Source organism: Methanoculleus sp. UBA430 (assembly GCF_002506585.1).
Classification (GTDB): Archaea; Halobacteriota; Methanomicrobia; order Methanomicrobiales; family Methanoculleaceae; genus Methanoculleus.
This window is the reverse complement of the sequence record NZ_DAXW01000009.1, coordinates 136,346-189,896: the sequence shown is the minus strand read 5'-3', so window position 1 is coordinate 189,896 and position 53,551 is coordinate 136,346. Positions and strand designations below refer to the sequence as shown.

General features: G+C 61.2%; 63 protein-coding genes and 6 tRNA genes (1 of these 69 only partly in view). 43 read left to right on the top strand and 26 right to left on the bottom strand.

All coding sequences use genetic code 11. From position 1 onward, the window contains the following. Together BRA49_RS07190 and BRA49_RS07185 are read right to left on the bottom strand one after the other, a co-directional pair. Positions 1-411: the start of a multidrug effflux MFS transporter gene (locus tag BRA49_RS07190; protein ID WP_292384720.1), read on the bottom strand. The gene continues 798 nt to the left of window position 1, outside the view; only the first 411 of its 1,209 coding nucleotides appear in the window; it begins with the start codon at positions 409-411; its stop codon lies off the left edge, out of view. A 36-nt stretch (positions 412-447) separates the two neighbouring features. After that, a tRNA-Glu gene (locus BRA49_RS07185) sits at positions 448-522 on the bottom strand. Positions 523-707: 185 nt separating this feature from the next. On the opposite strand from BRA49_RS07185, the gene BRA49_RS07180 reads away from it, so the two are divergent. Further along, positions 708-1,823 (top strand): OBG GTPase family GTP-binding protein, encoded by a 1,116-nt coding sequence (locus tag BRA49_RS07180; protein ID WP_292384718.1) that lies wholly within the window; start codon positions 708-710, stop codon positions 1,821-1,823. Here the strand turns inward: BRA49_RS07180 and BRA49_RS07175 are convergent. Beyond that, entirely contained in the window at positions 1,810-2,925 is a 1,116-nt protein-coding gene (locus tag BRA49_RS07175; protein WP_292384716.1) for a tRNA (guanine(10)-N(2))-dimethyltransferase, read from the bottom strand. The two genes, BRA49_RS07180 and BRA49_RS07175, sit on opposite strands and share 14 nt — an antisense overlap. A gap of 70 nt (positions 2,926-2,995) precedes the next feature. Between BRA49_RS07175 and BRA49_RS07170 the strand changes: the two genes are divergently transcribed. The 3 genes from BRA49_RS07170 to BRA49_RS07160 all read left to right on the top strand — a co-directional run bounded on the left by BRA49_RS07170 (position 2,996) and on the right by BRA49_RS07160 (position 5,254). Then, a tRNA-Arg gene (locus BRA49_RS07170) sits at positions 2,996-3,070 on the top strand. 73 nt (positions 3,071-3,143) lie between these two features. Next, entirely contained in the window at positions 3,144-3,983 is an 840-nt protein-coding gene (locus tag BRA49_RS07165; RefSeq protein ID WP_292384715.1) for a geranylgeranylglycerol-phosphate geranylgeranyltransferase, read from the top strand. A gap of 860 nt (positions 3,984-4,843) precedes the next feature. Beyond that, on the top strand, positions 4,844-5,254 hold the full coding sequence (locus tag BRA49_RS07160; protein WP_292384714.1) for a polymer-forming cytoskeletal protein: 411 nt from the start codon (positions 4,844-4,846) through the stop codon (positions 5,252-5,254). Here the strand turns inward: BRA49_RS07160 and BRA49_RS07155 are convergent. The 4 genes from BRA49_RS07155 to BRA49_RS07140 are packed head-to-tail and all read right to left on the bottom strand — an operon-like array spanning position 5,219 to position 8,743. After that, positions 5,219-5,923 carry a DUF116 domain-containing protein gene (locus BRA49_RS07155; protein WP_292384713.1) on the bottom strand — a complete coding sequence of 235 codons (705 nt, stop codon included), beginning with the start codon at positions 5,921-5,923 and terminating at the stop codon, positions 5,219-5,221. The two genes, BRA49_RS07160 and BRA49_RS07155, sit on opposite strands and share 36 nt — an antisense overlap. Positions 5,924-5,925: 2 nt before the next feature. Continuing rightward, positions 5,926-6,984 carry an S-methyl-5-thioribose-1-phosphate isomerase gene (mtnA, locus tag BRA49_RS07150; protein WP_292384712.1) on the bottom strand — a complete coding sequence of 353 codons (1,059 nt, stop codon included), beginning with the start codon at positions 6,982-6,984 and terminating at the stop codon, positions 5,926-5,928. After that, the gene (locus BRA49_RS07145) at positions 6,985-8,259 is read right to left on the bottom strand and encodes a CoB--CoM heterodisulfide reductase iron-sulfur subunit A family protein (protein WP_292384710.1); all 1,275 of its coding nucleotides are present in this window, start codon (positions 8,257-8,259) and stop codon (positions 6,985-6,987) included. Beyond that, a complete protein-coding gene (locus BRA49_RS07140) occupies positions 8,252-8,743 on the bottom strand; it encodes a gamma carbonic anhydrase family protein (RefSeq protein ID WP_292384709.1) in 492 nt (163 codons plus the stop codon). The genes BRA49_RS07145 and BRA49_RS07140 overlap by 8 nt, the downstream gene beginning before the upstream one ends. A 127-nt stretch (positions 8,744-8,870) precedes the next feature. Here BRA49_RS07140 and BRA49_RS07135 point away from each other — a divergent pair, with 127 nt between their 5' ends. Beyond that, entirely contained in the window at positions 8,871-9,329 is a 459-nt protein-coding gene (locus BRA49_RS07135; protein WP_292385249.1) for a phosphopantetheine adenylyltransferase, read from the top strand. Here the strand turns inward: BRA49_RS07135 and pyrI are convergent. After that, positions 9,322-9,789, bottom strand: a complete 468-nt coding sequence (gene pyrI / locus BRA49_RS07130; protein ID WP_292384708.1) for an aspartate carbamoyltransferase regulatory subunit — start codon at positions 9,787-9,789, stop codon at positions 9,322-9,324. The two genes, BRA49_RS07135 and pyrI, sit on opposite strands and share 8 nt — an antisense overlap. Then, the gene (gene pyrB / locus BRA49_RS07125; RefSeq protein ID WP_292385247.1) at positions 9,786-10,682 is read right to left on the bottom strand and encodes an aspartate carbamoyltransferase; all 897 of its coding nucleotides are present in this window, start codon (positions 10,680-10,682) and stop codon (positions 9,786-9,788) included. The genes pyrI and pyrB overlap by 4 nt, the downstream gene beginning before the upstream one ends. Positions 10,683-10,885: 203 nt before the next feature. Between pyrB and BRA49_RS07120 the strand changes: the two genes are divergently transcribed. After that, complete coding sequence (locus BRA49_RS07120) at positions 10,886-11,071, top strand: hypothetical protein (RefSeq protein WP_292384707.1); 186 nt, start codon at positions 10,886-10,888, stop codon at positions 11,069-11,071. A gap of 6 nt (positions 11,072-11,077) precedes the next feature. Here BRA49_RS07120 and BRA49_RS07115 read toward each other — a convergent pair whose 3' ends face one another. Genes BRA49_RS07115 through BRA49_RS07100 form a run of 4 tightly spaced genes read right to left on the bottom strand, consistent with a single transcriptional unit; the run spans position 11,078 to position 13,962 of the window. Then, entirely contained in the window at positions 11,078-11,803 is a 726-nt protein-coding gene (locus tag BRA49_RS07115; RefSeq protein ID WP_292384706.1) for a methyltransferase domain-containing protein, read from the bottom strand. Then, positions 11,800-12,141, bottom strand: a complete 342-nt coding sequence (locus BRA49_RS07110) for a nascent polypeptide-associated complex protein (RefSeq protein ID WP_292384705.1) — start codon at positions 12,139-12,141, stop codon at positions 11,800-11,802. The genes BRA49_RS07115 and BRA49_RS07110 overlap by 4 nt, the downstream gene beginning before the upstream one ends. Further along, positions 12,123-12,620 carry a PUA domain-containing protein gene (locus tag BRA49_RS07105; protein ID WP_292384704.1) on the bottom strand — a complete coding sequence of 166 codons (498 nt, stop codon included), beginning with the start codon at positions 12,618-12,620 and terminating at the stop codon, positions 12,123-12,125. Before BRA49_RS07105 ends, BRA49_RS07110 begins: the two co-directional genes overlap by 19 nt. After that, positions 12,565-13,962 (bottom strand): single-stranded-DNA-specific exonuclease RecJ, encoded by a 1,398-nt coding sequence (locus tag BRA49_RS07100; protein WP_292385245.1) that lies wholly within the window; start codon positions 13,960-13,962, stop codon positions 12,565-12,567. Before BRA49_RS07100 ends, BRA49_RS07105 begins: the two co-directional genes overlap by 56 nt. A 284-nt stretch (positions 13,963-14,246) precedes the next feature. On the opposite strand from BRA49_RS07100, the gene BRA49_RS07095 reads away from it, so the two are divergent. From BRA49_RS07095 to BRA49_RS07040, 12 genes are all read left to right on the top strand, one after another. Beyond that, positions 14,247-15,650 (top strand): NAD(P)H-hydrate dehydratase, encoded by a 1,404-nt coding sequence (locus tag BRA49_RS07095; RefSeq protein WP_292384703.1) that lies wholly within the window; start codon positions 14,247-14,249, stop codon positions 15,648-15,650. A gap of 56 nt (positions 15,651-15,706) precedes the next feature. Next, positions 15,707-16,201 carry a cyclic pyranopterin monophosphate synthase MoaC gene (gene moaC, locus BRA49_RS07090; RefSeq protein WP_292385244.1) on the top strand — a complete coding sequence of 165 codons (495 nt, stop codon included), beginning with the start codon at positions 15,707-15,709 and terminating at the stop codon, positions 16,199-16,201. 117 nt (positions 16,202-16,318) lie between these two features. Further along, complete coding sequence (locus BRA49_RS07085) at positions 16,319-16,909, top strand: 50S ribosomal protein L15e (protein WP_292384702.1); 591 nt, start codon at positions 16,319-16,321, stop codon at positions 16,907-16,909. Positions 16,910-16,939: 30 nt separating this feature from the next. Beyond that, positions 16,940-17,584, top strand: a complete 645-nt coding sequence (locus tag BRA49_RS07080; protein ID WP_292384701.1) for an RNase P subunit p30 family protein — start codon at positions 16,940-16,942, stop codon at positions 17,582-17,584. Then, a complete protein-coding gene (locus BRA49_RS07075; RefSeq protein WP_292384700.1) occupies positions 17,581-18,063 on the top strand; it encodes an Rpp14/Pop5 family protein in 483 nt (160 codons plus the stop codon). Before BRA49_RS07080 ends, BRA49_RS07075 begins: the two co-directional genes overlap by 4 nt. Beyond that, positions 18,063-18,785, top strand: coding sequence for an archaeal proteasome endopeptidase complex subunit alpha (psmA, locus tag BRA49_RS07070; RefSeq protein WP_292384699.1), 723 nt, complete (start codon positions 18,063-18,065; stop codon positions 18,783-18,785). The genes BRA49_RS07075 and psmA overlap by 1 nt, the downstream gene beginning before the upstream one ends. Before the next feature lie 12 nt (positions 18,786-18,797). Then, a complete protein-coding gene (locus tag BRA49_RS07065) occupies positions 18,798-19,499 on the top strand; it encodes a ribosome assembly factor SBDS (RefSeq protein WP_292384698.1) in 702 nt (233 codons plus the stop codon). Positions 19,500-19,554: 55 nt separating this feature from the next. Beyond that, on the top strand, positions 19,555-19,845 hold the full coding sequence (locus tag BRA49_RS07060) for a 50S ribosomal protein L37ae (protein WP_292384697.1): 291 nt from the start codon (positions 19,555-19,557) through the stop codon (positions 19,843-19,845). Positions 19,846-19,851: 6 nt separating this feature from the next. Beyond that, positions 19,852-19,983, top strand: coding sequence for a DNA-directed RNA polymerase subunit P (locus tag BRA49_RS07055; RefSeq protein WP_250987419.1), 132 nt, complete (start codon positions 19,852-19,854; stop codon positions 19,981-19,983). Beyond that, the gene (locus BRA49_RS07050; RefSeq protein ID WP_292384695.1) at positions 19,980-20,384 is read left to right on the top strand and encodes a hypothetical protein; all 405 of its coding nucleotides are present in this window, start codon (positions 19,980-19,982) and stop codon (positions 20,382-20,384) included. Before BRA49_RS07055 ends, BRA49_RS07050 begins: the two co-directional genes overlap by 4 nt. Further along, on the top strand, positions 20,384-20,626 hold the full coding sequence (locus BRA49_RS07045; protein WP_292384694.1) for a KEOPS complex subunit Pcc1: 243 nt from the start codon (positions 20,384-20,386) through the stop codon (positions 20,624-20,626). Before BRA49_RS07050 ends, BRA49_RS07045 begins: the two co-directional genes overlap by 1 nt. 144 nt (positions 20,627-20,770) lie before the next feature. Beyond that, on the top strand, positions 20,771-21,136 hold the full coding sequence (locus BRA49_RS07040; protein WP_292385242.1) for a prefoldin subunit beta: 366 nt from the start codon (positions 20,771-20,773) through the stop codon (positions 21,134-21,136). An 8-nt stretch (positions 21,137-21,144) separates the two neighbouring features. On the opposite strand, the gene BRA49_RS07035 is transcribed toward BRA49_RS07040, so the two are convergent. Both BRA49_RS07035 and BRA49_RS07030 read right to left on the bottom strand, forming a co-directional pair. After that, entirely contained in the window at positions 21,145-22,332 is a 1,188-nt protein-coding gene (locus tag BRA49_RS07035; protein ID WP_292384693.1) for an RNA-guided endonuclease InsQ/TnpB family protein, read from the bottom strand. A 168-nt stretch (positions 22,333-22,500) separates the two neighbouring features. Then, on the bottom strand, positions 22,501-24,000 hold the full coding sequence (locus BRA49_RS07030) for a 2-isopropylmalate synthase (RefSeq protein ID WP_292385240.1): 1,500 nt from the start codon (positions 23,998-24,000) through the stop codon (positions 22,501-22,503). Positions 24,001-24,192: 192 nt separating this feature from the next. On the opposite strand from BRA49_RS07030, the gene BRA49_RS07025 reads away from it, so the two are divergent. The 3 genes from BRA49_RS07025 to BRA49_RS07015 all read left to right on the top strand — a co-directional run bounded on the left by BRA49_RS07025 (position 24,193) and on the right by BRA49_RS07015 (position 25,405). Continuing rightward, positions 24,193-24,299 (top strand) — tRNA-Tyr (locus BRA49_RS07025). A 16-nt stretch (positions 24,300-24,315) separates the two neighbouring features. Further along, a tRNA-Asp gene (locus BRA49_RS07020) sits at positions 24,316-24,388 on the top strand. 522 nt (positions 24,389-24,910) lie between these two features. Beyond that, positions 24,911-25,405, top strand: coding sequence for a HEAT repeat domain-containing protein (locus BRA49_RS07015; RefSeq protein ID WP_292384692.1), 495 nt, complete (start codon positions 24,911-24,913; stop codon positions 25,403-25,405). A gap of 51 nt (positions 25,406-25,456) precedes the next feature. On the opposite strand, the gene BRA49_RS07010 is transcribed toward BRA49_RS07015, so the two are convergent. Both BRA49_RS07010 and BRA49_RS07005 read right to left on the bottom strand, forming a co-directional pair. Continuing rightward, positions 25,457-26,185: a PP2C family protein-serine/threonine phosphatase gene (locus BRA49_RS07010; protein WP_292384691.1), complete on the bottom strand. Its 729-nt coding sequence runs from the start codon at positions 26,183-26,185 to the stop codon at positions 25,457-25,459. Between the two features lie 66 nt (positions 26,186-26,251). Next, positions 26,252-27,190, bottom strand: a complete 939-nt coding sequence (locus tag BRA49_RS07005; protein ID WP_292384690.1) for a radical SAM protein — start codon at positions 27,188-27,190, stop codon at positions 26,252-26,254. 302 nt (positions 27,191-27,492) lie between these two features. Here BRA49_RS07005 and BRA49_RS07000 point away from each other — a divergent pair, with 302 nt between their 5' ends. Both BRA49_RS07000 and BRA49_RS06995 read left to right on the top strand, forming a co-directional pair. Next, a complete protein-coding gene (locus BRA49_RS07000; RefSeq protein ID WP_292384689.1) occupies positions 27,493-28,122 on the top strand; it encodes a type IV pilin in 630 nt (209 codons plus the stop codon). A 56-nt stretch (positions 28,123-28,178) separates the two neighbouring features. After that, the gene (locus tag BRA49_RS06995; RefSeq protein WP_292384688.1) at positions 28,179-28,625 is read left to right on the top strand and encodes a universal stress protein; all 447 of its coding nucleotides are present in this window, start codon (positions 28,179-28,181) and stop codon (positions 28,623-28,625) included. On the opposite strand, the gene BRA49_RS06990 is transcribed toward BRA49_RS06995, so the two are convergent. Further along, positions 28,615-29,190 carry a DUF99 family protein gene (locus BRA49_RS06990; protein WP_292384687.1) on the bottom strand — a complete coding sequence of 192 codons (576 nt, stop codon included), beginning with the start codon at positions 29,188-29,190 and terminating at the stop codon, positions 28,615-28,617. The genes BRA49_RS06995 and BRA49_RS06990 overlap by 11 nt on opposite strands. A 39-nt stretch (positions 29,191-29,229) precedes the next feature. Here BRA49_RS06990 and aglJ point away from each other — a divergent pair, with 39 nt between their 5' ends. Continuing rightward, positions 29,230-30,156: an S-layer glycoprotein N-glycosyltransferase AglJ gene (gene aglJ, locus BRA49_RS06985; protein WP_292384686.1), complete on the top strand. Its 927-nt coding sequence runs from the start codon at positions 29,230-29,232 to the stop codon at positions 30,154-30,156. On the opposite strand, the gene BRA49_RS06980 is transcribed toward aglJ, so the two are convergent. The 5 genes from BRA49_RS06980 to BRA49_RS06960 form a co-directional block, all read right to left on the bottom strand. Further along, the gene (locus BRA49_RS06980) at positions 30,139-30,669 is read right to left on the bottom strand and encodes an aldolase (protein ID WP_292384684.1); all 531 of its coding nucleotides are present in this window, start codon (positions 30,667-30,669) and stop codon (positions 30,139-30,141) included. The two genes, aglJ and BRA49_RS06980, sit on opposite strands and share 18 nt — an antisense overlap. 207 nt (positions 30,670-30,876) lie before the next feature. Further along, on the bottom strand, positions 30,877-31,527 hold the full coding sequence (gene npdG, locus BRA49_RS06975; RefSeq protein ID WP_292384683.1) for an NADPH-dependent F420 reductase: 651 nt from the start codon (positions 31,525-31,527) through the stop codon (positions 30,877-30,879). A 4-nt stretch (positions 31,528-31,531) separates the two neighbouring features. Next, complete coding sequence (locus BRA49_RS06970; protein ID WP_292384681.1) at positions 31,532-31,813, bottom strand: thioredoxin family protein; 282 nt, start codon at positions 31,811-31,813, stop codon at positions 31,532-31,534. Positions 31,814-31,875: 62 nt separating this feature from the next. After that, positions 31,876-33,336, bottom strand: a complete 1,461-nt coding sequence (locus tag BRA49_RS06965; RefSeq protein ID WP_292384679.1) for a preprotein translocase subunit SecD — start codon at positions 33,334-33,336, stop codon at positions 31,876-31,878. Further along, a complete protein-coding gene (locus BRA49_RS06960; protein ID WP_292384676.1) occupies positions 33,333-34,187 on the bottom strand; it encodes a protein translocase subunit SecF in 855 nt (284 codons plus the stop codon). Before BRA49_RS06960 ends, BRA49_RS06965 begins: the two co-directional genes overlap by 4 nt. Before the next feature lie 365 nt (positions 34,188-34,552). Here BRA49_RS06960 and BRA49_RS06955 point away from each other — a divergent pair, with 365 nt between their 5' ends. The 14 genes from BRA49_RS06955 (at position 34,553) to BRA49_RS06890 (ending at position 45,121) form a co-directional block, all read left to right on the top strand. Beyond that, a complete protein-coding gene (locus tag BRA49_RS06955) occupies positions 34,553-34,867 on the top strand; it encodes a DUF2551 domain-containing protein (protein ID WP_292384675.1) in 315 nt (104 codons plus the stop codon). Between the two features lie 150 nt (positions 34,868-35,017). Continuing rightward, positions 35,018-35,206 carry a hypothetical protein gene (locus BRA49_RS06950; protein WP_292384672.1) on the top strand — a complete coding sequence of 63 codons (189 nt, stop codon included), beginning with the start codon at positions 35,018-35,020 and terminating at the stop codon, positions 35,204-35,206. Next, positions 35,196-35,603, top strand: coding sequence for an archease (locus tag BRA49_RS06945; protein ID WP_292384670.1), 408 nt, complete (start codon positions 35,196-35,198; stop codon positions 35,601-35,603). The genes BRA49_RS06950 and BRA49_RS06945 overlap by 11 nt, the downstream gene beginning before the upstream one ends. 9 nt (positions 35,604-35,612) lie before the next feature. Beyond that, positions 35,613-37,049, top strand: a complete 1,437-nt coding sequence (locus tag BRA49_RS06940) for an RtcB family protein (RefSeq protein ID WP_292384668.1) — start codon at positions 35,613-35,615, stop codon at positions 37,047-37,049. After that, positions 37,046-37,624 carry a hypothetical protein gene (locus BRA49_RS06935; RefSeq protein ID WP_292384666.1) on the top strand — a complete coding sequence of 193 codons (579 nt, stop codon included), beginning with the start codon at positions 37,046-37,048 and terminating at the stop codon, positions 37,622-37,624. The genes BRA49_RS06940 and BRA49_RS06935 overlap by 4 nt, the downstream gene beginning before the upstream one ends. Before the next feature lie 31 nt (positions 37,625-37,655). Next, the gene (locus BRA49_RS06930; protein ID WP_292384665.1) at positions 37,656-38,078 is read left to right on the top strand and encodes a DUF2111 domain-containing protein; all 423 of its coding nucleotides are present in this window, start codon (positions 37,656-37,658) and stop codon (positions 38,076-38,078) included. 5 nt (positions 38,079-38,083) lie between these two features. Further along, a complete protein-coding gene (locus tag BRA49_RS06925) occupies positions 38,084-39,064 on the top strand; it encodes a biotin--[acetyl-CoA-carboxylase] ligase (RefSeq protein WP_292384663.1) in 981 nt (326 codons plus the stop codon). Positions 39,065-39,134: 70 nt separating this feature from the next. Further along, on the top strand, positions 39,135-39,635 hold the full coding sequence (locus BRA49_RS06920) for a biotin transporter BioY (protein WP_292384661.1): 501 nt from the start codon (positions 39,135-39,137) through the stop codon (positions 39,633-39,635). After that, a complete protein-coding gene (locus BRA49_RS06915) occupies positions 39,632-40,303 on the top strand; it encodes an energy-coupling factor ABC transporter ATP-binding protein (RefSeq protein WP_292384659.1) in 672 nt (223 codons plus the stop codon). Before BRA49_RS06920 ends, BRA49_RS06915 begins: the two co-directional genes overlap by 4 nt. Next, entirely contained in the window at positions 40,300-40,998 is a 699-nt protein-coding gene (locus BRA49_RS06910; protein WP_292384657.1) for an ATP-binding cassette domain-containing protein, read from the top strand. Before BRA49_RS06915 ends, BRA49_RS06910 begins: the two co-directional genes overlap by 4 nt. Then, positions 40,980-41,642, top strand: coding sequence for an energy-coupling factor transporter transmembrane component T (locus BRA49_RS06905; RefSeq protein WP_292384655.1), 663 nt, complete (start codon positions 40,980-40,982; stop codon positions 41,640-41,642). Before BRA49_RS06910 ends, BRA49_RS06905 begins: the two co-directional genes overlap by 19 nt. Positions 41,643-41,686: 44 nt before the next feature. Next, complete coding sequence (locus BRA49_RS06900) at positions 41,687-43,441, top strand: pyruvate/oxaloacetate carboxyltransferase (protein ID WP_292384654.1); 1,755 nt, start codon at positions 41,687-41,689, stop codon at positions 43,439-43,441. Between the two features lie 21 nt (positions 43,442-43,462). After that, entirely contained in the window at positions 43,463-44,938 is a 1,476-nt protein-coding gene (locus BRA49_RS06895) for an acetyl-CoA carboxylase biotin carboxylase subunit (protein WP_292384652.1), read from the top strand. A gap of 73 nt (positions 44,939-45,011) precedes the next feature. Beyond that, a tRNA-Met gene (locus BRA49_RS06890) sits at positions 45,012-45,121 on the top strand. A gap of 588 nt (positions 45,122-45,709) precedes the next feature. Here BRA49_RS06890 and BRA49_RS06885 read toward each other — a convergent pair. Next, entirely contained in the window at positions 45,710-45,946 is a 237-nt protein-coding gene (locus BRA49_RS06885) for a hypothetical protein (protein ID WP_292384650.1), read from the bottom strand. A gap of 346 nt (positions 45,947-46,292) precedes the next feature. Between BRA49_RS06885 and BRA49_RS06880 the strand changes: the two genes are divergently transcribed. Together BRA49_RS06880 and BRA49_RS06875 are read left to right on the top strand one after the other, a co-directional pair. Further along, entirely contained in the window at positions 46,293-46,721 is a 429-nt protein-coding gene (locus BRA49_RS06880) for a response regulator (RefSeq protein WP_292384649.1), read from the top strand. Between the two features lie 67 nt (positions 46,722-46,788). Next, positions 46,789-49,731 carry a HEAT repeat domain-containing protein gene (locus BRA49_RS06875; protein ID WP_292384647.1) on the top strand — a complete coding sequence of 981 codons (2,943 nt, stop codon included), beginning with the start codon at positions 46,789-46,791 and terminating at the stop codon, positions 49,729-49,731. A gap of 81 nt (positions 49,732-49,812) precedes the next feature. Here BRA49_RS06875 and BRA49_RS06870 read toward each other — a convergent pair whose 3' ends face one another. Continuing rightward, entirely contained in the window at positions 49,813-50,985 is a 1,173-nt protein-coding gene (locus BRA49_RS06870) for a PAS domain-containing sensor histidine kinase (RefSeq protein WP_292384645.1), read from the bottom strand. A 592-nt stretch (positions 50,986-51,577) separates the two neighbouring features. Between BRA49_RS06870 and BRA49_RS06865 the strand changes: the two genes are divergently transcribed. After that, positions 51,578-51,662: transfer RNA gene (locus tag BRA49_RS06865), tRNA-Leu, on the top strand. 55 nt (positions 51,663-51,717) lie between these two features. Then, entirely contained in the window at positions 51,718-51,870 is a 153-nt protein-coding gene (locus tag BRA49_RS06860; RefSeq protein ID WP_292384643.1) for a hypothetical protein, read from the top strand. On the opposite strand, the gene mmp10 is transcribed toward BRA49_RS06860, so the two are convergent. Then, positions 51,851-53,077 carry a methyl coenzyme M reductase-arginine methyltransferase Mmp10 gene (mmp10, locus tag BRA49_RS06855; RefSeq protein WP_292385238.1) on the bottom strand — a complete coding sequence of 409 codons (1,227 nt, stop codon included), beginning with the start codon at positions 53,075-53,077 and terminating at the stop codon, positions 51,851-51,853. The genes BRA49_RS06860 and mmp10 overlap by 20 nt on opposite strands. A 189-nt stretch (positions 53,078-53,266) precedes the next feature. Here mmp10 and BRA49_RS06850 point away from each other — a divergent pair, with 189 nt between their 5' ends. Continuing rightward, the gene (locus tag BRA49_RS06850) at positions 53,267-53,518 is read left to right on the top strand and encodes a DUF504 domain-containing protein (RefSeq protein WP_292384642.1); all 252 of its coding nucleotides are present in this window, start codon (positions 53,267-53,269) and stop codon (positions 53,516-53,518) included. The last annotated feature ends 33 nt before the right edge of the window (positions 53,519-53,551 follow it).

Genomic DNA, 53,551 nt, shown 5'->3' with positions numbered 1-53,551 from the left:
GTCGTAGACGTCTTTTACCATCGCGGTCGCGACCGCGGAGGCCGCGCTCCCCCCGGCGGCCTGAAGGATGCGGAAGACGATCAGATGCCAGATCGCTCCCGACGCGGCGCACCCGAGACTTGCGGCGATGTAGAGGGCGAGCCCCGCGAGCAGGACGGGTCTGCGGCCGTATTTATCGGAGAGCGGCCCCCAGAAGAGGAGGCCGAGGCTGAAGAAGATGAAGAAGAGGATCAGGGTCAGGTTGGTGAGGGTCGCGGAGACGCCGAAGTAATCCCCCATGCCGGGAAGGGCGGGGAGGTAGAGGTCGGTCGAGAGCGGGACGAAGGCGGAGAGGAGAGCGATCAGAATGATCAGGCCCTTATCGCCAAGATATCGCTGAGTTTTAACGTCTTGGTCGGGGGATTGGTCCATGGGAATGTCTCGGAAGTGAAGTCTGGAAAAACGGAATGCTGCTATGGGGATTCGAACCCCAGTCGCAGGAGTGAGAGTCCTGCATGATTGGCCGGTCTACACTATAGCAGCGCGCACCAACGTGCTCTAAATAGTTAGATACATTTTTATTTAAGTCTTTCTCATGTCCCCCACCCTCCGGTCCTGCCGCTAACCCGGCAATCGGAGTCATTTCCTGGCTCAAATTTCCTCCCGGCACGATGATTTCCATCATAGACATCAATAAGTAGCTGCCACACATATCTGTACCGGCAGCAATGAGCAGTGTCGAAGAGCAGATACGAGAACTTGAGGACGAGCTCAAGAATACCCCGTACAACAAGGCGACCTCCAAGCACATCGGCCGCCTCAAGGCAAAAATTGCAAAAATTCGTGATGAAGCGGTAGCCCGGGCCATGGCCTCCTCCGGGGGGGGCGAAGGTTACTCCGTGAAGAAGTCGGGAGACGCCACCGTCGTCCTGGTCGGCTTCCCGTCAGTTGGAAAAAGTACGCTGCTCAACAGGCTCACCGGCTCGGATATCAGCGAGACGGCTGCCTATGCTTTCACGACCGTCTCCGTCATCCCGGGCGCAATGGAGCACCGGGGCGCAAAGATCCAGATCCTGGATATCCCCGGCCTGATCGCCGGTGCGGCTATGGGCAAGGGCCGCGGGAAAGAGGTGATCGCCGTTGTCCGGAGCGCCGACCTGATCCTGGTCCTGGTCGACGTCTTCAACGAGAAGCACGTGGATGTCCTTCTCCGCGAGCTCCACGACGCCGGCATTCGGATCAACCGGCCAAAACCCGATATCACCATAAAGAAGGCGGGATGCGGCGGTATCAGGCTGAACACCGTCGGCGCCGTCGACCTCGATCTCGAGGATATCCGCGCAATCCTCGCAGAGAACAAGATCGTCAATGCCGATGTCCTGATCCGCAACGGCGTCACCCAGGACGACTTCATCGACGCGATGATCGGCAACCGGGTCTACGTCCCTGCGTTCATCGCGGTCAACAAGGTGGACCTGGTCGACCAGAAGACGCGGACGGAGATCGAGGGAGAACTGACCGAACGGTTCGACGAAGCCCCGATCATGGTGTCGGCGCACAGCGGCTACCGCATCGAAGACCTCAAAGACGCCATATTCGATAACCTGGGGTTCATGCGGGTCTACTTAAAACCGGTCGGCGGCCCCGCGGATATGGACGAGCCGCTGATCATCCGGAGCCCGGCGACGGTTGAGGACGTCTGCAACCGCCTTCACCGGGACTTCGCGGACAAGTTCCGGTACGCAAAGGTCTGGGGGAACTCGGCCAAGCACGACGCGCAGCGCGTCGGCCTCACTCACAAACTCGAGGACCAGGACATCCTCACCGTCGTCACCCGCCGCTGATCACGCTTTCGAGGACCGGGAGCGGCGCGTCGGTCTTGAGGGCGGTCCCTGAGTAGTGCGCGCGGCTCGCCTGGTAGCCGAGCGTGTGTAACCGCTCGATGACAGTCCCGATCCCGCCGGGAGAGACCCGCAACGCTTTTGCAATAATGTGGTAGTCGTAGTGGCTTGAGGTCTCCAGCTCCTGACGGCAGGTATCGAGCAGCCGCGCGATCCGCGCCCCGGTCCCGGCCGTGACCCCCGGTAATGCCTCCTGCATCAGAGAGAGCGTCGCGTCGTCCTCTATCCTCCCTGTCCAGAGCGGGCCGACCGGGACGAGGTCTGCGCCGCAGAGGGGGCACGCCTCGGGTTCCGGGAGCATCCCGGTCCTCTCCGAACGATAGAGGCAGTGCGGACACTGCATCACGTAGCCTATCCGCGCAAGCGTCCGGTCGGCCGCCGCTGCCCCGTACCGGATACGGAGGTGCAGGCGGTGAAAGTGTTCGTGCGCGTAGCAGAAGAGGGGCTCGAAGCCACGGTCGTACTTGATCACCTCGCGTGCAACAAACCCGAGTAGCGTCCGGAGGCCGACCTCGGCGTGATACTCGGTGTTCCGGGGACGGGAGAAGTAGCGGCGCATGCCGGCTTTCAGGTGCGCCCCGCAGAGGGGCGCGGTGTCGGTGGCGGTGACGAAGAGATACTTCACAGCGCTCCGTGCCGCGGAATCGACGAACGGTGCCGGCGTCCCGAAGGGGTCGAGGTCGACCGCATCGAACCTTCTTGCGCTCATCAGCGCGTTTGCATCTTCCCTGGTGACCTCGGCGGCAAGACCCAGCGTCTCTACGTTCTGCCGGATCAGATCGACCGCCTTGACGTTACGGTCGTTGATCGTCACCGGTATACCGACTTCGTGCGCCACCCGGAGCCCCCGGACGCCGGATGCCCCCATTGCGTCGAGATAACCCTCCGGCCGGAGGACGGAGAGCAGGAGGATGGTAGCGTCACGGTTCAACTCCATGCGCGAGTTATAAAAGACCGGACCGCTTCCCGGCGGGAACTGGAGGTGAGGATCCTGTATGGGCACGAAGAACCGGGTTTTTCCTTCCGTAACCGCAACAACATCCATGCTTCCGGAAAAGGTGGATGCTCGATACCCTTATACCTTCTCATGAGTAATACTTTTACTCCGATAGTATGGGCTTGTGGCCTAGTCCGGACATGGCGTCAGCCTCCTAAGCTGAATGTCGGGGGTTCAAATCCCCCCAAGCCCGTCGTTTTTCCAAATCCCATCCTGATAGACCATCGGGTTATTTATCGTCCGCCTGAGAACCTAACCCTTCGAGAATGAGCGCTTCCGCCTTCGTCAGGATCACCCGCCCGCACAACGCCGTCGTTGCCGGCCTTACCGCGCTCGTCGGGTACCTTATCGCCACGGGCACCCTCACGCCGCCGTCGCTCCTGCTCGCCGCGGTCGTCGCGCTCATCACTGCCGGCGGGAACGTGATCAACGACATCTGCGACGTCGAGATTGACCGGATCAACCGGCCCGAGCGGCCCATACCGGCAGGAGAGATCAGCCTTGCCGGTGCAGGGGCGTATACGGCGGCGCTCTTTGCCGGCGGAATCGCGCTCGCCGCGCTGACGACGACGCTCTGCTTCGCGATCGCCCTCGCCAACTCGATCATTCTCATCGCATACGCCACCCGGCTGAAGGGGATCCCGGTCCTCGGCAACCTGGCCGTCGCCTACCTGGCTGCCAGCGTCTTCCTCTTCGGCGGAGCGTTCGCGGGCGTCGGGGGGCTCGTCCAGAACCTCTCGCTCGCGGCGATCACGTTCCTTGCCACCATAGCACGGGAGATCTTGAAGGATGCAGAGGACGTGGACGGGGATGCGGCGGGAGGCGCACACACGCTTCCCATGATCATCGGCGTCCGGCGGACGGGAATACTCGCGTTCGCCTGCGCCTGCGGCGCCGTCGCGGCGAGCGTCCTCCCCGTCGGCGACTGGTGGAGCCCCTTCTACCTCGCCGCCATTGCGGTTGTGGATGCCGTCATCCTCTTCGGGGCCTCCCGGGGCCTTTCATGCACGACACCGGGGTGTGTCCGGGAGTCCCGGGCGACGTCGATCCTGCGGACCGGGATGTTCGTCGCGCTCGCGGTCTTTGCGGTTGCCGCGGTGATATAACCACGGGAGCCTCAGTGGCTCACTACTGGAGCATTGCACCTTAATTTTCGTCAGGTTGGTACCTCTCGCGTTGCCGCGAAGATCTCGAGGTTGCTCTGTCCTGGGACAGAGAGCTGTATGGGTACCCACCTGCGGGGAGGGGGAGACCCCCTCCCCGCTCCCCTCGAAGACCTTCGGGTGGGGGCTTTCGATAGAGCCTTACGCGATAGAGACAGGGGAGGGGACAAACCCCCTCAAAGCCAAACGGCTTATCATGCTCCGTTCCTGCCGGAACATCGCACTCCCCGTCAGCCCCTCGCACCTAACGGTGCTCATGCTCCCGGCCCGGAACCCTTTGGGTTTCTCCAGCTCCGGAATCGAAGCCTGAGGATTTCTCCTGCTCCGTTCGCACCTGACGGTGCTCATGCTCCGGCCCCGAAAACGCTTCGCGTTTTCTCAAGCTCTGGTCCTTCGGACCATCGCACCCTTCGGCCCGTCGCATTCCGCTGGAACGTCGCACCCGTCGGCCCGTCGCACTCCCCCAATGGCGATAGCCTCCACGGTCCACCAGACGGGATGATACGGGAAATGGGTGGAGCCCCAACTCGCTCCCTGGGGCTCGTCTTTCCCCTGGACTGCGCACCTGACGGTGCTCGAACTCCGCCTGCCCGGGGGGCACGCGTCACCTATCGCCACGCATTGCTCCGCGAGGCCGGGTTGCCGGGCTGTGGTCGGTGCAGGAATTTTCTAGGCTTTAGCCAGCGGGTGAGTACCTGGCGAATATGGGCCGGCAAAAACAGATGCAGCTCTGCAATCTTCGGATAAACCTACTGATAATTTTATCTGGTTTCGGACCGACCTGTTATCCGGAAGAGATCTTCATGAAAGTTTACCGGCACGGGGACACATACATAGCACCGAAAGGTTCCTTTTTTGACGGAAACGTGAAGGTAGACGGGAATTTCATCACTCCTCCGGAGACGCATATCTGGGGCAATGTAGTAGTTGCCGGCTGTCTCGAACTCGGGTCGGGTTCAACGGTCGGCGGTTTCATCGAGGCGGAGAGCATCGTTGTCGGACACGATGCGAAGATAAAAGGGCCACTCCGGATCAAAGGAACCGCCACCATCTGCGATAACGCGTCTCTCCATTCCATCCAGGCCGGGGGAAACATCACTCTCCGGCCCGGGGTCAGGGTCGGCGACGTGAACAGCGCCGAGACAATCTATGTCTACGGCAAGGTCACCAGCGAGCGGTTATTCGGCAGGGCCGTGAAGGTCTACGGGAACTGACGGGTGCTCGAGGCCGAGCAGGGCGACATCCCTCACCCCGTTCCAGTCCGCTATCGTCTCCACGCACCCGTCTTTGACGTTCACGACACCGATGGCGATAATCCCCACCCGGTCGCACATATCGATCCCGTCCTTCACCTCCATGAGACAGCCGACGCCGATGAGCGCCTGCGGATGATACTTCTTGACCATTCGCTTGATGAACGTCGAGCCCGGGACGATGAAGACGCGGTAGCCGACACCCTCCAGCCACTCCGCGTTCTCTCCAACGGAGCAGCGTCCACAACGCCGGCATTTCAGGCCTTCCGGCGTCAGGTGCGCCGGACACTGTGCCGACCGCAGGCACTGGGGCAGGAAGACCGCCCGCTGCTCAACCGGTGTCTCGGCGAAGGCCTTGGTGTTCATGGTGTTCCTGAGCGTTATGAAGAACGTGACGAGGTCTTTGTCGTCCAGCCCCAGGAGTTTGCAGAACGCCTTCACGAGCCCTTCCAGGAGGACCATGCCGGGTATCAGGATCCGGGGGAGGTAGAACTTCCCTCTGGTGATCGAGGCGGTGGCGATGATTGCGAGGGCTATTGCCGCAATCAGCATGCCGAGGATGAGAAAGAACGTGACTTCCCCGACGATGGTCATCAACTGAATCCAGATCCCAGAGTCGAAGAACCCCATGGTTAGATCTCCCGGCTCTCTGCCGGCTCACTGACCAGTCGGAACGACTTATCATACGGCGGTCGCAACACCCCGATCTCGGTGATGATCGCATCGACGAGGTCGAGCGGGGTGGCGTCGAAGGCGTAGTTGAGCACCTTCACGTCGTCGGGTGCGAGCTGTCGGTCGCCGCAGCCGGCGAGTTCGGCCCTATCCCGCTCTTCGATAACGATATCCGTTTCCCTGCGGGAGAGGTCGAAGGTGGAGAGGGGGGCCGCGACATAGAACGGTATCCCATGGTGGTGGGCGGCAACGGCGTGCATGTAGGTCCCGATCTTGTTGAAGACCGCGTCCTTTGTGATCCGGTCCGCGCCGACGATGACGAGGTCGATTTCACCCTTCCGCATCAGGTATGCTGCCGAGGAGTCGGGGATAAGGGTCACGTCGATCCCATCGCGGGCGAGTTCCCAGCAGGTAAGTCTCGACCCCTGGTTCAGCGGCCGGGTCTCGCAGGAGATCACCCTGACGTCCTTTCCGGTCGCAACCGCCGACCGGATCACGCCGAGCGCCGTCCCCCAGCACCGGCAGGCGAGCGCTCCCGCGTTGCAGTGGGTGAGCGCCGTGCACGTGGTCGGAAAGAGTTCTTCGCCGAAGTTACCGAGCCTCCGGCAGGTCCGTTCGTCCTCTTCGGCGACGGCGTTTGCTTCAGCGACCGCGAGCGCCTTCGCCTCCGCGACCGACGCGGCCATCGCGACCTTTCTTGCCACGCGGTCGATCCCCCATGCAAGGTTGACCGCGGTCGGGCGAGTGCCCCTGAGCAGGCCGGCGGCCCGCCTGATCTCCGCCTGGAACCGCCCCGGATCCGTCTCGGCGCTCCGGGCGGCCGCGAGTGCAACACCCATCGCGCCGGCGATGCCAAGCGCCGGTGCCCCCCGGATCTCGAGTCTCCTGATCGCCCGGGCGAGGTCCTCGACGGTGGTGCACCGCATCACGTCGTACCTCCCCGGGAGGAGGGTCTGGTCGATATAGACGATGCAGTCGGTCTCCGCGTCCCATGCGATGGTGTAGGGCTCTTTTTGCATCTATCCCACCCTGATCGCGTCGAGGTACGCCCGCATCGCCGCCGCCCCGCCCATGGCGACCGAGTCCGGGATGTCCCTCGGCGCGGTGGCGGTCCCGGCCACGTAGATCCCGGGCTTCACCGTGAGGACGGGGCCGACCTTCTGGTCGGCGACCCCGAAGAATCCGGAGTCGTCCCGGGGTATGCCGAGCATCCGGCCGATCGCCTCCCCGCCGTCGGCAGGCTCGATCCCGACGGAGAGCACCACCAGGTCGGGGTGGAACGTCTCCACCTCACGGGTCTCTGTGTTCTCCGCGACCATCATCAGGTGGTCGTTCTCTTCGAGCACTTCGCCCGGGAACCCGCGGACGAACCGGACCCCGAGGTTCCTCGCCCGCTCGTAATACTCCTCGTAGCCTTTGCCGTACGCCCGGACGTCGTTATAGAAGATCGTGACCTCGACATCGGGGTTCTTTTCGCGTACGAGCATGGCGTTCTTCATCGCATACATGCAGCAGACCCCTGAGCAGTAGGGACGGCCGGCGGCGAGGTCGCGGGAGCCGACACACTGGACGAAGGCTATGCTCCGGGGCGGCTTGCCGTTTGAGAGGCGTCTCAGTTTACCCCCTGTCGGGCCGCTCGCGTTGATCATCCGCTCGAATTCGAGGCTCGTGATGACGTCCGGAATGATGAGATAGCGCAGTTGCCTCTTGTTCCGGGCATCGAACGTCGTATAGCCCGTTGTCACGACGATGCTTGCCGCCGGTATATCGAACACCCGCTCCTCTTCCTCGTGCAGGATCGCCTCTCTGCCGCAGACGTCATAGCAGAGGCCGCACTCGATGCAGTGCTCCTGGTCTTTGATGACGATATCGGGAACCGCCTGGGCGTGGGGTTTATAAATTGCTTTCCGGACCCCGATGCCGGCGTCGAACCGGTTGTAGACCTCCACCGGGCAGATCCGGGTGCAGTCCCCGCACCCGTTGCACTCGCTCTCGATGATGTAGCGGGGGTGCTTCCGGACCCGGACGGTGAAGTTGCCGACCTCGCCCTCGACCGACTCGACCTCGGAGCAGGTATGGATCGTGACGTTTCTGTGCCGGGCCACCTCCACCATCTTCGGAGAGAGGATGCACATCGAACAGTCGTTGGTGGGGAACGTCTTGTCGAGTTGGGCCATGTGCCCCCCGATGGTCGGTTCGCGTTCGATGAGGTGCACGTGGACCTCGTGGTCGGCAAGGTCGAGCGCCGCCTGGATGCCGGCAACCCCGGCGCCGATGACCACGACGTCAGCCATGGCGGTACCTCCCTGCGAGTTTGATATATTCACGCGCGTTTTTAATGATGCTCTCCTGCTGCTCGGGCGTCGTCTCCCTGACCACTTTCCCGGGCACGCCGAGGACCAGCGAGTGCGGCGGGATCTCCTTTCCTTCGGTAACGACGGCGCCGGCCCCGATGATGGAGCCCTCGCCCACCACTGCGCCGTTCAGGACGACGGCACCCATGCCGACGAGCACCCGGTCACGGATGGTGCAGCCGTGCAGGATGGCGCCGTGACCGACTGAGACCCCCGCCCCGATCCCGACCGGGAACCCGGGCGTCGTGTGGACGACGGCATTGTCCTGGATGTTTGAGCCCGTCCCTACGGCGATTGTATCCCGATCAGCCCGGACAACGGCACCGAACCAGACGCTCACATCATCGGCAAGCGTCACATCGCCGATGACGGTTGCGTTCTCCGCAATAAAGACGCGGTCCCCCACAATTGATCCGCTCTCCATGTACGTCTACTATTGATCGCTTCGATACAAAATGCTCTCCCCCGGCGGTGAGGGGGAAGACTGGACCGTGCTCACCGCACCACTGCCGACCACTACCCATAAACCCCCTCACGTCAAACGCCTCCAGATGAGAGTGATGGTCGGGGGGACGTTCGATCCCCTGCATGCCGGACACAGGAAACTCCTCGCCCGCTCCTTTGAGCTCGCCGGGCCTGACGGAGAGGTGATCATCGGGTTGACAACCGACGAGTTTGCCGGGGCGAAGGTCCACCCCGTCCACTCGTACCAGGAACGGCTGGCAACCGTTGCGTCCTTCATCAAGGAGCGCGGTTACACCGCGGCGTGGAAGGTCGAGCCGCTCGCTGACCGCTACGGCAGCGCCCTCGATACGGAATTCGATATCCTCGTCGTCTCCGAGGAGACCTTCCCGGTCGCCGTGGAGATCAACGAACGCCGACGAGAGCGAGGGAAGAGAAAAGTGGACCTCCATGAGATCTCATGCGTCCTCGCCGAAGACGGCCGACGGATCTCGAGCACCCGGATCTACCGGGGGGAGATCGACCGGCACGGAAACCTGATCAGATGATGTGGCCTGCAATATCATTCTTGATCAGCCAGTCGCAGTAGAGGCAGTGCAGCCCTTTCGGAAGCACCTCGAATGTGCTCTCCACCGGCTCATTCGTATTCGTGATGCAGCCGGGGTTCGGGCACCGGACCACACCTCTGAGGAGGTGCGGGATCTCGACACCTTTCTTCTCCACCACCTGGTAGTCCCGGATGATGTTGATCTTCGCCTGCGGCGCAAGCAGGGCGATCCGGTCGACCTCCTCCGTACGGAGCTCCCGGTTCTCGATCTTGACGACATCCTTCCTCCCCATCCGTTTGCTCCTGACGTTCGTTGCGATGCTCAGGCACTCCCGGGTCGATCCGGTGATGCCGAGTATCCGCAAGACGTTGAGAGCTTCTCCGGCAGTGACATGGTCGATGACGGTGCCGTTCTTGATCGGGCTGATGACCAACCCCCCTGACGGGTCTTTTCTGCTCATTTCATCACCTCGTAGAGGAGGGCCATCCTGACCGGCACCCCGTTCCTCGCCTGCTCGAAGTAGCGCGCATACGGCGTCTGGTCCACCGCAGGGTCGATCTCCCCGGCGCGCGGGAGCGGGTGGAGGATCATCAGGTGTTCCCGGACACCGCGGAGCTGATCGGGCGTGATCTGATAACTGGACGCGACGTTGTAGTAGGATGCCGAGTCCGGGAACCGCTCGCGCTGGATCCTCGTGACGTAGAGGACGTCTAACTCCCGGATCACCTCCTCCACGTCCGTATGCTCGATCACGTCCATCCCGCGCTCACGCAGTTCGAGGGCGATGTTCGCCGGCATCTCCAGTCCACCCGGTGCGATCGTGTGCAGGGTGACGCCGTAGAGGGAGAGGGCGAGCGCCAGCGAGTGCGCGGTCCGGCCGTAGCGCAGGTCGCCGAGGAGGCCGACGTCGAGCCCGTCGATCGGCATCGACTGCCTGATGGTGTAGAGGTCAAGCAGCGTCTGGCTTGGGTGCTGCCCCGCGCCGTCCCCTGCGTTGATGACCGGCACCGTGGCGAACTCGCTTGCCAGCCGTGCCGCCCCCTCCTTTGGGTGGCGGAGCACGATGGCGTCCGCGTAGCCGCTCACCACCCGGATGGTGTCGGCCAGCGTCTCTCCCTTGACGATGGAACTTGCCTCCACGGAGTCCACGCTGATCGAGTCCCCGCCGAGCCTGGCCATAGCCGTCGCAAACGACATCCTCGTGCGGGTGCTGGGCTCGAAGAAGAGGAGGGCCGCAAGTTTGCCCTCAAGCATCCGGGGTCGGTACTTCTCGGTATCGAACTCCTCAGCCCGGTCCAGCAGGTGATCGAGATCGCTCTTTTCAAAATCGCGGATAGAGATAATGTGGTACATCGTGTGGCTACCTTCCGGGGTTTTCAGCCCGGCCGGCGGGGGTGGCGCCCGGATCATCCCGCCTCCCGCCGTGACGCGGACAAAACACCTCTTCTCTCCTGAATACTGGTTCGCCCCGCATCCACTAATACCTTTTTTCCAACACTACCAAAGACAAACCTTTGTCACCTCCGCACACATCATACTACTCTGGGAGGAGAGACATGTCCGAAGAGAAGGAAGAGTATGCCCCTGAGGTCTGTTGTCACTGCGGAGGGCTTGGATGTACCTACTGCAACAAACAAGGTACGGTAATGGTGCCGCAGCCCTCGCAGAAGTGCCATCACTGTGACGGCGATTGCTGCATCTACTGCGGCTACACCGGGTGGGAACACCCGCTCAAGGAGTAAGCCCACCTATTTTCGCGCGATCGTGACGTAGCCGCTGTGGGCGACCCGTGTCGACGGCCGGGTCCCCCGGGCGGAGCGCGTCAGCTCCCGCTCCATGCACTCATAGCAGTGGACGTCGCGGAAGAGCGGCGTTGCGGTGTCGAGCGCAACAAACGTATGTTCGAGGAACGGGGTGTAGCATGAAAGGTACCCGCCGGGCGAGAGGAGCGAGAAGGCGTGCTCCACGTGTGCCGGGGTTATCGTCAGGTCCAGGTGGACGACGTCGAACTCACCGGTCGCTTCAAGCATGTCGGCCGCGACCACCTCGACGTTCTCGAGCCGCGCATTCCTGATGTTCTTCTCCGCAAGTCTGGCGAACTCCGGGCGCACCTCGTAGGTCTTCACCGCGCGGGCGATACTTCCGAAGTAGATTGCGGCGACGCCGCTCCCGGTCCCGGCGTCGAGGACCGCATCGTTGCGGTTCATGCCCGTGTAGGCGATGACGATCCCGATGTCCTTGGGGAGCATCGGGGCTCCGCTCCGTTTTGCGTGGACAAAGAAGTCGGTCGGCCGGGGGCGCAGCACGGTGAACGGGACATCGAGGTGGGTCCTGATCTCGCCTCCCGGGTTCATGCCCGCGAGCGCCGAAAGATCGATCATCCCCCGGTCGGTGGAGAACTTTCCTTCGCCCGCCTTCACGAAGTATTCGCGCTCCCCGCCGACGAGCAGGAGGTGTTCCCCATCCTCGATCATTGCTGCGAGAGTTTCAGGATCGCTTCGGCGATGTCGCCGCGGGTCTCGATGAGTGTTGTCCTCGCAACCTCTTTGGCTGCTCCGGTCTGGGACGCGACGAGGGCGACGTCTTCGTCGGGGATCTCCGGGACCGCCTCTTCAAACCGGGCCTCTCCCGTGAGCTGGTAGGTGGTGACCCCCTGCATGGTGGTCGCGACGACCTGGGCTTCGTCAAAGACGTAGTTTCCCGCGGGCGTGTAGATAACCACTTTCTCCACGCCCTCGATCTCCTCCATCTCCATGCCCATCTGCTTCATCATCTGCTTCATTTTTTTCGGGTTTATCTTACCTGGAAACATTCAGATCCCCTTCCCTGTCGTACTTTTACCGCTACACCGTAATTAAATGCCAGCATCTCCCGACCGGAGAGCAGGGCTGCTCCGGTGGCGAGGAGCACATCGTCTCCGGTCACCACCAGCACCTCGTCCCCTGCGCGGATGCCGTCGTCGGCAGCGACGACGTGCTTTGCCATCGTGTTCTTCCCGTCCGCAATAAATGTCGCCACATCTTCCTGCACTGTCACCCGGTAGGCCGGCGGAGGAAGATGGGCGCAAAGTCGCGCCGCTCCGCCGACTCCGAGGGTCAGGCGACCGTCCTGTGCGCGAACGGTTGCAAGCCGCTCCTTCCCGAGGCGCACCTGGCGGACGCGCCCCGTCGTGGAGAACTGGAAGGTGCACTCATCGGGGAAGACTGCGTCTCCTGCTCCGGTGCCGAACTGGAAGTCAGCGATTGTCCGGATCCGCCGAAGCGAACTGTCGTTTGAGTATTCGGTTGACACTATCAACAAACTCCTCTTCTGTATCGTAGGGGATGAACGCCCCGGCCGCGATCCGGTGCCCGCCGCCCGCGCCGCCGACCTCTGCCGACGCCTCGACGAGAGCCTCCTGCAGGTCGACTCCGCGGCCGAGCGCCCACTCGTTCGTCCGCATCGAGACCTTCGTGACCTCCGGTTCGTCCACCATCGCACTTAAGACCATGATCGGCTTCTTCCAGTTCAGTTTGGAGAGTGCCATCCCCGCCCCGATCCCGACGATGGTGTCGGGGAACCGGTCGCCGGTGTGGATATACTGCAGGTGCGAGAGCTCCGTCACCCCGGTATCGAGGATGTACTGGAGCAGGTCGCGGATGACCGTCCGGTGGTGGGCGAGCATGTACTCCGCATCGCGGTAGGCGTCCCCGCGATCCCCGCGGCAGATGCTCCCCCCTATCCCGGGTTTTGCCCACCGCCCGCAGGCGTTCAAGAGGGTGGCGTACTCGGAGGCGTTCCGGAGCGGTGTCCGTTCCGGCTCGTCGGGGAAGATGTAGATCTCGGCGAGCAGGCGGTCGGTCTCCCTCCCGTGAGCGATGAGCTGCTGGGCAAGGGCGCTGATGATCGTGCGTTTGTCGTCGAACGGGAGTTCTTCCCAGACAAGCCAGCCGCCCCGGGGTGATTTCAACTCGACGCCGAGTTTCTCAAGGAACCGGAGCGCCGCGTTTGGGTTGTTCGAGATCCCGTCGATGTAGGGGTCGTCGCAGTAGCCGAGGCAGACGTGGATCGGGCGTGTGGACGTCCCGTAGCAGTTCAAGTCCGGCTTCTGCACGACGATGTTGCCGTACTCCACACCATCCTGGACGATATCGCGGGCCGGACCGACCAGCCCACAGTTTTCCCGGGCCATCATGTCCCCGACGTTCCCGACCACGGCGAGTTTGGCGAGGTCGGTGCAGGTTGCGTCGATCGCCTTTGCGACCAGGTAGGCGATACCGGCGGCGCTCATCCGGGTGATGCCGAAATCAAGGCTGTTCACCTGGGGGTAGGCCGTCTCGCAGGGCTGGCTGACGTGGTGGTCGAGGATCAGGACCTCGTCCGCAGAGAGGCCGTGCTCCGCAAGAAGGCTCTGCTGGCCGGCCCCGAGGTCGGTGAAGACCTTCAGGGAGTCGTCCTTTGGGACGTGACGCATCGCCATCGGCTCGAGCTGGCGGACGAAGACGGAGGTGACGGGTATACCCTCGCGGCTGAGCGCCTGCGAGAGGATCGACTCCGTGCTGATGCCGTCGGCGTCGATGTGGGAGATGATCGTCACCGACTCCGCATCGCAGGCCAGATCCGCTGCTCTCCGTAGATCGTTTTCGAGGCCCATCTCCATAGGAGTGCGTCGTGAAAGGTCAATAAAGCATGGGAGCATGGGATCGATGACGGGTGAGGGGGTTACCGTCATACCTGAAGCGTGGAGACAGGGGAGGGGAACTGCCCCCCCATCGGCCCCGCCCCCGCGTGGCGATATCCCACGGTCCAGCATCCGGGGTTTTTCCACCGCTCTAACCCGGCGGCCCCCCGGCATTTCTCCCGGTCAAAAAAAACTAAAACTATCTAAGAAAGAAACACCATAGCACCAACCAGGCAACACTCCTGGAGGTGCAGAGCATGACAACGAACGATATGCATGAGTTTCTGGAGACCGGCGTGATCGACGCCGGCCGGATGCGGGCGGTCGAAGGGAACGCTGTGGCGCTCGGCCACTCGTCGCTTTCGATGATGGAGAGCGCCGGACGGGCCGTCGCGGACGCTGTCCTCGCCTCCGGTCCCTCCCGGGTCCTCGTCCTCTGCGGGCGGGGGAACAACGGCGGCGACGGGATGGTGGTGGCCCGGTACCTCCAGTACCTCGATGCGGTCGACGTCGTCTACCCTGACTGCGGCTCGATCACCTCCGCGGCGGCTCTCCAGGAATCGCTCCTCCACCGCTGCTCAGTCGCCCTCCACCCGGTCCGGTGCGCCGCCGACGTCGATCGGCTCGGCCATCTCTTCGATGCGGCCGATCTCATCGTCGATGCGATGCTCGGCACCGGGAGATCGGGCGCGGTGCGGGAGCCGTTTGCAACCCTCGTCGCCCGGGCGAACGCGAGCGCCGCGCCGGTCCTCGCCGTCGATATCCCCACCCCCGGCCTCCGGGCTGACCGTGTCGTATCGTTCCACCGGGCGAAGGTGGCGGGCGCGGACGTCGTGGGTATCGGCATCCCGCTCGAGGCTGAGGTCTTCTGCGGGCCCGGTGACCTCACGCTCGTCCCGGCCCGGGCGTCCGGGGCCCACAAAGGTGTCGGCGGTGAGGTGCTCGTCATCGGGGGCGGGCCCTACCAGGGGGCGCCCTACATCGCGGCGATGGGGGCGCTCCGTGCCGGCGCGGATATCGTCCGGATTGCCTCCCCGGCATACATCCCCATGCCCGACCTGATCTACGAGCCCTTAGAAGGGAAGGCGATCACGGCCGACCACCTGGAGACGATCCTCCGGCTCACCGGGCGGGCCGATGTAGTCGTCTGCGGCATGGGTCTCGGGGTCGAGAGCCACGACGTCGTCCTCGCCGTCGCCGGGGCGGCCAGGCGGGCGGTCTTCGATGCCGATGCGCTCGCCCACCCCCTGCCGGCGGCGAAGGAGACGATCTACACCCCGCATGCAGGGGAGTTTGCCAGGATCACCGGGACAGAACCCCCGGCGGACCTCGCGGCGCGCGGCCGGTGCGTGAAAGCCGCCGCAACGGCGGGGACCGTCCTGCTCAAGGGGCCGGTCGACGTAGTCTCCGACGGAACGCGGGTCAGGTTCAACCGGACCGGAACCCCTGCAATGACCACCGGGGGGACGGGTGACCTGCTCGCCGGTGTCGCCGGAGCGCTTTTCTGCCAGGTTCCGGCGTTCGAGGCGGCCTGCATCGCCGCGTACGTCTGCGGCAAGGCCGGGATGCGGGCCGCGGAGGGGCGCGGATGCGGGATGCTCGCGACCGACATGCTGGACTGCATTCCGGAGGAACTCTTCGGCCGCCCGGTGGCGGAGTGACCTCACCCCGGGCGTTTCCTTTTATCCCCAAAGAGACCGAAGATCTCCTGATTCACATGAGCGAGTCCGGCGAACACAGCAAGACCCCGGTCTTCACCCACATCGAGAACGACCGCGCGCAGATGGTTGACATCTCGGCAAAGACCGAGGTCCCCCGGGAAGCAGTTGCGGCCGGGAGGATCTACCTCCGGAGCGAGACGCTTCGGGCCATCCGGGAAGGGACGGCGGTCAAAGGCAACGTCCTCGCGACCGCGCGGGTGGCGGCCACCCTCGCGGTGAAAGAGACGGCGCGCATCATCCCCATGTGCCACCCCATACCGCTTGCGGGCATCGTCATCGACTTCGAGGAGGGGGACGGCTACATTGAGGCGACCGCCCGCGTGAAGTCCTACGGGAGGACGGGCGTCGAGATGGAAGCGCTCACCGGCGTCTCCGTTGCGCTCCTCACCGTCTGGGATATGGTCAAATCGGCCGAAAAAGACGAGAACGGGCAGTACCCGGTCACCCGGATCGATGCCATCCGTGTCGTCGAGAAGAGGAAGGGCATCTAGGTCTTCCCGCGGAGAAAGGAATTCTTTATTAGCGCTCTCGCCAACCTGTTAGGAACCACGGGACACGTCCCGGAAAAGGAATGTGGCGGAAACGCTGAACCTGAGGTGATTAAAAGCATGGCAAAGTCAATGTATGCCTACGTTCGCGAGGCATGGAAGAGGCCCGACCGTTCCGAGGTGAAAGGTCTCCTCTGGGAGCGCCTCCAGGTCTGGCGGCGCGAGGGGAGTATCGTACGCGTGGAGCATCCGACCCGGATCGACCGGGCCCGCTCGCTTGGCTACAAGGCCAAGCAGGGGATCATCGTCGTGCGGGTCAAGGTCCGCCGCGGTGGCCGGAGGAAGCCCCGGTACATTCGCGGGCGCCGGTCCGCACGTATGGGTATGCGCCGCATGACCCCGGCAAAGAGCCTGCAGCGGATGGCCGAAGAGCGTGCATCCCGCAAGTTCCCGAATATGGAGGCCTTAAACTCCTACTGGGTCGGCGAGGATGGACGGTCAAAGTGGTTTGAGGTGATCCTGGTCGATGGGCACCACCCATCGATCCGGAGCGACCGCAACCTCGCATGGCTGGCCGACCCGGTTCACCGGGGCCGGGCGGAGCGCGGTAAGACCTCCGCCGGCATGAAGGGGCGCGGGATGCGGACGCGCGGGCACGGGACCGAGAAGACTCGCCCGAGCATCCGTTCCCATGCGAACCGCGGCAAATAATTACCTTTTTTTACATACGGTTTACTCCTGATGAAGGTCACGGACGCGAGTGTATATCCCTACCCCACCGGCGACTCGACGCTTGCACGGATGGCGCTTGAGGCGACGGACCTCGGGTTTGACAGCATCGTCGCCATCGGCGAGGTCGGGCGTCAACCCCTTGGGGCGGAGGTTATCCGCGGGGTCGTGATCAGCGCCGCGTCCCACAAGGAGGTCATCAGGCGGGTGCGCGAGCCTGCCGTCCGGCGTGCCGACGTGGTCTTTGTCAATGCCGGCGACACCTCTTTCAACCGGGCCGTCGTCGGGCTGAGAGAGGTGAATGGCATCAGAAATATCCATGCCGCCCGGAGGAACGCGTTCGACCACGTTGCCGCACGGTCAGCGGCCGAGCGTGGCGTGGCGGTGGACATCTCGCTTGCCCCCATCATCCGGCTCCGGGGAACCCGACGCCAGAGGGCGCTGGAGCGGTACGCTGACATCCTCTCGCTGCAACGGCGCTACGGCTTCCCACTGACGATATCGTCCGACGCACACTCGATTCTCGAGCAGCGGTCGGTCCGCGAGGTCCGGGGCCTCTGCGCGCTCTTCGGCATGACCGGAACGGAAGTGAGCGAGGCTCTCGCGTCGGTCGGCCGGTTCATCGAACCGGAGCAGCCCGTGAGGGTGGTCGGATGAAGCCGAGGCCCCCGGCGATGCGGGCAAAAAGGCGTTACATCCTGGTTCGGGTCCTCCCGTACGGAGTGACCCCTGACCAGAAACAGGCATACCTCTCGGTCATCGAGGCCGCGACCTCGCTCTTTGGCGACGCGGCCGTCGGGTTCGCACAGCCGGCGGTGGTCTTCTGCGACACCGGGTACGTTGTGGTCCGATGCCGTCGCGGAACGGAGAAGGATATCGCCACCGCCCTTACAACGGTCACCGCGATCGCCGATGGGCCGGTTGCCCTCCGGACGGTCGCCGTCTCCGGGACCATCCATGCTCTGAAGCGCCGGATGAAACCAATCCGGCCTCTCTCTGAGGCAGGAGAAACGAGGTTCGCGGAGCACTGTTTCACGGTGTACCGCTACCCCCGTCAAAAGGTTGATTTGGTTGAACAAGGTATTAAACATCAGAAGTTATTATTTTTCACCGAAGCCGATTTGGAGGAACGATAATGCAACCACAATATCAGATGGGATATGACCGGGCGATTACTGTCTTCAGCCCGGACGGTAGGCTCTACCAGGTTGAGTACGCCAGAGAAGCGGTGAAACGGGGTACGACGGCAGTCGGGATCAAGTGCAGCGAAGGCGTCGTGCTGATCGTCGACAAACGGGTGACGTCCCGTCTCCTCGAGCCTGCCTCCATCGAGAAGATCTTCAAGATTGACTCGCATATCGGTGTGGCATCCTCCGGCCTCGTCGGCGACGCGCGGTCCCTCGTGGATCGGGCGCGGGTCGAGTCCCAGATCAACCGGGTCTCCTACAACGAACCGATCAACGTCGAAACCCTGGCCAAGAAACTCTGCGACCACATGCAGACCTACACCCAGTTCGGCGGTGCACGCCCCTACGGGACCGCTCTCCTGATTGCAGGCGTCAGCGACGGCGAGGCCCGGCTCTTTGAGACCGATCCGAGCGGCACGTTGCTCGAGTACAAGGCAACCGGGATCGGCACGGGCCGGCCCGCGGTCATGAAGGTTTTCGAGGACGAGTACAACGAGGAAGGGAACTTTGCCGACGCCATCAAGCTCGGTATCAAGGCCCTGCACGCCGCAACAGAAGGCAAACTCGACGTGAGCGCCATCGAGATCGGTCTCGTCTCCATCGCGACCCGGGAATTCCGGAAGCTGGAGAAGGACGAAGTGAAGATCTACGTCGACCAGTTCGAAGAGTGAGTGACACCCCCTATGATACCTCTGGACCAGGCAGTTGTAGCACGGCTTGAGAGTTACGGCGAACGGTTTGAGGTGCTTGTCGACCCCGACCAGGCTCAGCGTATCCGGCAGGGGGAGGACGTCGACCTGGAGGACGCGGTTGCAGCCGACTCCATCTTCTCAAACGCCGCCCATGCCGAACGGGCATCCGATGAATCTCTCCTGAAGGTCTTCAAGACGACTGAGTTTGAAGAGGCCGCCATACGGATCATCAAGAAGGGCGAGATCCACCTCACCTCCGAACAGCGCCGCCACCTTATTGCAGAGAAACGGAGCCGGGTCGTCACGTTCATATCGAGGAACGCCGTCAACCCGCAGACCGGGTTCCCTCACCCCCCGCAACGCATCGAACTCGCCATGGAGGAGGCGAGGGTGAGCATCGATCCCTTCAAATCCGTCGAGGAGCAGGTCAAAGAGGTGATCAAGGCACTCCGGCCGCTTCTCCCCATCCGCTTCGAGGAGATCCGCATCGCCGTGAAGCTCCCGCCGGATTACGCCGCGAGAGGCTACGAAATCAAGAACGCCGGGATGCTCGAACAGGATGAGTGGCAGAAAGACGGTTCCTGGATCGCCGTCGTCAGGATTCCAGCAGGCATCCAGGAAGAGTTCTATGACCTGGTGAACAAAATTTCAAAGGGAAATGCAGAGACCCGGATCATCGAACGCGTGTTGTGAGTAACTATATTAGTCGCCAACGCAAAAATTATAGGACATATCAGAGGTACGCGAAATGGCAAGCCGCAAACAGAGTGCAAAGGGCAGGGTAGTCGGAAATTCCGGGCGCTTTGGCCCGAGGTATGGCCGGTTTATCCGCAAGAGAGTGAACCAGATCGAGACGGTCTCCCGCGCGAGTCACACCTGCCCCCGCTGCGACCAGGCAGCGGTCAAGCGTGAGGGAACGGGTATCTGGACGTGCCGCAAGTGCGGGTTTAAGTTTGCGGGCGGCAGCTACGTCCCGGAGACGCCCGCGATGCGCGTCGCTACACGGAGCATCGAGCGCTCGCTGCAGAAGGAGGGCTAATAGGTCGTGGCTGCCTATAAGTGCGCTCGTTGCAAACAGAAAGTGGAGATCGACGTCAATATCCGCTGTCCCTACTGCGGGCACCGCATCCTCTTCAAGGAACGCGGAGCCGCGATAAAAGACCTGAAGGCTCGATGACGGTCGTCACGACGTCACGTAAACCGGTCCCCGAGGTGCGCTCCCTCGCCCGGGACCTGGCGTTCGCGGCCGGCGCCGAGTATCTTACCCGGGGCAAGGCGGGCATGGGCGACCTTTTCGCCCTTGACGGGACAATTGTGATCGTCTCCCGTTCAGGTCCTTTTTTTCTCATCCAGGCCTTCTCAGATGGTGAACCGGCGGCGGAGATCACGGTTAAGTCATTTACGGTCACAGAGCGTCCCGGAGTGATCGCCCGCGGGCTCTTCGTCTCGGACCGTTCCGTGTATGAGGCCCTCAAGGACTACCTCAACGTTCTGTTCGCCGGGGAAACCATCCCGGACCACCGTATCGTCTTTGACGGAACGCAACGGAAACGGTACACCCTGAAGGTTCTCCCTTGATGCATACGGCAGTCTTCCGGTTCACCGCCGACGACGCCCGCGCCCTCTACCTCTCGGTCTCGCGGGAGATGGACGACGTGGGAGATCGGTCGTCGGCCCGCGTACGGCTCGTGGGCGACGATACGCTCGTCCTCGAGGTGATAGCCACCGATATCCCGGCGCTTCGGGCGGCCCTCAACACCTGGCTGCGGCTGATCACCATAGCGATCGAGATGCGGGAGATCGCTGCCCCGTCCGGATGAATGAGATCCCCCTTCTCCGAACCCTCACATTTAATGAGTTCCACGTCCCTATCATGTAAAGAGATGGCAGAGGACGGAGCGTTCTCTGTCGGTTACCTGAAATATTGTTACCAACTTTGTCCCGTTTCAGGAGGGTTGATGCATATGGAAAATATCCCACCAAAGGTCCAGAACCAGCTGGCGATGCTCCAGCAGATGCAGCAGCAACTGCAGACTGTAGTCTCGCAGAAAGCACAGTACGAACTGACGATCCGCGAAGCCCGGCGGGCGGTCGAGGATCTGGCCGACGTCCCCGAGAACGCGGCGGTCTTCATGAACGTCGGCAGCGTCATGATGCAGAAGAGCAGAGAGCAGGTACTCGCTTCCTTAAACGAGCGCGTCGAGACGCTCGAACTCCGGGTCAAGTCGCTCGAGAAGCAGGAGAAGGCCCTGCAGGGCAGGTTCGAGCAGCTCTCTTCACAGATCCGGGGCGCGCTCGAAGGAAAACAGCAGCCTCCCGGCGCTACCTGAACAGTGAACTACCCCGCCCTGAAGGGCGGGGCTTCCTGCTTCATGGCCAACACTTGCACCACAGAGATGTGATGGAGAGGTCTCGGCTCCACCGGCTCGAAGGGCTGTTCCATCCCCACGCGGTGAATATTCACCGCAGCATTGTAATCTCGATCGGCAACAAACCCGCAGTATGGGCAATCGTGAACTCTCACCGAGAGATCCTTCGTCACGATACTTCCGCAGTTTGCACACAGTTGCGTCGTATCTCGGGGATCGATTTGAATGAAGTTCGTACCAGCACTTTCAGCCTTGTACGAGAGGTGAGAATAGAATCGTCCCCACGACGCACTGTGGATACTTCTCCGGAGCCCGCGAGATGTGCCGTGCTCTTTCAGATACTTGATATTCAGGTCTTCAACACAGATCGTTGCATAGGTGTCAACATACTGACGAGAAAGTTTGTGCAGGAAATCGTTCTTCTGGTTCGTGATATGTTCATACGCCTTCTCCAGTTTCCCTTTTGCCTTCTTCCAGTTTATCGAGAACCGTTGTTTCCGGGCAATACTCTGGTGTAACTTCTTGATCCGGTCAAGTGAGTGCTCATAGAACCGGGGGTTCTCGATCGCCGCACCGTCACTATCGACTGCAAACGAGTTCAGACCGACATCGATCCCGACAGATCTCCCTTCTCGTTTCGATTCAGAGACCTTCTGTTCCGCCTGAACGATCACATACCATCGATCCCCAGAACGGGTGATCAGAATACCCTTCACCTTTCCGGTGTAGGGTCGGTGCATGGTGAAGGGAATTGTTCCAATCTTCGAGAACGTAATCGAACTATGCTCACGGTCGATCTTGAACCCGGACTGGTTATAGTTGAGCGTCCGGTACCGGACTGCACTCTTGAACCGGAGTTTGCCGATCTTCCGTCCTCGTTTCTTTGTCTGCGAGAGTGCGGCGATGTTGCTCCAGAGGGTGGCGTTCACCATCTGAAGTACTTTGGAGTACACGTTCTTCAGAGACGGACTCTCATCCTTCAGGGTGACAATCCGCGCCTGCGTTCCTCGCATTGTCGGAGCGATCCCGGCCTCTCGTGCGGTATTGCACTCTTCGAGGAGTTTGTTGTAGAGCCACCGACAGGTATCGAGTGCGGCATTCAGCCGTGCCTCAGTGGTTGCGTCTGGATACGCTCGATACTTGTAGGAAATGAGCATAGACAAACAAGAGAGTTCATCTGAAATAAAATATACTTGATCCGTGCAGGGTGAAAGTGACGAAGGGCGGCTCCGCTTTCATCCCCACCCTGAACGGTGGGGACTTCCCGCTCCACCCCCTTTACCCCCACGAGTTAAATTTTTTTTAAAAATGTTGAAGTGAGATCTTCACTTCTCCTGCTCGCGGTCGAGCTTTCGCGTCCGGCAGACGAGGTTGATCGCGTTGATCACCGCCTCGACGGATGCGAGGATGATGTCGTCGCTTGAGGCGCTGGCATCGAAGACCCGGCCCTGCTCGTCCTCGACGGCGATGGTGACGTGCCCGATCGCATCGGTCCCTCCCGAGATTGCCTCTATGTTGAATTCCTTGAGCTGGACCGGGGCCGGGATGATGCCGAGGATCGCTCGCACGGCCGCATCCACCGGTCCGTTCCCGACGCTTGAGAAGATATGCTCAACCCCATCGACGGTTGCCATGACGCTGGCTGTCGGGATCACGTGATTGCCTGTCATAATGGCGACATCCTGGAGTTCCAGGGTCTTCTCGTCGGGTGCAAGTTGCATGACGCTTCCGGCGATCTCGTAGAGGTCAGCGTCCGTCACCCGCTTGCCCTTGCCGGCAATCGCCTTCACCCGCAGGACGATCTCGTCGAGCTGGGCATCGACGGGCTCCATATGCACCTCGGCGAGCATCTGCCTGACTGCATGCCTCCCGGCGTGTTTGCCGAGTTTCAGCCTGCGCCGGTGACCGACCATCTCCGGCGTCATGATCCCGGGCTCGAACGTATCCGACCGGGTGATGACGCCGTGGGAGTGAATCCCGCTCTCGTGAGCAAAGGCGTTCTCGCCGACGATCGGCTGTGTGGCGGGAATGCCCATCCCGGAGTAGCGCGAGACAAGCCTTGAGGTCTCGACGAGGCTCGTCGTCCGGATGCCGGTATCGATCCCGTAGATGGACGAGAGGATCATCACCGTCTGCGCGAGGTCGGCGTTGCCTGCCCGCTCGCCGATGCCGTTCACCGTCACCTGCACCTGGGAGGCGCCGGCCTCGACCGCTGCGATGGTGTTTGCCACCGCAAGCCCGAAGTCGTTGTGGCAGTGGACGTCGATCGGACACCTCACCTCCTGATCGATCCGGGAAATAAGGCGCTTCATGGTCGTCGGGGTGATCACGCCGACGGTGTCGGGCACGTTGATGACCGTGGCCCCGGCGTCCACCGCAACGCGGTATACCTCGATCAGGTAATCCCAGTCGGTCCTTGTCGCGTCCATCGCGGAGAACATGCACTGGCCGACGTGGTCGCGGGCATACGCGATGATATCGCCGGTGGCCTCGAGGACCTGCTCGCGGGTCTTCCTGATGGTGTACTCGCGCTGGACGTCGGACGTCGGGATGAAGACATGGATCATATCGACGTCGCAGTCGATGCACGCGTCCACATCGGCCCGGAGCGACCGCGCAAGACCGCAGACCTGCGTCGAGAGATCGAGGCCTCTGATAGCTTTGACGATCTCGCGCTCGGCGTCGGAGGATGCGGGAAAGCCCGCTTCGATGGCGTGTACCCCGATATCGGAGAGCTGCTCTGCAATACCGAGCTTCTCTTCAAGCGTGAATGAGATGCCCGGCGTTTGTTCACCGTCGCGCAGTGTGGTGTCGAAAACAGTGATGTTCTTTTTCGCACGGCTATCGGTGAAGAAGACAGTACGCTTCAGCGTTCCTGGGTGCTTCAGCGTTTGTAGGGTTCATACATAGTCATTATCGGAGGTTGTATAAATAGGATAATGTTCCGGGCGCTGCATGGCCGGAGATTTCAGCGAAATGTTTAATTACTACGCTCTCTAACATTGTTAGAGCAGAGACCCGCCTTAACTCAGACTGGTAGAGTGCGCGGCTGTAGTATAGTCATCGCTCTCGGGCGAACTGCGCGGCTACCGCGATGTCCCCGGTTCGAATCCGGGAGGCGGGATCCAGCAACCAAGAGTGCCCAGGTAGTGTAGTGGCCTATCATGACGGCCTGTCACGCCGTCGACACGGATTCGAATTCCGTCCTGGGCGTCCATTCCTTTTACTTCTCTAGCAAGGAGCGGAGCGTGCACCATTCTCCTCTTTCCGCAAGGTGTTCTCCATACCGGGGCGGGCTGCGCGAACGACCCGAGGTCTTCCGGGAATCCCCAATCACTGTAATACGCCGGCCGATAGGATTAATAACTGTTATATAGAGGGACTTAATTTTATTTTATAAGTAAAATATATATACCGGGATGCAGTATCCGGTGTCATGCACGTTCTGGCAAAATGGGTTGAGAGCGATCGCGTATTCAATATTCTGGGAGCTCTCATCATCGGGACCGGTATCTTTGCTCTCGCAAGCCTGGCAATATATACCTGTGGATTTTTGATCTGACGGCAGATCAGGGAGACCCGGATCCGGGGGCATACCGGATCCCGGCATCCGCAAGGGCGGGCTTTGCCCCGTCTTCTGCCGCCCGCCAGCCCTGCGGCGGGAACGAAGGATCGTCCGGGGGTGGATGATCAACGCTTATTACCGATCCACCTCAACGTGTGATACGAGCGACCATGACAGGGATTACGGACGAACAGCACCTCTCAACCCTTCTCTCCCGGCTCTCCAACCCGGCCAAGGCGGTACGGGCTGAGGCAACAGCCATGCTCGCAGCCCTTGGTGAACCAGCCGTCCCCGCCTGTATTGCCTTACTGCAGGACCGCGACTGGAAGGTGCGCTACCGTGCGGCGGAGATCCTCGGGCTGATCGGCAACGGCGAGGCGTATGCGCCCCTCGATGCTGCCCTCGTCGACGGAAAGGATCATGTCCGCTATATGGCGGCGAAGGGGCTCGGACTGCTCGGCGACCGCCGGGCGGTTGCGCACCTCGGGGTGATGCAGCGCGACGAGAATGAGTTCGTGCGGCGGAGTGCTGCCTCTTCCCTCGGGAGGATCGCCGGTGAGGAGGCGATCGGCCTGCTTCGCGCGGCTCTGGAAGTTGAGGCGGCCGACGGTGTCCGTGCGGCAATCCTTGCAGCTCTTCGGGAAGCGGGAGCCGAGGGGGATTAGTACCTCGAAACCCGTGGGTTTCCTAACCTCACGACATGCCCGTCCGTCGCACTACGGGCGGTCGTCTCTCACTACGATCACGGTGATGTTGTCGGTGCTTGCCGCGGCCCTGGCAGCGTCGATCAGTTGCCGGCACGCTGCATCGGGTTCGTTCGCGAGGACAATCTCCTGGATGGTGCTCGCCGGGACAGAGTCGTGGAGCCCGTCCGAACTGATCACCAGGACCGCCCCGGCGAGTTCAACGAGGTCGAGGTCGACCTGCAACCGGGGCGCGAGGCCGAGCGCCTGGGTGAGGATGTTCTTCTTCGGGTGGAGCATCGCCTCGGCAGGGGAGAGCATCCCCGACTCCACCAGGCCCTGGACGTAACTCTGATCGCGCGTATGCCAGATGGACGACGGTGTAATGATATGCGTCCTGCTGTCGCCCACCGTACCGATCCAGCACCGGCCCGACTCACCGACGATCGCCGCCGAGAGCGTTGTCCCGGCGTTCAGGCGGTGTTCCCGGTTATAGGTGCAGATCTCGGTGTTTGCACGCTGGAATGCGCGTTCAAGCAGTGCGGCCGGTTCGGTCTCCAGGAACCCCTCGCCTGTAACCTCCGCGAGGATCTCGACCGCCATCCTGCTTGCCACGTCCCCGGAGGCGTGCCCCCCGAGCCCGTCCGCGACGGCAAATATGTGATACCCGGCCACCCGGTCGGTAACGAACGCATCCTCATTGCGATCCCGTCTCCCGAGGTCGCTCATCGCCGCATACCGGATTCCTGACTGTCCCTGCATTACACAATCCTCTGGGCGGCCTTGCGGGAATACCCTTTTGGTGGTGCATTGCCCGGGGAGCGTCCCTCACGGAAACCCCCGTGAGAGACCGTTCTCCTCTGCGCACCGGATGGCATACTCGTACTCCCGCGCGGTGATCGGGCGCTGGAGTGCTGCAAGCACCGGGCTCCTCCCTCCTTCGACCGCCCTCCACGCCGGGTGGTACTGGGCCATGATGTTCACGTAAGAGTCCCGTGAAATCTCGTCGGCGATGAACTTCATCACGATCTCGCTGGTCGCGAGGTTTCCCGGGAGCACCAGGTGACGGATGATCATGCCCCGCACCGCAATCCCGTCCCTGACGACGAGGTCCCCGACCTGCCGGTGCATCTCGCGGAGCGCCGCCCGCATCCGCTCCACGTAATTTTTGGCATGAGAGAGTTCCCATGCCACGTCGTTCCGCCCGTACTTCGCGTCTGGCATGTAGATGTCGATGACGCCGTCGAGGAGTCGGAGCATCTCTACGGAGTCGTAACCGCTGCTGTTGTAGACCAGCGGGATCTTCAGGCCCTGGAGGGCGGCGAGGGCGGTTGCGCAGAGGATCTGGGGGACGACGTGCGAGGGGGAGACGAAGTTAATGTTATGGCACCGGCGCTCCTGCAGGTGGAGCATGATTCCGGCGAGGTCTTCGTACGAGACAGCCGTGCCGACCCCGCACTGGCTGACCTCGAAGTTCTGGCAGAACTCGCACCGCATGTTGCAGCCGGAGAAGAATATCGTCCCCGACCCGTATCTCCCCACGAGTGGAGTCTCCTCGCCGAAGTGGGGGCTATAACTTGAGACCTCCGGGAGGAGGCCGGTCCGGCAGAATCCCAGTTCGCCTTCGATGCGGTTCACGTGGCACTCCTGGGGGCAGACGACGCAGTCGCGGAGTACCTCGTGCGCCTGGCGTGCCCGTTCCTTAAGTTCGCCGCTCCCGGAGAGGCGCAGGTATCCGGGCAGCTGAATTTCTTCCGCTTCAGCCATGACCCTCAATGGGCGTGGGGATGAAGAAGGTTAACCCTCACCCGTACCGATCCAGGGCTCTCTCGTTCCGGGTTCCCCCTGTCCCTGGTATGCCGGCTCTGGCCCCGGTATCCCGGAGTGCACTGAACAATATTTCCAGATCCCTCCCGCTGTTAACGGATATTTTTTGGCAATATTTATATCTCCAATAATAAATTTCTCATTAGCATATGCCCGGCGAACGTAACCGGTCCGGAGAGGCAGAGACTCGCTATCCCCCGGAACGGGCCAGAGATACAGCACGTGAACGGCTTAAAGGTCTGGTGATCCTCCCCAAGAGCGGGTCGTGCAATCGCCACGCTCGAGAGGAGGAGGTCCGTTGCCGTATCAAGGACCGGCCGCATGGCGGCTTCCGCGTTCCGCCGTGCCTCTCTCTCCGGCACGCCGCCGGAAGCGACTGCGCCCTCTCGCACACGCACGCCACACTCCTGATGGTTGTCATCACCATCATCCTCGCGGCTCTTGTCCTGCTGATGGTGCTCGCGATGATCCCCTCCTGGTCCTGGGCGGAGCCGGAGCTGCCCCCGATCATCATCACCGGGGTTCTGCACACCAGCGGGGAGACCGGGCAGATGACGTATGCCAGCAGGGTATTCCTCGTCAACAACGGCAGCACGGTCTACGAGAACGATCGTCTCAGGGCGGTCTTTTATCGGGATGGCACGAGAACTCGCACCGTCTCGACCCTGAACGGCTACCTCTTCATACCGACGCACCACTACGGGGTGAGACTCCTCAAGGGTCCGGGCTGCCGCACCCTCTACTGGAACCCCGGCGAGGAGATTGAGGTCGACCTTGCCGACAAAACGTTCGTTCCGGGCGTCATGGTCACCGTGGAGATCGAGGACAGACGGACCGGGAAAGTGATATCGAAGCACACCGTGGAGGCTTGAGGTCGAACGGCCCTCCGGAGACACCTATTTGTACCGGGACGTTTCTAAAGACTGGTATGTTCCGATTGGTACTCGTGGCGGTCGACGGATCGGAGATCGGCAACCGTGCACTCGCAGAGGCTCTTGACGTCGCCCGCGTCATGCATGCCGCCGTGCACGCCGTGCACGTCGTCCAGACCGGGATCTATCCCGCACTGATGCTCAACCAGCTCGAGCCCCCGGATATCGCGCAGCAGGCGGTCCTCGAGTCGCTCGAGCGTGAGGCGGACGAGATCCTTGCCGAAGCAGGGCGGCAGGGAACCGCCGCCGGTGTCCCGGTGACCACCCATAAGCGCCACGGGCATCCGGGAGCCGAGATCATCGCGCAGGCCCGGGAGGTCGAGGCCGATCTGACCGTGGTCGGGTCGCACGGGAGAGGCCGCCTCGACCGCTTCTTCCTCGGGAGCGTCAGTTCCTACGTCGTCGACCACGCGGAGTCGACGGTCATGGTCGTCAGGGGCTGACCTCGCACAGGGACGACCGGACGAGCCCGCGGGCGATGAGCCGGGCCACCCTGAGCGGTTCGGGCACCCGCCCTTCGTGCGTGAAGTCGTTGCAGACCTTTGCGGCGTCGCCGTGAGAGATGCCGTAGGGGCGGATGAAGAGGGTATACCCGGTATGGAGGGGGATGGGCGTCCGGCCGCCGAGCCGCAGGTACGCCTCGAGCCTCCCGGCGTCGCCCGGAAAGTGGCGGCGGATATCCTCCGCGAGTCCCTCCGACTCCTCGTAGGTGGTGACGATGACGGGCAACCCGGTCGCGTCCTGCACCGCCGCCGGGTCGATGATGTTATACCAGGCGATGACACTCCCGCTGATCATGATGAGGTTGATGTCCCGGCGAGCGAGATCGGTGACTATCCCGATGACCGCATCGGTCGCGTCCATCCCCCCGACGGTCACCCGGGCGAAGGCCGCTCCGTCGATCCGGAGATCCTTTCGCATGACGATGCCGGCAAGGGTGGACTGCTCCCTTCCCGAGTAACTCTCGGCGATACCGAGAGCGCGGAGCCCTGGTTTGGCTACGTGCATACGAAGCCCTTATGTGGCTCAATCGGATATAGTACTCCAATGAACATCGAGCACGACGAGGTATGCATCTTCATCCCCACGCTGAACGAGGCCCCGACGATAGCCGAACTGGTCGGAGAGTTCAGGGAGCGTGGTTTTCAGCATATCCTCGTCATGGATGGGAACAGCACCGACGGGACACCCGAGATCGCCCGGTCTGCGGGGGCGGTTGTCCGGACCCAGGCGGGAAAGGGGAAGGGCAACGCCATCATCGAGGCTGTGGAGATCATCGACCGCCCCTACGTCCTCATGCTCGACGGTGACGGCACCTACTCGCCGGACGATGCGGAACGGATGCTCGACCCTCTCGGCCGGGGGTTCGACCACGTCATCGGAGACCGTCTCGCCGAACCCGACGGGGGGGCCTTCACCCGGTTGAACCTCCTCGGCAACCAGCTCCTCAATCTCATGTTCCGGATTGCGCACGGCCGGGACCTCAGCGATATCCTCTCCGGCTACCGTGCCTTCACCCTCCACTCGATCCGGCAGATGACCCTCAGGGAGGCAGGGTTCGAGATCGAGACGGAGATGGCGGTCGAGGCGGTGCGGCACGGGCAGCGGATCGCGGTCGTGCCGGTCAGCTACCTCGCGAGGCCCGGCACCGTCACAAAACTGAACCCCCTCCAGGACGGTGCCAGGATCTTCTCGACGATATACCGGCTCGCGAAGATGAACAACCCGATCTTCTACTTCGGGATCATCGGCCTCTTCATATCGCTCGTGGGCGGGGTCATCGGCGTCTACGTCGTCCTCGAATGGCTCAGGAACATCGAGCACCTGCCGCTCACCATTCTCACGGTCCTCCTGATCACCATAGGGTTTCAGATCTTCATGTTCGGGGTTATCAGCGACATGCTTCTCGGGTTTCACCGCGAGACGACCCGCCAGATCGAGCAGCTGCAGAACGCCTCAAAGCCGCCCCGATAAGAAGAGGATGCGGCAGGCATACTCGGCGATCGAGGTGTAGATATATGCCTCGTCGAGTGTTTCTCCCGCGGCAAACGTCCCGTGCCCCCGGACGATGACGATATGGCCGTCCCGGAGTGCTGCCGCCACGTTCTCTGCAATCTCGTCGGTCCCGGGGCTCCCGGTGACGACCGATATTGTCGGGCAGAGCATCCCCCCCTCGCTGTCGGCCGGCCGGATGAGATCGGCATCGAGCGATGCAGCGACGGCGTGGACCGGGTGAGCATGGACGATCGCACAATGAGACGTCTCCCGGTAGACCGCCCGGTGGACCCGGTACTCGCTTGAGGCCTCACGCGGGGCGTCGCCCGCATCAGGCACATAGACCGGCACCTCCCGGCAGTCGAGGTACGCACCGGTCCGGGTGATGTACAACCCGCCCTCGCCGCGGACGCTCATGTTCCCGAAGTTCGCTCCGACGAGCCTTTCCTGAAAAAGCCGCTTTCCTATCCGTTCAAACTCCTGATCAAGCATCTTCTGCACCCGAGGCTATCGTACAGGATGGTTTGGCGTGGACCGGGATATGTGCATCCCCGGGGGTGGGCGGCGGAGCGTCGACGGGAGCCCGGTTCGGGAGAACGTGAAATCCGGTGTCCGTGTGCTATCATCTCTTGCGCTTCACCAGAATGAACAACGTGCCGGGGTCGGCTACCGGCTCTCCCCCCCGGCGGCAAAAAATGGTTACACAAACCTGATGCCGACGTCTTTTAACCTGTTGAAGCGGGCGATGTTCAGGAGGAGGGGCGTGACGCTCTCGACGACGGATGCGGCACGAAGCGGCCCCGCGTCGTAGGCGCGGAGGCGTGAGACGGAGTTGACGATCTCCATGACCGTATGCTTCGCGGAGTCGTCATCGCAGCAGACGGCGACGGAGTAGTCCAGTTCCTCATCGAGCGCCCGCCACTTTTCTGCGGCGATGTTGTTGAACGCGGCGCAGACTGTTGCATCCGGAGGAAGCAACCCCTTGATCATCATCGCTGCCGACCCCTCCGGTGGAGGGGCGTAGGAGAAGTGAGTCGTGCGCTCGATCGGGTTGACGGGGCTGACGACGATCTTGCCCTCAAACCCGGTCAGGGCTTTCAGGATAGGAATCACGTGCTTGAAGGGTATCGCAAGGATGACGATATCCGCCTCGTCGACCGCGCGCTGGTTGGAACCGCCGATGAGGCTGCACTCCTGATCGCGTTCATGCAGGGCCTCCCGGCAGGTATCGCAGGTTGCGATGGCCTTTGCCTCCTCGCGCGACCCCACGATCACATCGTGCTTCGGAGAGAGCCGGAGCGTCATGCCCTCCCCGATATCGCCGGTCCCACCGACGATGCCGATCTTCACCCACTTACACCAGTGGTTTCAGGATGCTCTCAAGCCTCGCAAGGTCCTGGACGCCGACCAATTTCTGGATAAGAGCTCCGTCTTTCTCGATGACGAGCGTTGGTACGAACTGGATGTCGTATTTCGCGGCATACTGCCGCGTCTGTTCGGAATCAACACCAACGTCGATCTTCCTGATATCGACCTGGTCACCCATCTTCTTCTTGAGCTCATCGATGATCGGTGACTGCTGGTGGCACGGACCGCACCACTCGGCGAAAAAGTCCATTAGAATCGGTTTTCCCATAACGCTGTACCCCATTCACACATTGTGTGTGAACGGGGCAATAAATGTTATTGGTTGGGGTGTTATTTCGAGAGGATCGCCATGATAATCTTTCCGTACGCAGGCCGTGTGACCAGGACGCCGATCAGGACACCGAGTATGGTGACAATGGCAAAACCTCTCAGGGTGGATAGGTCCATCAGCGCGAGCGGGAGCATGGCGATGAAGACCGTCGCCGCAGAGACGACGATGATCCCGAGCGCCCGTCCGTACCGCTTCATGTAAAGGTTCGGCGACGGGACACGCCCTTCGTGAAGAATCTCGTCCGTGATGATAATCAGCTGGTCGATGCCGGTGCCCACCACCGCTATCAGGCCGGCGATGGTGGCGAGATCGAGTTGCACGATGAACCGGGAGATGCCGAGCAGGATGACAATCTCAGAGACGTTGACGAAGAGCATGGGGAGAACGATCGAAGGCTCACGGTAGCGGTAGTAGACGACAGCCCCCACAGCGAGGAGCGCGAAGATTCCGGCAAGGAAGACGGTCGTCTTGAACTGCTCACCGAGCGCCGCCGGGACGGAACCGGACCCGACGATCTCCACGTTCACCGGCAAGGCGCCGGCCCGCAGGTGGATCTCGAGCGCCATCGCATCGTCAAGCCCGGTGTCACCGATCCCGGTGCTCGCGGAAAGCGACCTGACCGGGCCCGACCGGAGTTCCGCCGCAAGGTTCCCGGCGAGGGGAGCGTTGTAGACGGTCTTGTTGTCGAGGAGCATCACGAGGTGATGGCTTCCCGGGTTGTCGACCGCCCCATGCCGGAGGGCGGCCTCACGGAAGGCCTGGGCACCCGCATCGGTGAACGAGAACCCGACGCCCCACTGCTGGTTCTCGGGGTTCCTCTGCGGCACGCCGACGCTGGTGATCTGGTCCCCGTAGAGGACGTGCTCGGTCTCGTTTCCGGTGGTCTGGATCCGGATCTCGAACACACCCTGCTGGCCGACGATCTCCTGTGCCGTCGTCATATCCACGCCGGCGAGCTCTATCCGCACGTACTGCGGATACTCGCTCCCCGTCGGGGTGAGCAGGTTGATCCTGGCGTCCTGCATGCCGAGGGCGTTCACCTTGTCGCTCAGGATCCGTTTCACCTCGTCTGCGGTGAACGCAGATACGCCCTCCTGGTAGGTGACGATCGAGGCGCCTGATGCCGAAAAGATCGGTTCAAGGTCGGCACGGGAGACATTTTTGCGAATCTCGAGGTGGTCGCCGTCAATCTGGATAACCTCCACCTCGAGGCTCGTTCGCAGGTTCTCTATGAGGTCTTCGACCGATCCGTCGGTCGAGTATGCCACGACGACGGACTGGAACTCCATCTGCAGCCACGAACCGCCTTCGAGGTCGAGGCCGAACTGGAGGTTCCCTTCAAGCCCCTTCTCGGGGTTCGGGGGGGCCAGGTAGATGCCGACGAGGGAGCCGATCACAAGAAGGAGCAGCAGGGCCACACGCCAGTCTTTGACGAGATTGATGAAGGTTTCTCGGTTCATTTCTTACCGCTCCTGAGGATGTATGCTTTGAGAATCCCGGCGTTCAGCATCCAGGTGTTCATCATGTCGACGAGGAGCCCGATGATGAGGACGCTCGCGATCGCGCTGATGATCTGGATCTGTCCTGCCGTAGCGACGGCCCACATGGCGGCGATGGCCGCAAGCGTCGTGGTCGTCATGATGATCCCGGTCCTGAAGGCCCCGGAGAGTTTCTCGTCGAGTTTGCCCTTGCGCTTCAAGAGGCGCGTGGTCAGGAGGACGTTGCTGTCCGCAGAGTAGCCGATCAGCATCAGCAGGGCTGCCGTCGTCCCGAGGGAGAGCGGGATGCCGAGGACCTGCATCGCTGCGGCGGTGATGGCGATGTCCGAGATGGCCGCAAGGACGACCGCACCCGACGAGACCGGGTTCCTGTACGCGAGGAAGATCACGAGGGCCACCCCGATGAACGAGAATATCAGGGCGAGAAAGGCCTGACCCTGGAGGGTCTTTCCGAACGTTTCACCGATCTGGTCCACCTTTGCATCGGGGTAGTTCTCGTTGACGAGCGCGACGAAGTTCCGGTACTGGTCGTCGTCCATGGGGCCGAACTGGATGTATTTCCCGTCGCCGATCCCCTCGCCCACTGATAAGAGTGGATATTCGGCGAAGGTGGCCTCTATCGTCTCTCTGCTGTCAGAGGTAAATATCGTGACCGCCGTTCCTCCCGCAAAGTCGATGCCCGGTGTTAAGGGCATGCCGGTGGTGAGCGTGGTGAAGCCAAGCACGACCACGGCAAGGAAGAGAAGAACGAGAGGCAGCGCTATCATCTGCCGCGGAGAGAATTTGTTGATATCATATCTGGCAAATTCCATGCTGTATCAGTGTACGATTGTGAAAGGTTAAAGGGTTGCTCATGGATATACGGATGGAATCAGGATCTGCCCGGATAATGTCGGCACTCCCGGCGAGGGCTGTCCCCCCGGGGAGAGTGCCTTTGAGTGCCGCCCCGATGCATCTGCCGGAACGGGGCCCACAGGGACGCCCTCCGGACGCGAGAGATCTCAGGACGATCCCGGGGGAAAAGAAGAACGAAATCCTGTGACCGGATTTTTCGAATACATTCGTTTATACACTCTCTGCTCCGGTTTCGTCAGACAATTGTCGTCCTCCTGGCAGAATCTCCGATTTAATGATGGAAAAGAAAAGATATATATAAAATACCGAATCACAAGCACATATGAGATCGCCCTATGAGCTCAAAAAAGAGATAGAGACGCGACTCAAAGGTTATCTCTCACGAGACCGGGACGGAATCCGGCATGAGCTCCTCAACCTCTTCGTCAAGGTCAAATCTCTCACGATACCTCAGATCTACGGGAAGCTGCAGGAGCAGTTTTCCATCAGTTACCACTCCGTCGCATCCATGGTGGGCACGATCGCATCCCGGATAGGCATCCTGCGCGTGAGGCGGAACGCAGAGGGAACGAACACCATCTACGAGTTGAAAGAGCAGTACGTGGACGTAGTAACGAGTATCCTCGTGGCCACCTAGCACCCGGACACCATACCTCTTTTTTTACACTCAGAACAAACATGAATGACTACCATGCAGAGCGACATTGGGGAGTCAGGGCCATCACGAAGCATATCCGTCACAGAAGACGTCCGAACGTACGTTCTCCGGAGGAAACGTGACTTTAGGGTGAGCACTTCCTGCAGCGGCGCGATCCTCCTGCCGACATCGGTGAAACCGCCGAAGTCGACCGACCTGCAGGTCCCGGTCGGCGACTATACCATCTACATCTCGAAGTACCAGGCCCGTCACATCAGCAGCATTCACCGGGGGATGATTCCTATCTTCTACGAGGATCTTCCTGACTATGAGTTTTGAGGAACTGGACCATACCGCCGACGTCCTCGTGCGGGTGCGGGGCGCGACGATCGCCGAACTCTTTGCCGAAGCAGGCCGGGCCATGTTCCACGTGATGTACGGCCCCTGTGAGGACCGCGGCATCGAACGGCAGGTCACTCTTGAGGCGGAGAACCCCGAAACCCTCCTTATCGATCTCCTCTCGGAACTGCTCTTCGTCACCGACGTCGAGAACATCGTTTTCTGCACCTTCGACGTCGATATCCAGGGCACCCGGCTCTCCGCCGCCCTCAAGGGCGAGCCTTTCGACCCCGTGCGGCACTCCGCGGGGTCGCTCATCAAGGGAGTATCCTACTTCGGGCTCGAAATCGTTAAAGACGAAGAGTCTTATGTGGTAGATATCATCTTCGATATCTGAGGGGTCCCTATGCTACAAGGAATTAATATGGTCGGAGACTTCGAATGGGAGGTTCCTGTTGGATATGTCCCCAATATGCGGGTACCGGGACGTTTCTTCCTCTCCCGGGCACTGGCGGAGACGCTCGAGGAAGGGGCGGTCCGCCAGCTCGCAAACGTCGCCACCCTGCCGGGGATCGTGAAATACTCGCTTGCCATGCCCGATATCCATTGGGGCTACGGGTTTCCCATCGGCGGCGTTGCCGCGTTCGATATGACCGATGGGGTCGTATCCCCCGGCGGGGTCGGGTTCGACATCAACTGCGGCGTCCGGCTGATCACGACGCCCCTGAAGGAAGCGGATCTCGCCGGCAAGAAACGGGAACTGATCGAGAGGCTCTTTAGTGCCGTGCCGACCGGTGTGGGCGGAAAGAGTGCTATGCGGGTCTCGAACAAGGAACTCGCCGCGGTCATGGTCGACGGCGCACGGTGGGCGGTTGAGCGCGGGCTCGGCACCGCCGCCGACCTCGTCCGGTGCGAGGAAGAGGGTGCGATGCCGGGTGCGGACCCCGAAGCCGTCAGCGCCAAAGCGCGGCAGCGGGGCGGGCCGCAGGTCGGGACGCTCGGCGCGGGAAACCACTTCCTGGAGGTCCAGGTGGCGAAGGAGATCGTCGACCCGGAGGCGGCAAAGGTCTTCGGAATCACCGAGGGACAGGTCTGTTTCATGGTCCACTGCGGCTCGCGGGGTCTCGGCCATCAGGTCGCCACTGACCATATACGGGTGCTCGAGGGTGCGCTCGGGAAGTACCGGATCGAGGTTCCCGACCGGCAACTTGCCTGCGCTCCGCTGGACTCCGCGGAAGGCCGTGCCTACTACGGCGGTATGGTCTGCGCTGCAAACTACGCCTGGGCGAACCGGCAGGTCATTATGCACGAGGCCCGGAAGGTCTTTTCCGGGTTCTTTGAGATCGACTACGACGAGATGCGGCTTGTCTACGATGTCGCGCACAACGTCGCCAAGTTCGAGCACCACGACGTCAACGGTGTCTCGACGGAGGTCTGTGTCCACCGCAAAGGCGCGACACGGGCTTTCGGTCCCGGGAGCCCGGGCATCCCCCGCGAGTACGCCGCGATCGGGCAGCCGGTGATCATCCCCGGGAGCATGGGGACGTCCTCCTTCCTCCTCCACGGCACGGCGACGGCGATGCAGAAGACCTGGGGGAGCACCTGCCACGGCGCGGGGAGAGTGCTCAGCCGGTCGAAGGCAAAGAAAGAGTTTCGAGGAAGGGAACTCCGGGAACACCTCGCTGAAGAGGGCATCGTGGTACGTGCTCACAGCGATCTGGCCCTCGCGGAGGAGGCGCCCGAGGTCTATAAACCAAGCCGGGAAGTGGTCCGGGTCGTGCATGAAGCCGGTCTCTCGGGGATCGTCGCCCGGCTGGAGCCGCTCGGGGTGATCAAGGGGTGACCTGCAGGACCGGGCTGCTCTGGGACCGGCCGCTCATGTTCGCGCGGCTCATCGAGGACTGCGGCGCCTGCTGCGAGGCGGTCAATCCCCATATGCTTGCCTCCCCCTTCTGGCGTGGGCGGTTCGTCTCGCTCATCGTCCCAACGGGGTTTGGAAACCCGGATTACTCAAACCTCCTCCCGGCTCTCCGGGCCGCAGAATCCCGCATCCGGCGTTTCGTCGAGAACGGCGGGCGGTTGCTGGTCTTCGGTGCGGGAGGGCCGCGGGAGGACGCCTACGACTGGCTCCCGTTCCCGGCAACCTACACGTTCTCGTACGGGCCGCGTGCCGTCCGGTTCACCACCGAGAGTGACTATACCTCCCTCTTTTCCGGGTACGACCTTGCCGCCGTCGAGTGCGACGGCTCGTTTTCGGCCCACGGCGGCGAGACGCTTGCCGTCTCGGCTACCGGCGAGGCGCTCCTGGTCGGGAAGACGATCGGCGACGGTGTCGTCCTTCTCTCCAGCATCCATGAGTATCCATCGCGCGAATTCCTGAAGGCGTTCGCGTGCGGCGAGAGGGAAACCTTATTCTAGATAAACCATGATGAAAAGTAGGGGTACGACCATGGAGCACTATATTATCTCTGCATCTTCGCGATCCCGCGACCTCACTCCCATAATGATCGCGGTCCATGATCTGATCGGCCGTCTGCCCGTCACGGCGCGGTCCCGGGACCATCCCGGGGTCAGAATCGAGGACGGACAGGTTATCGATGAGGCCTATACGGGCCCCGTCCTCGAGGAGGTCCTGGCGGAGAATGTCATGAAAAAGGTCAGACCCCCGGGAGGGCCGTACAAAGGCATCCCGGTCGCGGTGGCGCCGGTGCGTGACAGCGAGGGCCGGGCCATCGGCGCAATCGGCATCGTCGATGTGACCGGTATCTTTGATCTGGCGGGTTTCATGGAGCAGAACACGGAGATCCGGCGGCAGGTCTGCGGCGAGGATCCGTGTCCGCTCCCGACCGAGTCGCCTGCAGCGAAAAGGTAATGGACATGAAGGATACGGCAATCAACGTCTTGAAGATTCTCGAAGAGTCGCCTCGCCCGGTATCGGGCGAGCGGATCGCAGAGCAACTGGGCATCACTCGATCGGCTGTCTGGAAACAGGTACGTGAACTCCGGAGGTTAGGATACGGTATATCCTCGTCGCGGACCGAGGGCTACCGCCTCGAGACGAAGGCCGACCGGCTCCTCCCCTACGAGATCCAGAAACATCTCCGCACCCGGGTCATCGGGAGGCAGATCCGCCACTTCGATAGCACCGCTTCCACGAGCTGGATCGGGAAGAAACTTGCCGATGAGACCGACCCCGAACGCCTCCACGGCCTGGTGATCATCGCCGAAGAGCAGACCGGAGGGGTCGGACGGCTCGGGCGCGCCTGGGTCTCGCCTGCCGGCGGCATCTGGATTACCATTCTTCTGAAACCGAAGATCCCGCTCGACCACCTCTTCATGATCACCATGGCCGGGTCGGTCGCGATTGCCCGTGCCATCCGCAAGGAGTACGGCATCAGTGCGCTGATCAAGTGGCCCAACGACATCTTCATCGGGGACAAGAAGATCGCCGGTCTGCTCCTGGAGCTCACCGCCGAGGCTGATACCGTGCACTACGCCCTCCTCGGAATCGGGATCGACGCGAACATATCGCTCACCGATCTCTCGCCTCCCCTGAAGGATATCCTGACCTCGCTCCAGGCGGAGGTCGGCCACCCGGTCGACCGTGTGGCGCTCCTCGCCCGGGTCCTGTGGGAGTTCGAACTGCGCTACCAGCAGCTGGAGGAGGGGGAGTATGATTCCATCATCCGCGAGTGGAAGAGCCTCTCCCTGACGCTCGACCGCCGGGTGGCCATCAAGACCATCAATAAGACCTTTGTGGGAGAGGCCATCGATATCGACGAGCACGGCGCCCTGATCATCCGGAAGGACAACGGGAAGGTGGAGCGGGTCATCGCCGGCGACTGCTTCCAGCTCTAAGGTTATGTCAACCACTCACTTTTTTTAGGTTGACAAGTTTTTTATCGCCATCTCGCGAACCTTATTGTACATGATGCACCGCGCCCGGATCCTCGCCTTCAGCGCCACGTTCATCACGCTGATCGCCGCCGGGAGCTGGATCTCCATCCCGCTGCCCCCGGTCCCGCTCACGCTCCAGACGCTCTTCGTCCTTCTCTCCGGGATTGTCATGAAGCGCTACGCGGTGATCCCCGTCGGGCTCTACGTCCTCCTCGGGGCGGTGAACCTCCCGGTCTTTCATAACGGCACGGCGGGCCTCGGGGTCCTTCTCGGCCCCACGGGAGGGTTCCTGGTCGGCTTTATCCCCGCTGCTCTCATCGTCGGGCTTGCCTACGAGCATGAATCGCCGAAATGGCGTATAGGGGGTCTTATCGCGGCCTGCGCAATCTACCTCTTAGCCGGTGCCGTATGGCTCTCATACTCGGCCTCGCTCTCGCTTCTTCAGGCGGTCCTGCTCGGGGTCGTCCCGTTCATCGTCGGCGACGTCGTGAAGGGCGTAGCGGCATACACCATCGGGAAGCGGGTGGCGTGATCCGGATCACCGGTCTTTCGCACCGGATCCTCGACATCCCCGATCTTGCGCTGGATGCCCGGCATATCGCCGTGATCGGACCAAACGGGAGCGGCAAGACGACACTCCTCTCGGTCTGCTCCGGTATCGAGGAGCCCGACGAAGGGACGGTCCGGCTCCTCGGGAGGCCGCCGTCGGCCGTGAAGGTCGGGTGGGTGGGGGAGTTCCCCGACCGGACGCTCCTCTTCTCCCGGGCCTACGACGAGATCGCGTCGACCCCCCGGTTCCGCCACCGTCCCTGCCGGGAGACCGATGAGCGTGTTCGGGCGGCCGCCGAAAGGGTCGGGATCCCGCACCTCCTCGAGAGGACGGTCACGGCGCTCTCCGGTGGTGAGAAGGCCCTGGTCGCGCTGGCAGCCGCCTGTGTCGACGACCCCGATGTCCTCGTCCTGGACGAGGCAGATTCGCACCTGGACGCCGGGACGGCAGAGCGTCTCCGCGCGGTCGTGGAGGCAAGCACGGCGGCCCACGTGCTCTGGTGCACGCAGTCGATGGATACCGCAGCCGGGGCGGACTATCTCCTCTTCATGGAGGGCGGTGCGGTCCGGCACCACGGCACGCCCGAGGAGGTCTTTGCCCGCCTTGAGGAGACGTGCTTTTACCCGACACTCTGGAGGGTCCGTCAGTGAGGGTGGAGGTAGAGGACCTTCGCTTCTCCCGGGGTCCGTTCACCCTCCGGGGCAGCGGCACCTTTAACGCGGGGGTGCATCTGGTCAGCGGGCCGGTGGGGAGCGGGAAGTCGACGCTCGCCCTCCTGCTTGCCGGGCTGCTCCGTCCCGGGGGCGGCGCCATCCGGCGGGACGGCGTCTCCTCGGCCCTGCTCCTGTTGCAGTTCCCCGAACACCACGTCACGAGCCCGACCGTTGCCGAAGAGGTCCGGTCGTGGGGGCTTGCCCCGGACGACGTCCTCGCCCGGGCGAACCTCTCGGCGCGTGCAAACGACGATCCGTTCCACCTCTCCCGCGGCGAACTCAAACGGCTGACCCTGGCCTGCACGTTCATGCGGAACCCCGACCTGCTGATGCTCGACGAACCGTTCAGTTCCCTGGACTGCACCGCGAAACGGAAGGTCTGCCGGATGATCGAGGAGCGCGATGCGGGTATCACCATCATCTTCTCGCACGAGCGCGCGGTCCTCCCCCGGGTGGATGCCCTCTGGGAGATTGAGGCCGGGACCCTGACCCCCCTCGGCCACGTCCCCGATGCGATCCCTCGCTGGCGGCACGCCCCGCCCTACCTCCGGTACGCCCTGGACCGGGGTGCCCGTCCCGAGAATATACGACTGACCGATGCCCGGGAGGCGCTATGCAGGACCCGCGGCTGAGGCTGCTCTCTGTTGCGGTCCTCTCGCTCGCCGCGTTTGCAAGCACGACAGGAGCCGTCGCTGCTCTCGCCTGGTGGCTGATCTTCACCCCGCGCACGAAGGCCCTCCCGCGGCCGGGGGTTCTCCTCTCCCTTTTCGTGATGATCGCCGCAACCGCACTTGTCTCTGCGTGGGGCGGCGGTCCCGGGCTCTCCTACCTGGTCCGGATGACCGCAGTCCTCCTCCTTGCTGCGTGGGCGTATGCCGAGACAGAGGAAGGGGAGGCGCTTGCCGTGGCCGTCTGGGCGCTCGGGGACCGGATCGGGTTCGAGATCGGGCTGATTGCCGAGATGGGGCTCTCGGGCCTCGCGGTGATCGGGGAGGAGATCGACCAGATGCGGATTGCGATGGCGTTGAAGGGTATTCGGCCCGGTGTCCGCTCGATCGTGCCGCTCGCCGTCACGCTCGTCGTCACCCAGATCCAGAGATCCGACGATGTCGCCAGGCTGCTCGTGGTACGGGGATACACACTCGGAGGGCGGGTATGCCCCCGGTTCAGAACGGGCTGGCGAGACGTCGTCGCGGCATTTTCGGCCGTAACATTCAGTATTTTTTCGAGCCTGGCCCTTCGTGACGTTTTTATATTATTAGGGCGAATTTTTTAGAGGCTTTATTGATACTTTCTCAGCCCTTCGAGGTGCAAAATTCGATGTGTGCTGCCAAATTTGATACACTCAATATCACCGATACCACGCTTAGGGACGCGCATCAGTCGCTCATCGCCACACGGCTCAGGACTGAAGACATGCTCCCTCTTGCCCGTGCCATCGACAAAGTGGGGTTCTTTTCGGTCGAAGCCTGGGGCGGGGCAACCTTTGACAGCTGCATCAGGTTTCTCAACGACGATCCCTGGGACCGTCTCCGGGAACTGAAGGCCGAGCTCAAGCGCACCCCCATCCAGATGCTCCTGCGGGGCCAGAACCTCGTCGGTTACCGGCACTACCCCGATGACGTTGTAGAGAAGTTCGTCGCGGCCTCCGCACAAAACGGGGTCGGTATCTTCCGGGTCTTTGACGCCTTGAACGATATCCGGAACATGTCGAAGGCGATGAAGGAGGTCAAGAACGTCGGGGCGCACCTGCAGGGCGCGATATCCTACACGACGAGCCCGGTCCACTCCGTCGCGACGTTCATCGATATGGCGCAGGAACTCTACGCGCTCGGGTGCGACTCGATCTGCATCAAGGACATGGCCGGCCTGATCATGCCCCATGATGCCCGCGACCTGATCACCGGGATCAAGAAGGTGGCGGACGTTAAGGTCTGTCTCCATTCCCACTGCACGAGCGGCGTCGCGCCCCTGAGTTACCAGGCGGCGATCGACGCGGGTGTGGACATTCTCGACACGGCGATGTCGCCGTTCGCCCTCGGCACCTCCCAGCCTCCGACGGAGAGCATTGTTGCAAGCGTTGCCGGGACGCCGCGCGACACCGGCATCGACCTGCTCCCGCTCCGGAACGTGCGAAACATCTGTCGGGAGATGCGGGAGAAGTACGAGCCGCTCTTCTCCGCCATCGCGGACCGGGTCGACTCGGACGTGCTGATCTACCAGCTCCCGGGGGGTATGATCACAAACCTCGTCTCGCAGTTGAAGGAGCAGGATGCCCTCGACCGCCTGGATGAGGTCTTCCATGAGGTTCCCCGGGTGAGGAAGGACCTCGGCTACCCGCCGCTCGTGACCCCGACGAGCCAGATCGTGGGCACTCAGGCGGTCTTCAACGTCCTGATGGGCGGGGAACGCTACCGGAACGTGACGACGGAGGTCAAAGACTACGTCCGCGGCCTGTACGGCCGCTCTCCGGCCCCGATCGGTCCCGAGATCCGGAAGTTGATCATCGGCGATGAGGAGCCGGTAACGGGTCGCCCGGCTGACCTTCTCTCGCCCATCTACGATGAGATGCGTCAGCAGGCGGTGGAGCTGGGTCTCGTCACCCGCGAGGAGGACGTTCTCACCTACATCCTCTACCCGAGCATCGCGCCGTCGTTCCTCCGGGGCGAACGCCAGGCTGAGGTGATCCCCGAGAAGGCGACGGCAGCCGGATCGGTGGGGGTTGCGGAGATCCCCCGCTCCATGGAGGTGGAGGTGGACGGCGAGATCTTCTCGGTCCGGATCGTCACTGTGGATGGGGGCTCGGTCGCGGGCCCGGTCCCCGCTCCGTCGGCAAAAGAAAGAATCCCCCGCGGAGAGGTCGCCGGCGGTGTCAAGAGCAACATGCAGGGCATGGTCCTGAAGGTGATGACCGAACGCGGGAGCACCGTCCAGAAGGGGGATACGCTGATTGTCCTTGAGGCGATGAAGATGGAGAACCCCATCCGGAGTCCGCGCGACGGCACGGTGGGGGAGATCTTCGTGGACGCCGGAGATGTCGTGCAGAACGGCGACGTGTTGATGGTCATCGATTGAGAGCCGCATATGGGAAGCGCGATGAAGTACTTTGACAAGATCCTGATCGCTAACCGCGGCGAGATCGCCATCCGGGTTATGCGTGCCTGCCGGGAGCTGGGTATCGACACGGTCGCAATCTACTCCGATCCCGATAAGAATGCGCTTCACGTCAAGTACGCCGACGAGGCGTTCAACGTGGGCGAAGCGCACCCGTCCAAGAGTTACCTCAACAAGGAGCGGATCTGCGATGTGGCAAAGAAGACCGGGGCCGAGGCGATCCATCCGGGGTACGGGTTCCTCGCGGAGAACGCCGGGTTTGCAAAACTGGTTGAGGATGAAGGGCTGACGTTCATCGGGCCGTCGTGGAAGACGATCGAGGTGCTGGGCTCGAAGATCGGGGCAAAGAGGATGATGCGTGAGGCCGGGGTTCCGGTCCTCCCCGGCACGCCGGAAGGCGTCACGAGCGTCGATGCGGCCAAGGAAGTCGCCGCCGAGATCGGCTACCCGGTGATCGTGAAGGCGAGCGCCGGTGGTGGCGGTATCGGGATGCACATCGCCTGGAACGAGCAAGAACTCGAGGAGGCGCTCGAGAAAGGAAGACGGATTGCAGGGTCTGCGTTCGGGGACCCGACGATCTTCGTCGAGAAATACCTCACGAAGCCGCGTCATATCGAGATCCAGGTCCTTGCCGATGCGAAGGGGCACACGGTTCACCTCTACGACCGGGAATGCTCCATCCAGCGCCGGCACCAGAAGTTGCTCGAGGAGGCCCCCTGCCCGATCATGACGCCCGATCTCCGGGAGCGGATGACGGCGTCGGCCATCACCGCCGCAAAAGCGGCGAACTATAAAAACACCGGCACGGTGGAGTTCCTCTACGCGAACGGCAACTACTACTTCATGGAGGTGAACACCCGGCTGCAGGTGGAGCACACGATCACCGAGGCCATCACGGGGATCGATATTGTGAAGCAGCAGATCGCCGTCGCCGCCGGCGAGGACCTCTCGATGGATCAGGAGGATATCAGCATCCGGGGGCACGCGATCGAGTGCCGGATCAACGCGGAGGACCCGTTGAACGATTTCGCCGCCGATCCGGGCAAGATCGTCCGCTACCGCTCCCCGGGAGGACCGGGAATACGGCTCGACTCCGGCATCCACATGGGCTACACGATCCCTCCGCACTACGACTCGATGATCGCCAAACTCTGCGCCTGGGGAGGCAACCGCGAGGAAGCGATCCAGCGGATGCGCCGGGCCATCTCCGAGTACGTGGTCCTGGGCGTGAAGACGACGCTCCCGCTCCACTACGCGATCATGCATGACGCCCACTTCATCGCCGGCGATACGCATACGCACTTCCTGCAGGAGGAGCATATCATAAAGGACCTGCGCCGCTACCTCCGCGAGGAGGAGGCGCGTATGCAGACGCTGGCCGCCTCGCTCCGGCAGGGGAAGGAAGTGGCGGCGATAACTGCAGCGGTCGAAGTGTACCTGCGCAAAAACATGAAGTAACCCTCCGTCTCATTTTTGCGGTGAGGCATAAGGTTTATTTGTCAATACACCATTGTTATACTGCACTTTGTGTGCTGCGGTGGCCTAGTCGGTTAGGGCGCCAGACTCATAGGGTTTTCAAGAGAACGGTGCGTCCAAGCCTGGGACATCTGGAAATCGTGGGTTCGGATCCCACCCGCAGCATCTGTTATTCAGGTTCAGATCTGTCAGCAAACGCTTTTATACCTCAATTCCGACCTCCCTTGCATGGAGATGAAGCGGAAGGGTGAACTCTGATGCTCATCCCCTGCCTGATGAGGGGCAATCTTCATCATCTCCCCACCATCAGGTACGATCGGGAGGCGAACAGATCCCGATAACGGTTTTTGTCCAGACGAATTCGGGAATGGCCTCTGTCCTGCATAACAAGCAGCAGAATCTATTATCTGGCAATCCATGAGAGACTATGAAAAATAAAGTTTAATAATGTTATTGCCCGTCCCTCTCCTCGTTATCCCTCTATCGCGACAAATGAGTAACGAGAGGGTGACGAAGCGGGCGAAATCACCTCATTCTGCGAGGCATGATCCTGCTTGATGGCCGTATAACAGCCTTTGCAAAGCGAGGCAATAGAATGACGCACCACAGGTAGTTTTCAGCAGCGTAAAAATCAGGCCCCATGAATGAACATCGATACATCCACCCGAACGACTCCAGCTTAGTTCCGGGTATTCTGGTCCTGGGGAGTAGCTCCATTGCCGTTGCTATCAGCCTTTACTCGCTCAACTCGGGTTAATTTTCTTCATATTTGTAGCAGCCGTCATCTCCACTCTCTCGGCCGACCAGGAGCGCATAAAAGAGGCACTTGCCGCATCCGAACGAAACCTGAACAACATCATCAACTTTCTCCCGGATGCAACGTTTGTAAGGAATCTGGACAGCCGGATAATCGTATTTCTCTCCATCAGCAATCTTTCCCTCCGGGAGATAGGCATTCCGGGAAAAAGGCGCCCGCTTTGAGATCCTCATCGGGGAAGGCTCATACCGATCTGCGGAGGAGAGTCTATCACCATCGGAGTGATGCACGGCACAAGCTCGTGTACATACCTTGGTTCTTCCGGATCGTGTTCTGGATCGTTGTTGAGAACAGCTCGCCGCACCCCGTTTGCGGGCACAGAGACAGTTCCGGAATTTTTGTCGGGACGGCCCTGTCATGGCTCTGTGGAGCGTACACCCGATCTCTGAACCCCGGGCGCTCTGTTCCAGTATGTCGTGATTGCTATATCGTGGAAAGGAAGCATCTTGCGCCTTGAAATAATAAACTCGTTTTTGAGTCAATAAGAAACATATAAATATTTCTCTTCAAGATAAATTAATGCCGAAATTTGATTCTCTTCCAGGATTGCAGGCACTCGGGAACGTATCAGAGGACACTGATATGACTGGACAGATACTGGTCATCGATGACGACGAAAAAATCCTTCGGATCTTCAATTTGCTGATAAAGTCGTTTGGCTACTCCCCTGTTTTAGTGAACGATCCCGTGAAAGGCCTTGAAATGTTGCGGGAGAATCCTCCATCACTGATCCTCCTCGACCTCATGATGTCCCCGATGAATGGGTTGCAGTTTCTGGACGAACGGAGAAAAATTCCCGGTGCGTTAAAGGTTCCGGTCGTGATCCTCTCGGCGTGGAGGTTGAACGATGAAGAACTTGCTCCCTACGCGGACAGCATCGCCGAGGTCGTGGTCAAACCTGTCGAGCCGGCACGGTTAAAAGAGGTCATCGCCCGGCACACCGGATGAGGGAACCGTATTGTCGGGATAACGTCACAGCGATAGATGAATAGTAGTCTCTCCCGGGAGATGCATCATGAAACCGCTTCGGTTGGATATCGCCGATATCAGTCGTCTCATCTCGAAGGGAGATGTCAGAGGCCTCATTAGTGCTCTCAGGAGCGATGAAAAAGATCTTCGGTGGATGGCGGTGGGGGGCCTTGGAGAACTGCGTGATGTCGCGGCAGTCGATCCCCTCATCTGTGCGTTGTCCGATCCCGATTCGGATGTCAGGTGGAAGGTTGCGGAGGCACTGGGCTCAATTGGGGATTCTCGTGCAACGGAAGCTCTCATCCCCCTCCTTAAAGACCCCGACGAGACAACGCGGCTTCAGGCGATCTGGGCACTGGGGAAGATCTGCGATCCGCGTGCGACGACAGATGTAGTCCATTGTATGTCGGATGCCGACCACGACATTAAGGTCGCGGCGATCTGGGCGCTGGGAAAGATCAGGGATCAGCGTGCAGATGTAGCGTTGCGGGAGAAGTTGCTTGACCGGCACTCGGGCATCAGAGCCCAGGCAGCCGAATCCCTGGAAGCATGCGGGTGGAGACCGTATGATAGAAGGGAGAAAGGAATTTTAGCGTTTGCCCGACGGGACTGGAAAGAACTCTCACGGCATAGCAGACCGGTGATCGATGTCCTGATCTGGGCGTTGAACGACGAGTATTTTGATGTCAGGATGCATGCCGCGCAAATCCTTGGCAACGCCAGAAGCCGGTATGCAGTTCAGTATCTCCACCGGGCCATTGACGATCCGGTAGAAGCCGTCAGCTACGAGGCTGTTGCCGCTCTGGCTGAGATAGCAGACCCCCGATCGATACAGGCTCTTGTTCACGGGCTCGAAAGCAATTTTCTGAGTACCCGTAAACTCGCTGCAGGGGCACTCGACCGTTTAAACTGGAAGCCGAAGACTCTGTACCATCGAATCCTGTTCCTGAGCGCAAAAGACGATTGGATCGGCCTTATAAAACTCAGACAATATGGGATAGTCCCCCTCACCCGAGAACTGCAGGAACGACAGGTTGTCGAGAGGGAAAATATAACAAAAGCCCTCAAAATTGTCGGTAACCTTGCGACCGAACCTCTCATCCGGTTACTGGAAAGCCCGGATCCGGATATCAGGTGGAGGGCAGCTTCGTTACTCGGCGATGGCCACGACAGGCGGGCAGTCGAGCCGCTCATCGCGGCGCTCGAGGATCTGGACGGACGCATCTCAAACTCCGCTGCAATTGCCCTCGGAGAGATCGGGGACCAGATTGCTGTAGATCCCCTTATCCAGGCATTCAAGACCGGAGACGCCGACCTTCGCAAGTGCTCGATAGTTGCCCTGGGGAAAATTCGATCCGGGCGTTCCTTTGCAATCATCATCGCCGCATCGGGTGATGAGAATTCCGGGGTTCGCATCAGTGCGATACAGGCTATGGGCAGTATCGGGGACGCCCGGCTACTTCCTGCGCTGCTCTCGTTCTGCCTGGAGCCCGACCCTACCATCCGGATAGAGGCGATACGGGCGCTCAGTTCATACCCCCGAAGGGAGACGACGGATCTCTTTATCCAGGCACTGGGCGATCCGGACGCCGGAATACGCAGAGAGGCTTGTGATGTGCTTGGCAAGCGCAAAGTCGCTGCAGCAATTCAACCGCTTACTGCGCTGCTTGAGGATTCGGATGCGGAAGTGCGGCAGTCGACGGTACGAGCACTCAATGCAATCGGCTGGAAACCTGCGAATGCCAGAGAGCAACTGGGATACCTTGTCGCAAAAGAGGATTGGAAGGAGATACGGCGTCTTGGTCTTATCAAATCTCCGTTCTCAAACCCAAAGATCGTGAAACCGTTGCTGGTACCGGAGGATATGCCCGGCAGGACACCGGACATCGCCGGGCCGGAAAAAACTGCTTCCGATGTGAACGCAGCTGCCTCTGATGTAAACGCAGAAGAAACCGAATCCGAAGCCAGGAAGGGTTCTCAGACCACAGACGACAGCATACCGGAACTGCATTTCTTCATCAAGGCGCTGGCCGATCCTCACGGCGATCCCGCGGTACGGCTCAGGGCTGCCGAAGCATTGGGCAAATTCGGAGATCTCAGGGGAGTTCAGCCTCTGATGAGTGCATTGACCGATCCCGACGCGGAGCTCCGGTGGCGTGCAGCGCTGTCTCTCGGCATGCTGGGCGATCAACGCGCATTCAGCGCTCTGGTCGTTGCGCTCGACGATCCCGTCTTTGAGGTGAAACGGCGCGCTGCCGAATCGATTGCGGTTTTGAGATCGAGTGGTGCGGTCCGCCCGCTTTGTGAGCTGATGAAGAGTCCGGACCCCGCAACCCGTTCTCTTGCTATCGAGACCCTCGGTGAATACCAGGACGATGAAGCGGTTCGCACGCTGTTTGTTGCACTGGAAGATATGCACACGGATGTCAAATCGGCTGCACTCTCATCGTTACTGAAGTTAGCCGATTACTGGACCTCACGGGTGACTGTTTTCCTGAAAGATGAGGATCCGGCCATTCGACGCAATGTTGTCAGCACCTTAAAGACCCTTCTTGGGGAGGAAGAGGCCGTGTCGCATCTGGTCCCTCTCCTTCGTTCCGGCAGTTTTTCCAGCCGCCGGGAAGTGCTCTCGGCACTTGAAATGAGTGGGTGGCAGCCGGCTCTCCCCGAAGAACGTGTAACGGTCCTGATAGCGGAGAGGAGATGGGATGAAGTCGCCGCGCTTGGAAAGCAGGCTATAGGACCGCTTATCGATGCACTCTTCGATACGGACGGAGAGGTCAAGAGTGGGGCGGTTGCAGCCCTCGAAGATATGGGAGATGGCGAGACGGTCCAATCGATCAAAGCGGTGCTCAGAAAAAGGAGTGATCTTCCTGTCAAAGGCGTCTACGCTGCGATGAAGGTCATCAGCCTTATCAGTGAGAAGGAGCGGAGAGCCGCTGAGACAGAGGGAAGGGAAGACGATTCACCTTGCTCCACCACAATGTAGCATCCCGTCGGTGAATAAGAGCATCCCCGGTTATTCGGAATGAGAGGTTGCGCCACCTGTTGCGGCGTATCTTCTCCGGGTTCACAGGTGCTGTTTGGGGAGCCGGATGGTGAACGTACTCCCCTGGTGCAGGGTACTGTCGACTGAGATAGTCCCTCCCAGCTTCTCAATATCCTTCTTTGCTATGGCAAGCCCGAGTCCGAGGCGTCCGTACGCCCTGGAGAGGTTGTCTCTGTCACCGATATAGAACGGCTGGAATATGCGGCACCGGGTTGTCTCGTCTATACCGGGACCGTTATCGGATATGGATACGAGATGGGCTTCGGGCTCTTCGCTGTACTCGAAGACGACGTGACAGGGAGGGCTCGAATGCTTCACGGCATTGCTGTAGATCTCACACAATGCTTCATAGAGATAGATTCTGTCCGTCTCGATCGTCTGGCCGGGGGGGATATCAACAGTACACGTCACCCAATCTTCGGTATTGCACACCTCGATGGTGTCGGCAACAAGTTGTTCAAGCGATATAGTCTCCCATTTCGGCTGGATAATACCCCGTTCTGCATCGGCGAGGCTCACGACGAGGATCCTGTTTATGATGCCGCTCATCCTGTTTGCGCAGTCTTGCATGACATCTAAATACTGTATGGCCTCCTCGGTGAGCCCGAAATGGCGGGGATTGTCGAGCATAAGGTAAAGGTATCCCAGAATAGGTTGCAGGGGCGTTCGCAGTTCATGCGATGCGATAGAGAAAAAATTTGTTCGTTGCTCGTCCTCGTTCTCCCGGGCTACTACAGCCGATTTCTGCTCGGTCATATCGGCTGTTGCACCGAGCACGTGCAAAACCCGGTCGTCTGCATCTCTGACGGAAAAAGCACGTGCCTGCATCCACCTGATCGTGGTGTCCGGAAGGACGATTCTGTATTCCAGCGAATCATACTCGCCGGCAGGACAACCGTCAAACAGTAATTTAAAAGACTCCCTTTCATCGGGGTGGACGGACTGGATAAGCGCTTGCGGATCTGCAAGAAGCGCCTGCGCATCGACACCCAGGGCGTTCCCGACTGCGGGATCGACATAAACCCAGGTTCCGCCCCCCGGGTCCCTCACCCAGATGATCTTGCTATGGGTTTCGGCCGGACAGCAGGCTCCCCCGTCATCGTTTCCTGAAGGATCACTCAATTGATCTTGGTCGGTGGTGAGATCCAGGGTACCTGTAGCGTTGGGTCTCATTTTTGGATCGTTGTACATCATGCATCCCGGGAGTGTCTGCGAGACTTCCTTTCGGCCTCAGTTCCTTTGAGGTGGTAGCATACTCCTGGAACGCGCCTGAACATGGATGATTCCAATTCAACTTCTACCGGGGCGATAGCGCTTTATGTTCGGAGATCGAGTCGATGCGGTGTATGTTACGGAGGAGGTTCTATAGAATGAAGTGAGTGAGGGAATATATTAAATAGATCCATTCGTTTCCTGATATATAACAGCATGCTCAAAAGCGGCCATTTATGAGTATTTGCGATTATACCCCCTGATTAGGGGAAAATTATGTTCCCTCTTCTGCGCCTGAGGCAGTTTGATCCGCTGATTGACCGTATCGTATGACGAACGTTGAACCGGGCATCATCTCGCACCGGGGGTTTGGGGCACGCACACCCCGGCAGCCTCCGGCATACTCTCTTTGCTGTCTCCTGGTCGGAGGAACCCGCCCCCTCCCTCATCGTAGCCTCACGCAAAGGTATTTCAGGTATGACGACAGATTAAATAAGGTAAACGGTGCGCGAAAGCGCAACCGATGCACGTTCCATCTCTGTTCACGCACAGAGTATGTTCTTCCCGTATCCGGGCGAGGGTTGCCAAGCCAGGTCAAAGGCGCCAGGTTGAGGGCCTGGTCTCGTAGGAGTTCGAGCGTTCGAATCGCTCCCCTCGCATTCGTTTTACAAATTCGTTGAAGAGCCGATGGCATCTCCCCGGCAGGGGAACTCAATGCAACGACGGGGGGAACCCACGACCGATCGCGGGGGCATTGAGACGCTCCAGGTGCTGGTTCTGGGGTTCGCGGTTAGAGCCGGCACGGTGGAGAGGCGCTCCCGGTGCGTCTGCGCCGGGGGAGAGGCCGTCACCGGCCGTATCGGTTGATCGTGTTGATCAGGGCAGAGAACCCTTCGATCTCCTTATCGAGCACTTCCGTCCGGGTCATGCCCATGCTCATCTCCGCATCGGCCGTCAGCATATCGGGGCCGCGCACCACCTCGCGGTCGACGCCGTCGGCGGAGAGGATCGTCCGGGCTTCGGCATCGTGGACGAACGCCCGGCCGGGGATGAGCACGACATCCTCAAGTCTCTTGAGGTTTACTTCGGCGAGGTCGTCGGCGGTGATGAGGTCGGCGATCTCTTTTCTGACCCTGACGACCCGCGAAGTCGAACCGCGGATTGAGAGGATACGCTGGATGAAGGGGGCCGCGATACTCCCGGTGATCACGGTCGCGCGCTTCTGGACCCGGGGGAGTTTCTTCAAGAGATCGGGCTCGTGGAGGATCGCAAACGGCGACCCGATCGAGGGGTCGCCGAGCGGGGTTCCGCTGATCTTCATCGAAAACTTCTCGTTTAAGTCGGTGACGATGTCGTGGAACTCGTCGACGGTATGGACCTGCTGCCCCTCGATGAGCGGCGCGTTCTCCAGGATGAGCCCCTGGTCGGTCCGGTTTGCAAACCGCATCAGGATCAGCCCTTTTGCGCCCCGCTCCTCCAGCCACGCGCAGGTCTCTTCGAGGGCCTCGCCGTCGTTGACGCCGGGAATGACAACTGCTGCAGCGTAGACGTCGATCGCGCCGCAGAGCCGGTCGAGGATCGCAAGGGAGGCCTCCGGCGTCGGGTCGTGCATCCACTGCCGCCGGAGGTCCGGGTCGGCGGCGAAGACGGTGTAGGATACCTCGGAAAGACCGTTATCGATGAGGAAATCGGCTATATCCGGGTCGTCGAACCCCTTCCCGCTGGTATAGCCGATATGGAGCGGCGCCTCCATGCTGCCGAGCAGCTCGACGAGGTCGCGGAACTCGGGGTAGCAACTCGGGTCTCCGCCGCCGCTGATGGTGATCCGGTCGATATCGTCGCTCATCACCTGGAGGTTTGCCAGCGTCTCGTCGGCGACGGTCCGGAGGCTCTTGAATCCTTCGTACCCCTCCCGCACGCCCCGGGTGCAGTAGTCACAGCCCTTCTGGAAGGGCAGGCAGTATCTGCAGCCGAACGACGTCGTCCCCTTGACGTGTTTGAAGTAGCAGTACGAACAGAATCCCCGGCAGTCGAGGCCGGGCCGGCCCCCGAGATCGACGGTGAGATGCGACATCCTGATGATACTTCTGTGCTCCTTTGTTATGAACGTTGCAGACTCGCCCCCCGGCTCCACCTCGCGGTGCCGGTTCGCCAGCCGCTCGGACGTCGCCGTTGTGGCTGTTCCGGCGAGGGAGAGCTGCCGGCGAACCGGCGGCGGCACCATTATCGTCCGGCAGGGTGAGAGTGCCGTGGAGGAGAGGGTATGCGGACGAGCTACCGGCTGCTGCTCCGGTTCTATCACGACCCCGGCTACGACTTCTCCCGGATCGAGGTCGAGTACGTCGACCGCGGGGCGCCCGGCGACCGATCGAGGGTGCAGGGCGACCGGGTCCTCGCGCTCGATGCGCAGTACCTGGAGGTGGACGCCGGGACGCATGTGGCCTGTATTCCGTATCATAGGGTCAGGCGGGTTCTGTATGACGGGGAGGTTGTTTGGGAGCGCGACTGGCCGTAGGGCAGGAGCCTGAGCACCGTCAGGTGGGAGTCG

Bases quoted from the DNA above. Each gene is read 5' to 3' on its own strand.
- BRA49_RS07180 (WP_292384718.1), top strand. From the start codon at position 708: ATGAGCAGTGTCGAAGAGCAGATACGAGAACTTGAGGACGAGCTCAAG.
- BRA49_RS07175 (WP_292384716.1), bottom strand. From the start codon at position 2,925: ATGGATGTTGTTGCGGTTACGGAAGGAAAAACCCGGTTCTTCGTGCCC.
- BRA49_RS07165 (WP_292384715.1), top strand. From the start codon at position 3,144: ATGAGCGCTTCCGCCTTCGTCAGGATCACCCGCCCGCACAACGCCGTC.
- BRA49_RS07160 (WP_292384714.1), top strand. From the start codon at position 4,844: ATGAAAGTTTACCGGCACGGGGACACATACATAGCACCGAAAGGTTCC.
- BRA49_RS07155 (WP_292384713.1), bottom strand. From the start codon at position 5,923: ATGGGGTTCTTCGACTCTGGGATCTGGATTCAGTTGATGACCATCGTC.
- mtnA (WP_292384712.1), bottom strand. From the start codon at position 6,984: ATGCAAAAAGAGCCCTACACCATCGCATGGGACGCGGAGACCGACTGC.
- BRA49_RS07145 (WP_292384710.1), bottom strand. From the start codon at position 8,259: ATGGCTGACGTCGTGGTCATCGGCGCCGGGGTTGCCGGCATCCAGGCG.
- BRA49_RS07140 (WP_292384709.1), bottom strand. From the start codon at position 8,743: ATGGAGAGCGGATCAATTGTGGGGGACCGCGTCTTTATTGCGGAGAAC.
- BRA49_RS07135 (WP_292385249.1), top strand. From the start codon at position 8,871: ATGAGAGTGATGGTCGGGGGGACGTTCGATCCCCTGCATGCCGGACAC.
- pyrI (WP_292384708.1), bottom strand. From the start codon at position 9,789: ATGAGCAGAAAAGACCCGTCAGGGGGGTTGGTCATCAGCCCGATCAAG.
- pyrB (WP_292385247.1), bottom strand. From the start codon at position 10,682: ATGTACCACATTATCTCTATCCGCGATTTTGAAAAGAGCGATCTCGAT.
- BRA49_RS07120 (WP_292384707.1), top strand. From the start codon at position 10,886: ATGTCCGAAGAGAAGGAAGAGTATGCCCCTGAGGTCTGTTGTCACTGC.
- BRA49_RS07115 (WP_292384706.1), bottom strand. From the start codon at position 11,803: ATGATCGAGGATGGGGAACACCTCCTGCTCGTCGGCGGGGAGCGCGAA.
- BRA49_RS07110 (WP_292384705.1), bottom strand. From the start codon at position 12,141: ATGTTTCCAGGTAAGATAAACCCGAAAAAAATGAAGCAGATGATGAAG.
- BRA49_RS07100 (WP_292385245.1), bottom strand. From the start codon at position 13,962: ATGGGCCTCGAAAACGATCTACGGAGAGCAGCGGATCTGGCCTGCGAT.
- BRA49_RS07095 (WP_292384703.1), top strand. From the start codon at position 14,247: ATGACAACGAACGATATGCATGAGTTTCTGGAGACCGGCGTGATCGAC.
- moaC (WP_292385244.1), top strand. From the start codon at position 15,707: ATGAGCGAGTCCGGCGAACACAGCAAGACCCCGGTCTTCACCCACATC.
- BRA49_RS07085 (WP_292384702.1), top strand. From the start codon at position 16,319: ATGGCAAAGTCAATGTATGCCTACGTTCGCGAGGCATGGAAGAGGCCC.
- BRA49_RS07080 (WP_292384701.1), top strand. From the start codon at position 16,940: ATGAAGGTCACGGACGCGAGTGTATATCCCTACCCCACCGGCGACTCG.
- BRA49_RS07075 (WP_292384700.1), top strand. From the start codon at position 17,581: ATGAAGCCGAGGCCCCCGGCGATGCGGGCAAAAAGGCGTTACATCCTG.
- psmA (WP_292384699.1), top strand. From the start codon at position 18,063: ATGCAACCACAATATCAGATGGGATATGACCGGGCGATTACTGTCTTC.
- BRA49_RS07065 (WP_292384698.1), top strand. From the start codon at position 18,798: ATGATACCTCTGGACCAGGCAGTTGTAGCACGGCTTGAGAGTTACGGC.
- BRA49_RS07060 (WP_292384697.1), top strand. From the start codon at position 19,555: ATGGCAAGCCGCAAACAGAGTGCAAAGGGCAGGGTAGTCGGAAATTCC.
- BRA49_RS07050 (WP_292384695.1), top strand. From the start codon at position 19,980: ATGACGGTCGTCACGACGTCACGTAAACCGGTCCCCGAGGTGCGCTCC.
- BRA49_RS07045 (WP_292384694.1), top strand. From the start codon at position 20,384: ATGCATACGGCAGTCTTCCGGTTCACCGCCGACGACGCCCGCGCCCTC.
- BRA49_RS07040 (WP_292385242.1), top strand. From the start codon at position 20,771: ATGGAAAATATCCCACCAAAGGTCCAGAACCAGCTGGCGATGCTCCAG.
- BRA49_RS07035 (WP_292384693.1), bottom strand. From the start codon at position 22,332: ATGCTCATTTCCTACAAGTATCGAGCGTATCCAGACGCAACCACTGAG.
- BRA49_RS07015 (WP_292384692.1), top strand. From the start codon at position 24,911: ATGACAGGGATTACGGACGAACAGCACCTCTCAACCCTTCTCTCCCGG.
- BRA49_RS07010 (WP_292384691.1), bottom strand. From the start codon at position 26,185: ATGCAGGGACAGTCAGGAATCCGGTATGCGGCGATGAGCGACCTCGGG.
- BRA49_RS07005 (WP_292384690.1), bottom strand. From the start codon at position 27,190: ATGGCTGAAGCGGAAGAAATTCAGCTGCCCGGATACCTGCGCCTCTCC.
- BRA49_RS06995 (WP_292384688.1), top strand. From the start codon at position 28,179: ATGTTCCGATTGGTACTCGTGGCGGTCGACGGATCGGAGATCGGCAAC.
- BRA49_RS06990 (WP_292384687.1), bottom strand. From the start codon at position 29,190: ATGCACGTAGCCAAACCAGGGCTCCGCGCTCTCGGTATCGCCGAGAGT.
- aglJ (WP_292384686.1), top strand. From the start codon at position 29,230: ATGAACATCGAGCACGACGAGGTATGCATCTTCATCCCCACGCTGAAC.
- BRA49_RS06980 (WP_292384684.1), bottom strand. From the start codon at position 30,669: ATGCTTGATCAGGAGTTTGAACGGATAGGAAAGCGGCTTTTTCAGGAA.
- BRA49_RS06970 (WP_292384681.1), bottom strand. From the start codon at position 31,813: ATGGGAAAACCGATTCTAATGGACTTTTTCGCCGAGTGGTGCGGTCCG.
- BRA49_RS06965 (WP_292384679.1), bottom strand. From the start codon at position 33,336: ATGAACCGAGAAACCTTCATCAATCTCGTCAAAGACTGGCGTGTGGCC.
- BRA49_RS06960 (WP_292384676.1), bottom strand. From the start codon at position 34,187: ATGGAATTTGCCAGATATGATATCAACAAATTCTCTCCGCGGCAGATG.
- BRA49_RS06955 (WP_292384675.1), top strand. From the start codon at position 34,553: ATGAGATCGCCCTATGAGCTCAAAAAAGAGATAGAGACGCGACTCAAA.
- BRA49_RS06945 (WP_292384670.1), top strand. From the start codon at position 35,196: ATGAGTTTTGAGGAACTGGACCATACCGCCGACGTCCTCGTGCGGGTG.
- BRA49_RS06940 (WP_292384668.1), top strand. From the start codon at position 35,613: ATGCTACAAGGAATTAATATGGTCGGAGACTTCGAATGGGAGGTTCCT.
- BRA49_RS06930 (WP_292384665.1), top strand. From the start codon at position 37,656: ATGGAGCACTATATTATCTCTGCATCTTCGCGATCCCGCGACCTCACT.
- BRA49_RS06925 (WP_292384663.1), top strand. From the start codon at position 38,084: ATGAAGGATACGGCAATCAACGTCTTGAAGATTCTCGAAGAGTCGCCT.
- BRA49_RS06920 (WP_292384661.1), top strand. From the start codon at position 39,135: ATGATGCACCGCGCCCGGATCCTCGCCTTCAGCGCCACGTTCATCACG.
- BRA49_RS06905 (WP_292384655.1), top strand. From the start codon at position 40,980: ATGCAGGACCCGCGGCTGAGGCTGCTCTCTGTTGCGGTCCTCTCGCTC.
- BRA49_RS06900 (WP_292384654.1), top strand. From the start codon at position 41,687: ATGTGTGCTGCCAAATTTGATACACTCAATATCACCGATACCACGCTT.
- BRA49_RS06895 (WP_292384652.1), top strand. From the start codon at position 43,463: ATGAAGTACTTTGACAAGATCCTGATCGCTAACCGCGGCGAGATCGCC.
- BRA49_RS06885 (WP_292384650.1), bottom strand. From the start codon at position 45,946: ATGAGGATCTCAAAGCGGGCGCCTTTTTCCCGGAATGCCTATCTCCCG.
- BRA49_RS06880 (WP_292384649.1), top strand. From the start codon at position 46,293: ATGCCGAAATTTGATTCTCTTCCAGGATTGCAGGCACTCGGGAACGTA.
- BRA49_RS06875 (WP_292384647.1), top strand. From the start codon at position 46,789: ATGAAACCGCTTCGGTTGGATATCGCCGATATCAGTCGTCTCATCTCG.
- BRA49_RS06870 (WP_292384645.1), bottom strand. From the start codon at position 50,985: ATGATGTACAACGATCCAAAAATGAGACCCAACGCTACAGGTACCCTG.
- BRA49_RS06860 (WP_292384643.1), top strand. From the start codon at position 51,718: ATGCAACGACGGGGGGAACCCACGACCGATCGCGGGGGCATTGAGACG.
- mmp10 (WP_292385238.1), bottom strand. From the start codon at position 53,077: ATGTCGCATCTCACCGTCGATCTCGGGGGCCGGCCCGGCCTCGACTGC.
- BRA49_RS06850 (WP_292384642.1), top strand. From the start codon at position 53,267: ATGCGGACGAGCTACCGGCTGCTGCTCCGGTTCTATCACGACCCCGGC.